The 55774-nt window shown below is 51.5% G+C and carries 57 protein-coding genes, 3 tRNA genes and 1 pseudogene (2 of these 61 only partly in view); 34 read left to right on the top strand and 27 right to left on the bottom strand.

What is annotated here, in order from left to right:
* From MVO87_RS05465 to MVO87_RS05450, 4 genes are all read left to right on the top strand, one after another.
* Nucleotides 1-918 carry the 3' portion of a radical SAM protein gene (locus MVO87_RS05465; RefSeq protein ID WP_297552489.1) on the top strand. It extends 168 nt beyond the left edge of the window, so 918 of the gene's 1086 nt are visible here — the last part of the coding sequence; its start codon lies off the left edge, out of view; its stop codon occupies nucleotides 916-918.
* A gap of 114 nt (nucleotides 919-1032) precedes the next feature.
* Complete coding sequence (locus MVO87_RS05460) at nucleotides 1033-1815, top strand: hypothetical protein (protein ID WP_297513919.1); 783 nt, start codon at nucleotides 1033-1035, stop codon at nucleotides 1813-1815.
* A 36-nt stretch (nucleotides 1816-1851) separates the two neighbouring features.
* Nucleotides 1852-2082 (top strand): antitoxin VapB family protein, encoded by a 231-nt coding sequence (locus MVO87_RS05455; protein ID WP_167729145.1) that lies wholly within the window; start codon nucleotides 1852-1854, stop codon nucleotides 2080-2082.
* On the top strand, nucleotides 2052-2429 hold the full coding sequence (locus tag MVO87_RS05450) for a type II toxin-antitoxin system VapC family toxin (protein WP_297513913.1): 378 nt from the start codon (nucleotides 2052-2054) through the stop codon (nucleotides 2427-2429). The genes MVO87_RS05455 and MVO87_RS05450 overlap by 31 nt, the downstream gene beginning before the upstream one ends.
* Nucleotides 2430-2480: 51 nt before the next feature.
* Here the strand turns inward: MVO87_RS05450 and MVO87_RS05445 are convergent, their stop codons facing one another.
* On the bottom strand, nucleotides 2481-3536 hold the full coding sequence (locus MVO87_RS05445) for an AAA family ATPase (protein ID WP_297552481.1): 1056 nt from the start codon (nucleotides 3534-3536) through the stop codon (nucleotides 2481-2483).
* Nucleotides 3537-3736: 200 nt separating this feature from the next.
* On the opposite strand from MVO87_RS05445, the gene MVO87_RS05440 reads away from it, so the two are divergent.
* Nucleotides 3737-3907 (top strand): antitoxin VapB family protein, encoded by a 171-nt coding sequence (locus MVO87_RS05440; RefSeq protein WP_015858210.1) that lies wholly within the window; start codon nucleotides 3737-3739, stop codon nucleotides 3905-3907.
* A 500-nt stretch (nucleotides 3908-4407) separates the two neighbouring features.
* Here MVO87_RS05440 and MVO87_RS05435 read toward each other — a convergent pair whose 3' ends face one another.
* On the bottom strand, nucleotides 4408-5832 hold the full coding sequence (locus tag MVO87_RS05435; protein WP_297515338.1) for a glycosyltransferase family 2 protein: 1425 nt from the start codon (nucleotides 5830-5832) through the stop codon (nucleotides 4408-4410).
* Nucleotides 5833-6007: 175 nt separating this feature from the next.
* Nucleotides 6008-9208 carry an isoleucine--tRNA ligase gene (gene ileS, locus MVO87_RS05430; RefSeq protein ID WP_297515335.1) on the bottom strand — a complete coding sequence of 1067 codons (3201 nt, stop codon included), beginning with the start codon at nucleotides 9206-9208 and terminating at the stop codon, nucleotides 6008-6010.
* Nucleotides 9209-9368: 160 nt separating this feature from the next.
* Here ileS and yjjX point away from each other — a divergent pair, with 160 nt between their 5' ends.
* Nucleotides 9369-9911, top strand: coding sequence for an inosine/xanthosine triphosphatase (gene yjjX, locus MVO87_RS05425; protein ID WP_297514308.1), 543 nt, complete (start codon nucleotides 9369-9371; stop codon nucleotides 9909-9911).
* Nucleotides 9912-9996: 85 nt separating this feature from the next.
* Here the strand turns inward: yjjX and MVO87_RS05420 are convergent, their stop codons facing one another.
* Genes MVO87_RS05420 through MVO87_RS05410 form a run of 3 tightly spaced genes read right to left on the bottom strand, consistent with a single transcriptional unit; the run spans nucleotide 9997 to nucleotide 11592 of the window.
* Nucleotides 9997-10374, bottom strand: coding sequence for a hypothetical protein (locus tag MVO87_RS05420; protein WP_297514330.1), 378 nt, complete (start codon nucleotides 10372-10374; stop codon nucleotides 9997-9999).
* 51 nt (nucleotides 10375-10425) lie between these two features.
* A complete protein-coding gene (locus tag MVO87_RS05415) occupies nucleotides 10426-11253 on the bottom strand; it encodes a DMT family transporter (RefSeq protein WP_297514310.1) in 828 nt (275 codons plus the stop codon).
* Nucleotides 11254-11283: 30 nt separating this feature from the next.
* Complete coding sequence (locus tag MVO87_RS05410) at nucleotides 11284-11592, bottom strand: hypothetical protein (RefSeq protein ID WP_297552479.1); 309 nt, start codon at nucleotides 11590-11592, stop codon at nucleotides 11284-11286.
* Between the two features lie 104 nt (nucleotides 11593-11696).
* On the opposite strand from MVO87_RS05410, the gene MVO87_RS05405 reads away from it, so the two are divergent.
* Entirely contained in the window at nucleotides 11697-13427 is a 1731-nt protein-coding gene (locus MVO87_RS05405) for a glycoside hydrolase (RefSeq protein WP_297514314.1), read from the top strand.
* A 41-nt stretch (nucleotides 13428-13468) separates the two neighbouring features.
* Entirely contained in the window at nucleotides 13469-13687 is a 219-nt protein-coding gene (locus MVO87_RS05400) for a hypothetical protein (RefSeq protein WP_297514316.1), read from the top strand.
* Here the strand turns inward: MVO87_RS05400 and cca are convergent.
* From cca to MVO87_RS05365, 7 genes are all read right to left on the bottom strand, one after another.
* Complete coding sequence (cca, locus tag MVO87_RS05395; RefSeq protein ID WP_297514318.1) at nucleotides 13610-14974, bottom strand: CCA tRNA nucleotidyltransferase; 1365 nt, start codon at nucleotides 14972-14974, stop codon at nucleotides 13610-13612. The two genes, MVO87_RS05400 and cca, sit on opposite strands and share 78 nt — an antisense overlap.
* Before the next feature lie 5 nt (nucleotides 14975-14979).
* A complete protein-coding gene (gene thpR, locus MVO87_RS05390; protein ID WP_297514321.1) occupies nucleotides 14980-15534 on the bottom strand; it encodes an RNA 2',3'-cyclic phosphodiesterase in 555 nt (184 codons plus the stop codon).
* Between the two features lie 40 nt (nucleotides 15535-15574).
* Nucleotides 15575-16039 (bottom strand): phosphoribosyltransferase, encoded by a 465-nt coding sequence (locus tag MVO87_RS05385; protein WP_297514324.1) that lies wholly within the window; start codon nucleotides 16037-16039, stop codon nucleotides 15575-15577.
* Nucleotides 16040-16200: 161 nt separating this feature from the next.
* Nucleotides 16201-19386: an adenosylcobalamin-dependent ribonucleoside-diphosphate reductase gene (locus tag MVO87_RS05380; protein ID WP_297552477.1), complete on the bottom strand. Its 3186-nt coding sequence runs from the start codon at nucleotides 19384-19386 to the stop codon at nucleotides 16201-16203.
* 175 nt (nucleotides 19387-19561) lie between these two features.
* The gene (locus MVO87_RS05375) at nucleotides 19562-19993 is read right to left on the bottom strand and encodes a ferritin family protein (RefSeq protein ID WP_297512775.1); all 432 of its coding nucleotides are present in this window, start codon (nucleotides 19991-19993) and stop codon (nucleotides 19562-19564) included.
* A complete protein-coding gene (locus MVO87_RS05370) occupies nucleotides 19990-20787 on the bottom strand; it encodes a 2-phosphoglycolate phosphatase (protein WP_297512773.1) in 798 nt (265 codons plus the stop codon). The genes MVO87_RS05375 and MVO87_RS05370 overlap by 4 nt, the downstream gene beginning before the upstream one ends.
* A 39-nt stretch (nucleotides 20788-20826) precedes the next feature.
* The gene (locus tag MVO87_RS05365) at nucleotides 20827-21393 is read right to left on the bottom strand and encodes a methyltransferase (protein WP_297512772.1); all 567 of its coding nucleotides are present in this window, start codon (nucleotides 21391-21393) and stop codon (nucleotides 20827-20829) included.
* Between the two features lie 139 nt (nucleotides 21394-21532).
* Here MVO87_RS05365 and MVO87_RS05360 point away from each other — a divergent pair, with 139 nt between their 5' ends.
* On the top strand, nucleotides 21533-22648 hold the full coding sequence (locus tag MVO87_RS05360) for a glycosyltransferase family 2 protein (protein ID WP_297552475.1): 1116 nt from the start codon (nucleotides 21533-21535) through the stop codon (nucleotides 22646-22648).
* 18 nt (nucleotides 22649-22666) lie between these two features.
* On the top strand, nucleotides 22667-23719 hold the full coding sequence (locus tag MVO87_RS05355; protein WP_297512617.1) for a glycosyltransferase family 4 protein: 1053 nt from the start codon (nucleotides 22667-22669) through the stop codon (nucleotides 23717-23719).
* Here MVO87_RS05355 and MVO87_RS05350 read toward each other — a convergent pair.
* The 13 genes and pseudogenes from MVO87_RS05350 to mntA all read right to left on the bottom strand — a co-directional run bounded on the left by MVO87_RS05350 (nucleotide 23697) and on the right by mntA (nucleotide 39851).
* Complete coding sequence (locus MVO87_RS05350) at nucleotides 23697-25061, bottom strand: ArnT family glycosyltransferase (protein ID WP_297512618.1); 1365 nt, start codon at nucleotides 25059-25061, stop codon at nucleotides 23697-23699. The genes MVO87_RS05355 and MVO87_RS05350 overlap by 23 nt on opposite strands.
* A gap of 48 nt (nucleotides 25062-25109) precedes the next feature.
* The gene (locus MVO87_RS05345; protein ID WP_297512620.1) at nucleotides 25110-26429 is read right to left on the bottom strand and encodes a hypothetical protein; all 1320 of its coding nucleotides are present in this window, start codon (nucleotides 26427-26429) and stop codon (nucleotides 25110-25112) included.
* A complete protein-coding gene (locus tag MVO87_RS05340) occupies nucleotides 26426-30139 on the bottom strand; it encodes a putative glycosyltransferase family protein (protein ID WP_297512622.1) in 3714 nt (1237 codons plus the stop codon). The genes MVO87_RS05345 and MVO87_RS05340 overlap by 4 nt, the downstream gene beginning before the upstream one ends.
* A complete protein-coding gene (locus MVO87_RS05335; RefSeq protein ID WP_297512624.1) occupies nucleotides 30136-31146 on the bottom strand; it encodes a hypothetical protein in 1011 nt (336 codons plus the stop codon). Before MVO87_RS05335 ends, MVO87_RS05340 begins: the two co-directional genes overlap by 4 nt.
* A gap of 5 nt (nucleotides 31147-31151) precedes the next feature.
* Nucleotides 31152-31982, bottom strand: a complete 831-nt coding sequence (locus tag MVO87_RS05330; RefSeq protein WP_297512627.1) for a glycosyltransferase family 2 protein — start codon at nucleotides 31980-31982, stop codon at nucleotides 31152-31154.
* The gene (locus MVO87_RS05325) at nucleotides 31975-33060 is read right to left on the bottom strand and encodes a glycosyltransferase family 4 protein (RefSeq protein ID WP_297512629.1); all 1086 of its coding nucleotides are present in this window, start codon (nucleotides 33058-33060) and stop codon (nucleotides 31975-31977) included. The genes MVO87_RS05330 and MVO87_RS05325 overlap by 8 nt, the downstream gene beginning before the upstream one ends.
* The gene (locus MVO87_RS05320; RefSeq protein ID WP_297552473.1) at nucleotides 33002-33784 is read right to left on the bottom strand and encodes a glycosyltransferase; all 783 of its coding nucleotides are present in this window, start codon (nucleotides 33782-33784) and stop codon (nucleotides 33002-33004) included. Before MVO87_RS05320 ends, MVO87_RS05325 begins: the two co-directional genes overlap by 59 nt.
* Nucleotides 33774-35030 carry an oligosaccharide flippase family protein gene (locus MVO87_RS05315; RefSeq protein WP_297512632.1) on the bottom strand — a complete coding sequence of 419 codons (1257 nt, stop codon included), beginning with the start codon at nucleotides 35028-35030 and terminating at the stop codon, nucleotides 33774-33776. Before MVO87_RS05315 ends, MVO87_RS05320 begins: the two co-directional genes overlap by 11 nt.
* The gene (locus tag MVO87_RS05310) at nucleotides 35027-37372 is read right to left on the bottom strand and encodes an STT3 domain-containing protein (RefSeq protein ID WP_297512634.1); all 2346 of its coding nucleotides are present in this window, start codon (nucleotides 37370-37372) and stop codon (nucleotides 35027-35029) included. The genes MVO87_RS05315 and MVO87_RS05310 overlap by 4 nt, the downstream gene beginning before the upstream one ends.
* 188 nt (nucleotides 37373-37560) lie before the next feature.
* A pseudogene (locus MVO87_RS05305) lies at nucleotides 37561-37752 on the bottom strand (hypothetical protein); the annotation flags it as partial.
* Nucleotides 37753-38033: 281 nt separating this feature from the next.
* The gene (locus tag MVO87_RS05300; RefSeq protein ID WP_297552471.1) at nucleotides 38034-39029 is read right to left on the bottom strand and encodes a sugar phosphate nucleotidyltransferase; all 996 of its coding nucleotides are present in this window, start codon (nucleotides 39027-39029) and stop codon (nucleotides 38034-38036) included.
* Nucleotides 39026-39457, bottom strand: a complete 432-nt coding sequence (gene hepT / locus MVO87_RS05295) for a type VII toxin-antitoxin system HepT family RNase toxin (protein ID WP_297516408.1) — start codon at nucleotides 39455-39457, stop codon at nucleotides 39026-39028. Before hepT ends, MVO87_RS05300 begins: the two co-directional genes overlap by 4 nt.
* Nucleotides 39444-39851: a type VII toxin-antitoxin system MntA family adenylyltransferase antitoxin gene (mntA, locus tag MVO87_RS05290; protein WP_297516406.1), complete on the bottom strand. Its 408-nt coding sequence runs from the start codon at nucleotides 39849-39851 to the stop codon at nucleotides 39444-39446. Before mntA ends, hepT begins: the two co-directional genes overlap by 14 nt.
* A gap of 78 nt (nucleotides 39852-39929) precedes the next feature.
* Here mntA and MVO87_RS05285 point away from each other — a divergent pair, with 78 nt between their 5' ends.
* The 19 genes from MVO87_RS05285 (at nucleotide 39930) to MVO87_RS05195 (ending at nucleotide 50420) form a co-directional block, all read left to right on the top strand.
* Nucleotides 39930-40874, top strand: a complete 945-nt coding sequence (locus MVO87_RS05285) for an NAD-dependent epimerase/dehydratase family protein (protein ID WP_297516403.1) — start codon at nucleotides 39930-39932, stop codon at nucleotides 40872-40874.
* A 43-nt stretch (nucleotides 40875-40917) separates the two neighbouring features.
* A tRNA-Glu gene (locus MVO87_RS05280) sits at nucleotides 40918-40995 on the top strand.
* A gap of 10 nt (nucleotides 40996-41005) precedes the next feature.
* Nucleotides 41006-41083: transfer RNA gene (locus MVO87_RS05275), tRNA-Ile, on the top strand.
* 412 nt (nucleotides 41084-41495) lie between these two features.
* The gene (locus MVO87_RS05270) at nucleotides 41496-41831 is read left to right on the top strand and encodes a hypothetical protein (protein WP_297516401.1); all 336 of its coding nucleotides are present in this window, start codon (nucleotides 41496-41498) and stop codon (nucleotides 41829-41831) included.
* Between the two features lie 152 nt (nucleotides 41832-41983).
* Nucleotides 41984-42059, top strand: a tRNA-Gln gene (locus MVO87_RS05265).
* A gap of 416 nt (nucleotides 42060-42475) precedes the next feature.
* Nucleotides 42476-42658 (top strand): helix-turn-helix domain-containing protein, encoded by a 183-nt coding sequence (locus MVO87_RS05260; RefSeq protein ID WP_297552469.1) that lies wholly within the window; start codon nucleotides 42476-42478, stop codon nucleotides 42656-42658.
* Nucleotides 42659-42663: 5 nt separating this feature from the next.
* Nucleotides 42664-43095 carry a DUF7344 domain-containing protein gene (locus MVO87_RS05255; RefSeq protein ID WP_297516419.1) on the top strand — a complete coding sequence of 144 codons (432 nt, stop codon included), beginning with the start codon at nucleotides 42664-42666 and terminating at the stop codon, nucleotides 43093-43095.
* A gap of 222 nt (nucleotides 43096-43317) precedes the next feature.
* A complete protein-coding gene (locus tag MVO87_RS05250; protein ID WP_297516397.1) occupies nucleotides 43318-43917 on the top strand; it encodes a DUF1102 domain-containing protein in 600 nt (199 codons plus the stop codon).
* Nucleotides 43918-43931: 14 nt separating this feature from the next.
* Nucleotides 43932-44468 carry a DUF1102 domain-containing protein gene (locus MVO87_RS05245; RefSeq protein WP_297516395.1) on the top strand — a complete coding sequence of 179 codons (537 nt, stop codon included), beginning with the start codon at nucleotides 43932-43934 and terminating at the stop codon, nucleotides 44466-44468.
* 46 nt (nucleotides 44469-44514) lie between these two features.
* Nucleotides 44515-45573 carry a signal peptidase I gene (locus MVO87_RS05240; RefSeq protein WP_297552467.1) on the top strand — a complete coding sequence of 353 codons (1059 nt, stop codon included), beginning with the start codon at nucleotides 44515-44517 and terminating at the stop codon, nucleotides 45571-45573.
* 1 nt (nucleotide 45574) lies between these two features.
* Nucleotides 45575-46444, top strand: a complete 870-nt coding sequence (locus MVO87_RS05235; protein WP_297516391.1) for a COG1470 family protein — start codon at nucleotides 45575-45577, stop codon at nucleotides 46442-46444.
* 2 nt (nucleotides 46445-46446) lie between these two features.
* Nucleotides 46447-47409: a DUF5305 family protein gene (locus MVO87_RS05230; RefSeq protein ID WP_297516389.1), complete on the top strand. Its 963-nt coding sequence runs from the start codon at nucleotides 46447-46449 to the stop codon at nucleotides 47407-47409.
* A 76-nt stretch (nucleotides 47410-47485) separates the two neighbouring features.
* Entirely contained in the window at nucleotides 47486-48019 is a 534-nt protein-coding gene (locus MVO87_RS05225; protein WP_297516387.1) for an inorganic diphosphatase, read from the top strand.
* 30 nt (nucleotides 48020-48049) lie between these two features.
* Entirely contained in the window at nucleotides 48050-48610 is a 561-nt protein-coding gene (locus MVO87_RS05220) for a DNA-directed RNA polymerase (RefSeq protein ID WP_297516385.1), read from the top strand.
* A gap of 2 nt (nucleotides 48611-48612) precedes the next feature.
* Entirely contained in the window at nucleotides 48613-48816 is a 204-nt protein-coding gene (gene spt4, locus MVO87_RS05215; protein ID WP_297063806.1) for a transcription elongation factor subunit Spt4, read from the top strand.
* Between the two features lies 1 nt (nucleotide 48817).
* Nucleotides 48818-49345, top strand: coding sequence for a GTP-dependent dephospho-CoA kinase (locus MVO87_RS05210; protein ID WP_297516383.1), 528 nt, complete (start codon nucleotides 48818-48820; stop codon nucleotides 49343-49345).
* Entirely contained in the window at nucleotides 49335-49631 is a 297-nt protein-coding gene (locus MVO87_RS05205) for a 30S ribosomal protein S24e (protein WP_297516381.1), read from the top strand. Before MVO87_RS05210 ends, MVO87_RS05205 begins: the two co-directional genes overlap by 11 nt.
* A gap of 10 nt (nucleotides 49632-49641) precedes the next feature.
* Nucleotides 49642-49815, top strand: coding sequence for a 30S ribosomal protein S27ae (locus MVO87_RS05200; protein WP_011250646.1), 174 nt, complete (start codon nucleotides 49642-49644; stop codon nucleotides 49813-49815).
* Nucleotides 49816-49844: 29 nt separating this feature from the next.
* On the top strand, nucleotides 49845-50420 hold the full coding sequence (locus MVO87_RS05195; protein WP_297516416.1) for a HemK2/MTQ2 family protein methyltransferase: 576 nt from the start codon (nucleotides 49845-49847) through the stop codon (nucleotides 50418-50420).
* Here MVO87_RS05195 and MVO87_RS05190 read toward each other — a convergent pair.
* A complete protein-coding gene (locus tag MVO87_RS05190) occupies nucleotides 50405-50539 on the bottom strand; it encodes a hypothetical protein (protein WP_297516375.1) in 135 nt (44 codons plus the stop codon). The genes MVO87_RS05195 and MVO87_RS05190 overlap by 16 nt on opposite strands.
* 123 nt (nucleotides 50540-50662) lie before the next feature.
* On the opposite strand from MVO87_RS05190, the gene twy1 reads away from it, so the two are divergent.
* The 5 genes from twy1 to MVO87_RS05165 all read left to right on the top strand — a co-directional run.
* Nucleotides 50663-51664 carry a 4-demethylwyosine synthase TYW1 gene (twy1, locus tag MVO87_RS05185; protein WP_297516413.1) on the top strand — a complete coding sequence of 334 codons (1002 nt, stop codon included), beginning with the start codon at nucleotides 50663-50665 and terminating at the stop codon, nucleotides 51662-51664.
* A 62-nt stretch (nucleotides 51665-51726) separates the two neighbouring features.
* On the top strand, nucleotides 51727-53952 hold the full coding sequence (locus MVO87_RS05180) for a prenyltransferase/squalene oxidase repeat-containing protein (protein WP_297516374.1): 2226 nt from the start codon (nucleotides 51727-51729) through the stop codon (nucleotides 53950-53952).
* A 6-nt stretch (nucleotides 53953-53958) separates the two neighbouring features.
* On the top strand, nucleotides 53959-55056 hold the full coding sequence (locus MVO87_RS05175; RefSeq protein WP_297516373.1) for an FtsZ/tubulin family protein: 1098 nt from the start codon (nucleotides 53959-53961) through the stop codon (nucleotides 55054-55056).
* Nucleotides 55053-55673 carry a hypothetical protein gene (locus MVO87_RS05170; protein ID WP_297516372.1) on the top strand — a complete coding sequence of 207 codons (621 nt, stop codon included), beginning with the start codon at nucleotides 55053-55055 and terminating at the stop codon, nucleotides 55671-55673. The genes MVO87_RS05175 and MVO87_RS05170 overlap by 4 nt, the downstream gene beginning before the upstream one ends.
* A 44-nt stretch (nucleotides 55674-55717) precedes the next feature.
* Nucleotides 55718-55774, top strand: partial view of a class III signal peptide-containing protein gene (locus MVO87_RS05165; RefSeq protein WP_297552465.1) — the 5' end (the start) only. Its footprint extends 597 nt past the window's final position; only the first 57 of its 654 coding nucleotides appear in the window; the start codon lies at nucleotides 55718-55720; the stop codon falls past the right edge of the window.

Genomic DNA, 55774 nt, shown 5'->3' with positions numbered 1-55774 from the left:
AACGAGAGGCCGGTTAGGAGCGTTGATGACATCATTGAGGAAGCGGTGATTCAAGAGGCAAAAGGCGCGGGCGTCACCGGTGGAGACCCTCTCGTGAGGCTCGACAGGACCGTTCAATACATACGCGCCCTCAAAGAGAACTTTGGCGAGGACTTTCACGTTCATCTCTACACTACCGGCGCTTTGGCCACGAAGAAGAACCTTGAGAAGCTCTACGATGCGGGATTAGATGAGATACGCTTCCATCCAGACCTCTTCAACCCCGACTCGAAGCTCTTCAGGGTGGAAATTGAGAACATAAAGAATGCCTTTGACTTCGACTGGGACGTCGGGGGGGAGATTCCCTCCGTCCCGGGCCAGTTTGAGAGGATGAAGTGGTACGCCGAATTCCTCGACAACCTCGGCGCGAAGTTCCTCAACGTGAACGAGCTGGAGTTCAGCGAGACCAACCTCAGAAACCTTTTCGACAGGGGTTACAGGCCGATAAGCGATGAGAGCTCGGCCATAAAGGGTTCGCTCGAACTCGGGCTCAAACTCCTCAAGTGGGGCGAGGAGAACACCTCGCTGAGCTACCACCTCTGCACGGCCAAGCTCAAGGACGCCGTCCAGCTCAGGAACAGGCTCAGGAGGATGGCGAGGAACGTGGCAAGGCCCTACATGGAGATAACCGAGGACGGGACGCTCCGCTTTGGGATTGCCGAATACGACGACCTCGACGAGCTTTACAAGTTCCTCGTTGAGGAAGCCGAAGTTCCAGAGGAGTGGCTCCACGTGAACAGGGAGAAGGGCAGAATAGAGATGCCAGAGGAGGTGGCTTTAGAGCTGGCCGAGGCCATCGAAGGCGACGTGAGGTTCTTCCTCGTGGAGGAGTACCCGACCTTCGACCGGATTGAGGTTGAGAGGGTTCCGTTGCCCTGAATTTCTCCTTTGTTACTCTTTTGAGTTGTTACTCATGGGGGCGTAAGTAACTTACGGGGGCATAAGTTGTTATGGCTTCGAAAAGGTTATTTACCCCCGGGAATATTAACGGCCATGAGGGTCTTTGTTAGGGACTACCTCCTCCCGTGGTTGCTGGCGGTGGGGTTTTGGCTCGTTCTCTGGCTTCTCGTTCCCCCAACGAGGGAAGGCCTAAACGCCGTGAACATCTTCGCGGTTTTCCTCCTTCTCATTCCGTTTCTCCTCGTGGCGCTTCACTTCGTTGGAAAGACCCTTGAACGCTACGGCTATTCGCGGGAGGACATAAGGCGCCTTCCTGAGATAATCGAGAAAACCCACGGCAGGCTCTACCTTCCAAAGGAAGTCTTCGAAACAGTAACCAGAGCCCTGATGTTCTGGGGATTGGTTGCCACGGCCGTTGTGATGACGGAAAATCCGCTAAAGGGGCTTCTCAATGGGGTCGCGATATTTGTACGTATCTTTGCCCTCTTCGTTCTTTTCGTCTCGATGGTTCTATGGGTCATGGATTTTCCATTCGCACTCTACAAACTCTTTAAAGGAAGGGACCTGAGTAGAGACTTTTTAGTTGAGATGATAAGGCAGAACCTCATCTACACGGCAATCCTTATCGCGGTCAGGCTCATAGCGCTCTATTCGAGTTACCCAGCTGGTAATGACCCCATAGGTGAGGTAATGACCATCGGCAGGAAAACTGGTCTGGTGAAGTTTCTCTTGGAGCTTTCGGGCCTGAACTTCCTTTACTGCCTTACTGGCCTCTATCTCCCGAAGAAATCGAGGAAACTGACCGCTCTGGCTTTAACGCTGATCGTTCTGACCCAAATCCTGCTCATCTGGAGGGTTCTCATGGGCAAGTTTTAAATATTTCGTGCATGCATGCACTTATAGGTGAGAAAAATGGGCAAGACAATTACGATAGCCGATGACGTTTACTACGAGCTCGTCAAGATGAAGGGGAACAAGAGCTTTTCTGAGCTTTTGAGAGAGCTCATAGGCAAGAAAAAGAAGGGCAATCTGGACGTTCTAATGATTGCCTTCGGGACGAGAACCCCCGAAGAGCTTGAAGAGCTCAAGAAGGAATTGAAGGAGGTTGAAGAATGGATGGACTCCTGGACACCAGCGTGGTAATCGAGCTCTTCGGCGGGAACAGAAAGGTTGTAGAAGAACTTTACCAAGAAGGAGACAGAGAGTATCATCTACCAACCATTGTTCTCTTTGAGCTTCACTGCGGTCACCTGAAAGAGCGGGAGGGGCTCATGCTTGAGATGATGCCCAAGGTTGAGTTCGACGAAAACTCCGCAAAGGTAGCGGGAGCGATTTTCAGAGACCTTATGAAGAAGGGAAAACGACCTCCCCTGAAAGACCTTCTCATAGCTTCCACTGCCATAGCCCACAACGCAACGCTCTACACCTGCGATGAGGGCTTCAAGCGCTTCGAGGAGTACGGATTGAAGGTAAAAATTTTGGAAAAGTGATGCGACTGAATGGAAAAGGAAAAGCAAAAGCCCAACCAGTACAATCAGGCTCTACGGTCCTCTCAGGATTAGCTTAACCACGGGGTCGGCCAGTCTGTACTTCTCGTTCTCCTCCTCAATCCACCCCATCTTCTTCAGGTTCTTGAGAAGTTCGTATAACCGTGGTCCAGGGGTTCTCATACCCTTCACGGCGAGGTAGTCTCTTATCAGGCTCCACCTGTTGTAGCCGAGCGCTATCGCCCGTAAAATCCCCGTGTACCTCCTGCTCCTCCTTTCAAGCTCCCCCAGCTCGCCGAACAGCAGGCCCTTTGCAACGTTGAGCGTTGCTTCCATCGCCTTTTCGAAGTCTCTCGCTTCAAGGTATTTCACGCCGAAGAGGACGAGCCAGCCAGGGATTCCATCAAGGAGTGATACGGCGCGGTCTATGGTGTCCTCGGACACATCAAGGCCGGCTTCTCTAAAGCCTGTTCTCAGGAACGCCTTTGAGGTTTTTTCGTCGAAGGGCCTAACGTAGATTTCGCCCCCAACCCTGCCGTAAAGCGGGCTCTCGTAGTCGTCTATGCCAAGAAAGTCGTGGAGCAGGCCAACTTCCGAGCCGGTTAAGATAATCCTGAGGTTCGGCAGACTGTCGTAGGCGTGGGCAAACAAAGCCAAAAGCTCCTTCCCGCCCCGTGAGCCGTAGAAGCGCAGGTATTGGGCCTCGTCAAAGGCTATTATGAACCTCGCGGTTTTTTCACCGAGCTCGTTCAGCTCTCTGAAGATCTCCCTCAGCGAGGCTTCCTCCGGTTCTATCTCAAGGAATCGAAGGCTCAGCTTTATTTTGAACTTGGTGAGGGTTCTCTGGAGTAGCCCTCGCTTCGATTGAATTTCCCTTATGAGGCCATCTTTCGTTATGTGCCCGCTCTCGGCGTAGAGCTCCCTGCAGTCTATCAGAATCCCGGGATTCTCGTTGAGGTAAGCCCTGAGTATCGAGCTCTTGCCCACGCGCCTTATTCCGAGAAGGAGAGTCAGTGGATATTTCTCAACGCTTTTCTCAAGGTCCTTGAACTCCTTTTCCCTGTCGAAAATATCCTCTCTCCTCTCCTTCGGTCTGAGGTCGAACAGCACTTACGCCACCGTAAGTAACTTACGGGGGCATAAGTTATAAGGGCTTCGAAAGGGTTAGTTAACTTCCACGCGCCAAGAAAAGTTGAAAACTGACGGTTCCCCTACTTCTAACCATAATCGTTGCCCAGCCCTGGGTGGTGTGGAGGCTGGGGTTTTTGAATGAGGAGAAACGTTAAGTAAGCGAGAGATCAATTTTTGACATGACAGAGGATGAGAAACGCACTTCTAAGCGGAAGAAGGAGAAGAAAGGTAACATTGACGTTCTGATGATTGCGTTCGGAAGTATGACCGAGGAAGAAGTTGAGAAACTCAGAAAAACGCTGAAAGAAGTTGAGGAGTGGATGAACGAGGGGGTCCCGTGCTCCGGTTGAGGTATTCATATAGAACCTTTTTATCCACCATAGCGATTTTGAGCGCTTCAAAGAATACGGACTGAAAGTGAAGGTTTTGGAGAAATAGCAAAAGTTTGACTAGTTTTCTCCAATCTCTTCCTTGATAGACGGAGAGTCCCAATTTTTCCATTGAAGTTTCATGTCCTTAATCTTTTAAAAGTTCTCTAAGATTTGTAGTGATTTAAAACCTTTAAATAAGGGCGTGTAGTTAAAAATATAATGAAGCCCGTATCACCATTGATCGCATCGATATTGCTAATCACCTTAACAGTTTCAATCGGAGCCATGATCATTGGGTGGGGAAGACAATACGTTCAACAGAAAACAAGCTGTCTCGGTGCTGCTTCTGTAAATATGTAAATAAATATGTAAATATTATTAAATTAAAGCGAACTTAGATAGTGGCAATAACTCAGATAACCCTCGGATTTATGAATAGTGGTAACGATAGGATCGATTTAACTAAGGTAACAGCTATTTTATATACATCTACAGGAGCTACATATAGATAAGCCTTCTAGTGGGGCTATTATCGGAATAGCTAATATATTTAGCACTCTTTTTAAACGTGAACTCGCATTGCTTGGTTCTAGATTTAATTTTGAGCCTTCCCAGTATAAGTAAGATAATGTTGCTATAGAATATCCAAAGGCAACAGAGGTTATCTTATGAGGGACCGGAGTAGGATATGCAATATTTATATATGTTATAATGATTGAAGGTAGCGATGATAACCATGAAATTAGGTGTATAGCCTGAATTAGCTTGTATTTTACTCCTACCGTTTTATTTTTAAGTAAAATATCGAGTTTTCCCCATAACCATCTCCGTCTTTGTTTTAAAAAGTCTTTTATCGAATAAGGACTTTGCTCATATAGTTTTCCTTTTAGCCAACCCCATGCTTTATTAAAGTATTTGTTTATGAGTAATCCAAAGTATGCATCTTCTGCCCTTACTTCGCCAAAGTCCCATCCGATTATATCTTCTAAATCAGATCTATATAGGAGATGAGAACCATGTATTCCAACGATAACTTTTCCGTACCTTGCTTGTATTTTATATCTTGTTATATCGTCTCCTGCTCTTAGGCTGTCTTCTAAGCTTGTTAGGAGGTTTTTGCCCCAGAAGTTTGAGTAGACTATTAAGCCTTGCCCTATTAGTTTGCCTTTTTTGGCTTCGTTTTCGATGAAATCTATTATCCCGAGTATAGTATCCTCTCCGACGATGCTCTCTTCGTCCATTAAATAAATCCAAGTTTTATCTGAAATATAACCTTCTTCTCTTCTAACGTCTAATGCATAGTTTAAAGCCCTCGCCTTATATTTCGTATTATTCTTCGTTTTATAATCTCTCGGAACATAAATAATCCTGACATTATCATCTATCTCCTTTAGCTTATCAAAGAAGGACTTGTCTACATCATCTTCAGTAACAACCCAAATTTCGTAATCTCTAAGATATTTAGGCGCCCAATAGGCTACAGACTTCACCCCCCTCCTCACAGCATCCTTATTAAACCCCCTCGTCGTAATCTGAAAAATGACCTTATAATCCTCAGACTGAACCTTCCTCTCTAATTGAAAATCATCCTTTGCATTATATCTAAGGAGGCCATAGCTTGATAGAGCTGCAATTGGAGAATATGCTAACCAAATATACTTGGCATTTACAAGTATTTTATCCAAAGTGCTTAATGAATCTGTGTGATTTCCTGAGAGCGAGTTCAGAATTAAAGATCCGAGAATACCTATTGTTAAAAACAATGAATATTCGAGTTTAGAATAATTTAGTTGATTATGCTTTTCTAGTGTATAATCTCTCCAAAATTCTTTCTCGTGAGATTGTAATATACAATCTAAACTATTTAAGAACTTCCCGAAATACGCTACAATTTTGTCATACATACAGTTACTTATTAGTTTGCTAATACATTAAAAGCTTTATCTTGTACTTTCTCTGTTGGAATATCCTCCAAAGCCATTATCCCTTGGAGACGTTCCATTGATGAATTAATTATATCATACTACTCTGTATGGTGTCGTTGAAGTCCGAGGTAATAAAAGGAGAAAGCAGTTGATCTCACTCCACCTTCTCAATCCCTATCTTCGCCTGAACCTCGGGCCACTCGACGACGAATCCTTTCGCCTCGCCGAAGATTATCTCGGTCGCCCTGGTCTCCTTCTTTATGTAGTCGAGGTTCTCACTGAGCAGTTCGCGGTTCTCGTCGGTGGTCTCTATGGTGACAACGATTCTGTCGTTCACGTCCAAATCAAGGCGCTTGCGCATCTCCTGTATCCTCCTGACGAACTCCCTGGCGAGGCCTTCCGCGAGGAGCTCCCTCGTGAGGGTCTTGTCCACGAAGACCCTTCCACCCTCGAAGTCCTCGGCGACAAAGAAGTCCGGCAGTTTCTCCTCGATTGTCAGATGCTCCCTCGTGAGGTGGAAGGTCTTTCCTTCGAGTTTAACGTCCATCTCGCCGGCCTCGTAGAGTTCCCTTCCGTGCTCGTTTATCCAGGCTATCACGAGTTTGGCGTCGCCCTTGAACTCGGGCCCGACCTTGGCAAAGTTGGGCTTGATGACGAGCTCGCGCTCGACCTTTTCGACGACTACTTCTTTGGCGTTGAGCTGGTCGCGCAGGATTCTGTTGAGCCTCTCAACGGCCTTCTTGACGGTCTCATCTTCGGTCTCCACTATTATCCTCCTGACCGGGTAGCGGAGCTTTATCTTGGCCCTCTGCCTCGCCGAAGAGCCGGCCTCGACTATCCTCCTGACGTACTCCATCTCGCGCTCAAGCTCCTCGTCTATGGTTTCCTCGTCAGGCTTCGGCCAGTCGAGCATGTGGACGCTTTCCACGCCGAGGAACGGCCTGAGCATGTTCTGGTATATCTCCTCGGCTATGTAGGGCGTGAACGGGGCCATCAATCTGAGGAGGACGTCGAAGACCTTCCAGACGGTGTAGTAGGCCGCTAACTTGTCTGGGTCATCTCCCTCGACCCACATGCGCTTCCTGATTAGTCTGATGTACCACCTGCTCAGGTCCTCGACGACGAAGTTGTAGATGGCTCTCGTCGCTTTCGTCAGCCTGAAGGTCTCTATACCCTCTTCGACGTCCTTTATGAGCCCGTTGACCCTGCTGAGTATCCACCTGTCCTCCTCGCGGAACGGAAGCTCCTCGGGCTTGAGCTTGGTCGGGTCGAAGTTGTCGAGGCTCATGTAGGTTGCGCTGAGCACGTAGACGTTCCAGAGTATGTTGAGCATTCTCTTAACCTGAGCCAGGCCCTTCCAGCTGAAGCGGAGGTTCTCCCAGGGGTTGGTGGCCCAGAGCATGTAGAACCTGAACGGGTCCCTTCCCTCCTTCTGGACGACCTCCTCGGGCCTTATGATGTTGCCGAGGCTCTTGCTCATCTTGTCTCCCTTCTCATCGAGGACGTAGCCGTGCATGGCAACGGCTCTGTAAGGCACGGTGTTGAAGGCTATGACGCTCGCGGCCTGCTGGGAGTAGAACCACTTGGTGACCTGGTCTTCGCCCTCGACTATGAAGTCGGCCGGCCAGAGCTTCTCAAAGAGCTCCTTGTTACGTGGGTAGTCGAGCGACGCCCAGCTTGCTATTCCGCTGTCGAACCAGACGTCGACGACGTCCTTTACCCTTCTCATCTCCTTGCCGTTAACCTTTATGATGAAGGCATCGACGTAGGGCCTGTGCAAATCTTCTGGGCCAAGCTTCTCCTCTATGACCCTTAGCTTCTCGTTGTAGTCCTCTGGGAGTTCAACGCGCTCGCCGTCCACCTCTATCGCGACGGCAAGCTCGACCAGCTCCTTGAAAGAGCCAACGACGTATATCTCGCCGTTCTCGGTCTGCCATATCGGGAGCGGTATTCCCCAGTACCTCTGCCTGCTTATGACCCAGTCACCCGAGTTCATGACGCCGTTGTCGTACCTTACTTTGACCCACTCGGGATACCACGTAACCTTCTCGTCGTTCTCCTTGATTATCTTGTCCTTGACCTTGCTGACCTTGAGGAACCACTGGTCAGTGGCGCGGAAGATAAGTGGGGTCTTACAGCGCCAGCAGTGCGGGTACTTGTGCTCTATCGTTCCCGCCTTCACGAGGTAGCCCTTCTCCTTGAGGTGCTCGATTATCTCCGGGTCTGCGTCCTTGACGTAGACGCCCTTCCACCTGCCCTCAGTGTAGCGACCCTGGTCGTCGACCGGGCTGTAAACAGGCAGACCGTACTTCTGCCCGACTTCGAAGTCCTCCTCACCGTGGCCCGGCGCGGTGTGAACCAGTCCTGTACCGTCCTCAAGCGTCACGTGCTCGCCGAGGATAACCCTGTGTGCCCACTCGTACTTCTCGCGGAACTCTCTCTGCCGTGGATACTCGTCCATTAGGACGTGGACGTAGCGGAGCCCTTCAAGTTTCTTGCCCTTGAACTCCTCGACTACCTCTCCCTTGACCCCGACCTCATTCAGAACGCGCTCGACGAGGGCCTTCGCGATTATCCAGTACTCCTCGCCGTTCTCTGTCTCGACCTTTACTTTGGCGTAGTCGTACTCGGGGTGAACGGTAACGGCTAAGTTGGCAGGAAGCGTCCAGGGGGTGGTAGTCCAGATGAGGAGGTACTCGTTCTCCCTGCCCTCCACAGGGAACTTGACGTAGATGCTCGGGTCCTTCCTGACCTTGTACTCGCCGCGGACCTCGTGCTCGGCCAAGGCAGTCTCACAGCGCGGGCACCAGTGGAGGACGCGCTTGTCCTTCTCCAAAAGCCCCTTCTCCCAGGCCCTCTTGAGCGTGAACCAGCCCGATTCGATGTACTCGTTCTTTATGGTCATGTAGGGGTTGTCCCAGTCCATCCAGATGCCGAGCATCTTGAACTGCTCGGTCATGACCTTGAGGTTGTTGAGGGCGAACTCCTTACACTTCTTGATGAAGTTGTCGACGCCTATCTCGGTCTCTATGTCCTTCTTGGTCTTAAGGCCGAGAGCCTGCTCGACCTTAACCTCTATCGGAAGGCCGTGCATGTCGAAGCCCGGCTGTCTGCGAACGTTGTAGCCCTGCATGGTCCTGAAGCGGATTATCATGTCCTTGATTATCTTGTTCCAGGCCGTTCCGAGGTGTATCGCACCGCTCACATACGGCGGTCCGTCGAGGAAGTAGTACTTTGGGCCGTTCGCCCTGCTGGCCTTGACCTTCTCGTAGGTGTCGTTCTCCTTCCAAAAGGCTTCTATCTTCTCCTCCAGCTTGCCCGGGTTGTATTCCCTAAACTCTGGCTCCTTAATCATCCCAGAACCCTCCAGAAGTGATAGTTAAGTCTAACCCAGAAGAGGGCTCAAGCCTCGAAACGGGCGGAGCGAAGGATAAAACACTCCCCCCTCATGGGTATCGGGGCAGAATTGGGAAGTTAGTTTATAAGGTTTTCTGCCGAGTTTTTTCGGTGGTGGCATGAGAATCGCGGTCGGCTCTACTAATCCGACAAAGGTTAATGCCGTTGAGAGGGTTATGAGAAGGATTTACGGCGACGTCGAGGTGGTCGGCGTTGAGGTTGACAGCGGTGTTTCAGACCAGCCGATTGGAATCGAGGAGATAGTAAGGGGTGCTATAAACAGGGCGAAGAGGGCTTTGGAGAAGACAGGAGCAGACCTCGGCGTCGGAATCGAGGCGGGAATCTATCCATTCCCGGGAACGGTGACCGGCTACCTCGACGTTCAGGTCTGTGCAGTTGTTAGTCCCGATGGGAGGATAACGATAGGTCACGGACCGGGCTTTGAGTACCCGCCTGTTGTAATCGAGAGAATCCTTAAGGAGGGTGTTGAGGCAGGTGTGGCGATGGGCGAGCTCGTCAAAGACCCTAAACTCAAGAGAAAGGTTGGTGCGATAGGCGTTCTGAGTAAAGGATTGCTCACGAGGACGGAACTCAACGAGATTGCAGTCCTGATGGCGATGATACCGAGGATGAATCAGGAGCTGTTCTTCGGGAGAAAATGAGGCTGTGCCCTCCCCGACCGTCCCCCGCTCATTCATCACGGGGGTGTGAGAGGGGAGGGCGGTTACGGTTAAGTCGGTGAGAATTTTAAGCTTTCTCCTCGACCTGCCTCTCCTCCTCGGGCTCGCCCTTTCTCCTGCTCTCGTTCTTGATGACCTGTATCACGTAGTCTATGAACTTCCTGACCTCCTCAAGCTCCTCCTCCGGGATGTCCTGAATCTTTTTGTTCTTGCTCTTGTATGTGAGCAGTTTGAGGAGCGCGAGCCTTCCAAGGGCCGTCCTCGTGCTTATCTCTCCGTTCTTCCAGTCGCGCCATATGGCGTTCGCTATGCCGTAGAACTCGGGGATGCTGTCGAGTCCCGGGTCACCGACGTCTATGACCTCCTTTCCGAGGTACTTGTAGCGCTTCTCCTTCTCATCCTTTGATAACTCCTTGGTGCGGTTCTTTATGTACTCGTGCACCATGACCATCACCTCCGCTTTAAGAATAAGGTGGAAGTTTTTATTAACCTTTCGTTAGTTTTTCTTTATCTTGTTCCAAACGCCCGCCATTATGAGGAACGCGCCCGCTAAGGCCCTCTTAGTAAACCTCTCGCCGAGAATCAAGAACGCCGACAGGGAACCAAAGATTGGTTCCATCGAATAGATGAGCGCCGCCTTGTAGGCCGTCGTGTGCTTCTGGTACTTGACCTGAAGTGTAAACGCCACAACAGTCCCGAAGACGGCCGTGTAGAGCAGTCCGAGCCAGGGGAGCAATTCCCTTGGAAGAACCTTGGGCTCGAACGCCAGCGCGAAGATTAAGGAAAAGATGAAGTTCCAGAAAATCTGCCAGAAGGCCAGGCTGAGGTAGTCCTTCTCGCCAAAGCGCTGGACGAGGACTATCTGGAAGGCGAAGCTGACGGCGCAGAGGGCCGTGAGGAGGTCGCCGTAGTTCACACCACTCATACCCCCTGAAATCAGGTAAAGTCCTGTGAGGGCGATGGCGAGCGACAAAACGTCTCTTGCTTTTACCCTCTCCCCGAGGAGGAAATAGGCTATGAAGGGCGTGAACACGACGTAGAGAGACGTTATGAAGGCCGAGTTCGATGCGGTGGTGTACTTGAGGCCGACAATCTGGAAGCTGTGGCCGAAGAATAGCGTGAGCCCGAGAAGAAAGCCCTCGCGCAGGGTCTCCTTCCTGAGGACCTTTGAGCGGAAAAGGATTAGCATTAGAAGCGACGCGATACCGAAGCGATAAGCCAGGAAGAGAATCGGCGGAAGATAGTCCAGACTGACCTTCATCGCCGGAAATGTGAAGCCCCACATGGCGGTTATCGTGAGAAGTATAAGCTCGGCCCTTTTCATCGAGCCGAGTTAAAAAGATGATTTAAAAATTTACTCTCCAGGTCCGTTGATGCAGGACATGTTCATTGAAAGGAGCATCTCCACGTAACCGCTTTCGAGGTTCTGGCGGATTTTACCGGCCAGCTTTCTGAGCTCCTCCTCTTCGAGCGGTTTCTTCGTTTTCAGCCACTTTATCAGCCCGTCCCTCTTGTCGAGGATTACGACGTCTCCTTCGGTAATGAGCGGGACGTAGTTCATCTTTATTCCGTAAAGCTCCTCCGCGAAGGCCAGCTTCGCCCTTAGCAGTTCGAGGTAGTTGGCCAGCTCCTCCCCAAGGAGTTCCCTCAAGAGCCTCTTCATTCTCCCACCGACTGTACTTTGCTGGACAGGTTTATTAACCTATGGGGCAGATATGGGTAAGAAAAGGCGATAAGGGTTGGAGACGTATCACTATCGGTGAGACCATGTTCATGAAGTACGCCCATCACTTTCACGCCTACCAGCCGGGCGACATAGTTTACGTTGAGGACGGCGACGGGTCCGGCCCGATAGAGTACGGGGAGCGGAAAAGCCCGGTCGCGATTAGAATCGGCGATGAGGAAGTTAGGGGCGAGAACTGGACGCGGGTAATGCTCTACTCCTATGAGAGAATTTCCGATGTTCTATCACGGCTCAAGGGAGTCAGCGTCGATATAGAGCCTTTCACGTTCCTCATGCTCCTCCGGTACAGAAGGAGGGCCTTTGAGAGGACTGTTGAGCTCCTTAAGACCCTCGACGCCGTTCCGACGGTTCCCTTCCACCCGATAATGCCCCATCTCGACGAGTTTGAGCAGAAAATCCTTGCAAGGGTTTCCTTTGACTTCTACGCTCCGCTGATTGGCGACAAGAGCGTTATTGGTTATTGGCTTCCTGAGGCTGTGATAACGAGAAAGACCGTTCACCTCATTGAATCCCTCACCGATAGGAAGCTCGTCTTCCTGCTCGATGAAAGGCAACTTCTCTACGACTTTCCGCAGGCGAAGTACTCATGCAACCGCTACTCGAACTCCTTCGTCTTCGGCCGTGAGTGGGGCCTGAGCGACGCCTTCACCTTCAACACCCTCGACGTTCCGGGGCTGGTGAGCGAGACCCTCTCGCGGAGGGACGACTACAAGGAGAACCTAGGCGTTCCCTACCTGGTCTTCACCGCGAGCGACCTTGAGAGTCTGCTCGGAAATCCTGCACAGCTCGAACGATTCGTTGCATGGATGGGGGGCCTTGAGAGAAACGGAGTTGAACGGATTTCTGCGCCTTCCTTCGTCTGGAGGAAGCTCTCTGGTGAGTTCAGGCGCCTCAAGGGCGAGTGCTCCTTTGAGATGCCCGTCAAGGAGTTCTCCAGCTGGAGCGACTACCTCGACCTGAGCCTCGACGGCAAGACGAGCGACTCGCGCTGGCTCGGCTACAGGAGGGCCGATGGACGGGTCTTCGCAAGGGAAATAAACGGAAGAAAAATCTCCCAGCTCTGGAAGGTCGCCTTCATGCGCCTTTTCGGCGAGCTCAACAGGACGGTAAGGCTTGGCGTTTTAACGGGCCTGAAAGAGCTTAACGCCGACCCGGAGGAGTTCTTGGTCAGATACGCCAGGGTCTTCTTCAGGGATTACTACGACTACTTCGGCCTGAGCACGTCTCTCAACTACGTCCTCGAGCCTGCCAACGGCGATAGGGACGCCCTACCGCTCGGCAGGGCCTACTATCTCATGCTCCTCGCCAACCACTCCTGTCCGCGCTTCTGGGAGAACCTTGACACCCGTGTTACCTTTTCCAACGTCTCGGTCATGGCAAAGGCTCTGATTGAGCTGATGGAGTATTTCGAGGAAAGCGAGCTTCAGTCGCTCTTTATCGGGGCGTATCTCAAGATGCTCCGCTTTGATGACCTCTACCACGTATGGAACCTCTCCGCGATGCCGTCAATCGAGGGCTGGGAGACGGGTGAAGAGGCCTGGCGCGAGGCCTTGAAGCCTGAGGTTCCAACGAGCGGCTACAACGTCGTGACGAGGTCCGCGCTCTACGTAGGAAAACATGACCTCTGGGGCGACCTGAGAAGCCTCATTGAGGGCTACAACCTTGAGTGGGCAACCGCGGACACCGGCCACATCCCCGGCGAAAGACACGGCCTCTGGGAGAACCCAGAGTACTGCGAGCACCGCGGGGGGTAAGTTTATATTTTGTTTCCCTAACTCTATAACCGGTGGTTTTAATGAAGCCCAAAAAGGGTTTCGAGCTGAGGGAATCACGGCTGGTTGAGCTCCTCGAGAGGGGCTTCGATGGTAAGAGTGCCCTTGAACTCAGGTCCGCTTTGGAGCGGGTCAAAAAGATTGTTGGAAAAAAGGGCCTTCTCCTACTCTTTGAGATTCCACTTCTCTCGGCTCAGGAAGAGATAGGCCTCGCGCTCCAGCTCCTTAGGAACGTAGTTTAACAGTATATCCGCGTCTCTCACCGCGTCTCTTATTCCCCTCCCCAAAGCCACCTGGTTCTTCTCGAGGAGTTCGAGGATAACCTCCACTACGCTCTCCTGGACGGGTTTTTCGGAGTAGAGCCTCTTCCCGATTAGCCAGACCTTCCCGTTCTTCCTGTAGAAGTTCCGCCCCCGCTCGGTAAAGAACTCCGGGCCGGGCTTAATCTTCACTCTCTCCCTTTTATCCCTGTCGAGTTCGAGCATTATGAAGGCCTTCCCTTTTCTTCCGACGTCCCAGCCGAGGACGCGGAAGCCTTCCCTCTCAAGGGTCTTCTCGAAGCCCCTCGCGCTCCTCTCCAGCTGGGGCAAAAGTATGTCGTCCACCATATCTGGGGCATCGATTAGGAGCGTTACAAGGGCGGTTCCCCTCTTCCTCAGCTCGTCGAGGTAGTTTCCCTTGGGCTTCTCGGACGGAAAGAAGAACTTGACCGAGGGATTCTCAAGGAACTCCATGCTCTTGAAGTAGAAGCGCCCGTACTTCTCCCAGCTCAGGTTGGCCGAAACGTTCCGTCTCGGGTCGACGGGGTCTATCACTATCAGCGGTCTGTCCTCCTCGGTTTCCCTCTTCACGGTCTTGAGCGCAACCTCTGGCTCTTTCCTCAGCCAGTCTGCGGGGTCTATTATCTTCTGCCTTAGGATGAAGTCAGCCTTCTTGACAACATCGAGGAAGGAGCCGTACTTGATGATGAGGATTTCGGCCAAGTAGCCGGAAAAGCCCCTAACGTAAATCTCGCTCCCGTAGGCGTTGATACCCTTCAGGAAGCGCTTGAGGAGCCTTACCTCGTCGTTCCGTCCCCTGAGGTTCTCATTCACCCACCTCGTGTGGAGTATCGAGCGGTCCACTGCGGTTCTAACGTCCCGCCAAGTTCTGACGTCGTAGCAGGGCACGAGGTCAACGCTCACACCCTTATATTTGGCCCTCACGTAGGGGTGCTCAGCGTAGGCCACTTCATAGCCGTCAAGGCTTTCAGCAATGGCCTTTCCGAGCTCAAGACCCCTCTCTCTCAGCTCTTCGAGGGGGGTATCGAGGGGAAAGGCGAGGAAAAGGTCAACGTCGTGGTCTCCGGCCAGATAAGTGTCCTTCGCGAGCGAGCCGACGAAGTAGGGCCTGACGTCGAGGCCGAGCTCCTCTATTCTCTCCTCAGCGATTGTTCTCAGTTCTTTCATGAGGGCCTTAACGAAGGTTCTCTCCTCCTTGCTCGGCCTTATCCTTTGGAGGACCTCGCTGAGGACTTCTTCCATCTCCATTGCGCTCACTCCGCGAGCTCGAACCTTGCCACCGTCTCGTAAATCGGACCCTTTGGAGTAAGAGTGCTCTTCTTCAGCTCTATCGCCTCAACCTCGAACTCGCCGAAGTCCTCGTTGGCAAGGTCTTTGAGCGCCATCGCCAGTTCAACCTTATCGCGAACGAACTTGACGCGCCCGATTGTTATGTGGGCCACGAAGTCTTTGTCCTTCTTGAAGCCGAGCCTCCTCATCTCGCGCTCGACGTCGTTCGCTATCGCCTTTATCCCCTCGTCGTTTTCGATTCCGGCCCATATCACCCTCACGTAGTTCGGGTTCGGGAAGACGCCGATTCCCTTAACGCGAACGCGGTGCTTTTTGTGCTTTCTCGCTATCTCCGCCAGGGCCTTCTTAACTTCTTCCGCTGTTACCTCGTCAATCTCCCCGAGGAACTTGAGCGTCACGTGGAAGTTCTCTCGTTCAACGAACTTTATCCTCGCTGACTTGCTCCCTATCCTCTCCTGGGCCTTCAGAAGGTTGTCGCGAACCTCGTCGCTCACATCTATCGCTATGAACGCCCTCATACCACCACCGAGAAAAGTTGGGGGGAGGGATTAAAAGGGGTTACTCCCTCACCACGACCGGAAACTCCTCCCAGGGGAAGACTATCCATTTGTCTGTTCTGAAGATGTAGAAGTCTGGCACTACCTTGGTCCAGGGCTTCATGCTGAGGCAGGCGACCTTAACCTCCTTCGCCCCTGCCTTCTTGACTTCTTCGATGACGACTTCGAGGGTCTTCCCTGTGTCGCTGACGTCGTCCACGATAACTACCTTCTTGCCCTCCAGTGAGCCGTGGAGCGGAATCGTAACGACAGGCTTCTCCATCCTCTCGTCTATGCCCTTGTAGAACTTTACGTCTATGACCTTGAGCTCCACATCGCCCAAAACGTGGCTCAGCCTCACCGCTGGAATAAGCCCGCCCCTCGCGATTCCGACTATCACGTCGGGCATGAAGTGCTTTCTCAGTTCTTCGGCGAGCGCGAAGACGGCCCTATCAATCTGCCACCAGGTCAGGTAAACCTTGTCCATGGGAACACCTCCGAATAGCATGAGTTCTCAACGCCGAACTTAAGCTTTGGGTGAGTGGTGGAAGTTAAAAGAAAGGCCTTAAAAAACCTATTTTGGCAGGAGAATGTTAAAAGATGTCAGGGGGGAGCGAGGTTAGAGTGCAAAGAAAACAAAAGAAACCCTCAGCTGATGACGCACTTGCTCCATCCACAGCGCGGGCAGGTGGCGCAACCGCTCTCCATCCTGAGCTCGACAAGCTCTCCGTCCCTCTCGTAACAGACCGGGCAGTATGCTACACCTAGGAGCTCCTTAATCTTCTCCTCAGGAATCTCCGGTTTCTCCGCGTGGTGCGGGTGCTCTGGCGTCTTTGGCGTGATGGCCTTTGCCGTGCTCAGGGAAAAGCTGAGTTCGGGTTTTTTCTCCTTCCCGTTGGTGCCGTTGAGGATGGCCTCGACGTTGATGAACTTGGCCAGCCAGGGCTCGGCCTCGACAACAGCCTTCAGCTTCTCAACCGCGTACCTGCTCGGCTTGGCCGGGACGCGCTTCCTCTTCTCGCCCTCGACGCTGTAGACCTGCACCGAGAGCGAGCCATCGCGGTAGACTGTTATTCCCTTACAGCCGAGCTTGTAGGCGAGCAGGTAAGCTGCCTTAACGTCCTCCACCGTTGCGTCGTTCGGCATGTTTATCGTCTTGCTCGCGCTGTCGGTGAGCCAGAGCTGTATGTTGGCCTGGGCCAGTATATGGTCGAGCCAGTGGACGTCCATCGAGGTGACGAAAACGCGTTGCATGTCCTCGGGAATCTCCTCAAGCCCCTGCACCGAGCCGTAGTTGTCGCTTATCTTTTTCAGTAGCTGCTCACTCCAGAGACCGCGCTTCTTGAGCTCCGCCTCAAAGACTGGGTCGACGTAGTAGAACTCGCCGACGGTGACGCTCTTCTTATAAACCAGTGCAAAGATTGGCTCGATTCCGCTGGAGGTGTCCGCTATCATTGAAACACTTCCCGTTGGCGGGCAGGTAGTTACCATGCCGTTCCTGACTCCATAGCGTTTGATTTCCTCGACGAGCTCGTCCCACGGGAGCGTCCATATCTCGCGGTGGTAGAAGCCCTCGACCGGTAGCTCGCCGTCCTTGTAGGCACTCTTCTCGTAGAGCGGGAACGTTCCGCGCTTTTTGGCGGCCTCAACGCTGTACTTGTAGGCGTAGAAGGTGAGATACTCGGTGGCCTTCCTCATGAAGGCGAAGCCTTCCTCGCTGTTGTAGGGTATGCCGAGCTTGAAGAGCGCATCTGCCAGTCCCATCATTCCGACGCCTATCCTCCTGGTCAGCTTGGTGTTGTGGTCTATCTCAGGAAGCGGGAAGCGGTTAACGTCGATGGCGTTGTCGAGGTATTTAGCTACTTTCTGAATCACGTAGGCGTACTCGTCCCAGTCGAAGTAGGGCTTTCCTTCGTCGTCATACTTTACAAATTTGGCAAGGTTGATGCTCGCGAGGTTGCATGATTCGTATTCGTAGAGGGGCTCTTCTCCGCAGTTCTTGCTTACTATTCCGTTTGCTACGTACTCATGGACTTTTTTCATTGTCAACGTGTAAACGAGCCTCCTGCCAACCGGCTCTACGCGCATGACCTTCCTGCATCCCTGAGGATATACATCGACGCATGAGCCTGGCTTGAGGTCTTTCAGACGCACGTATTGGCCCTTAACCTTAACCTCATGCTCTTCGTCACCTATGAGCTCGGTTCCATCTTCGAGAACAATCTTTATTGCAGGCTTAAATCCGACCTTCCACACGTACGCTTCAACTTTTTCACCGTTTGATGCAATGACTTTTACTGGACTCAGGTATGCCCTCTGTTCGCCCCCCTCTCCGAGTACTCCCTCATCAATAATGTTAATGGTCTCTGCGCCCTTTGACTTGGCCAGTTCAAAAAGTTCCTCGATTTTCATCTCTCCATTTTCAGTTAAAATCCTCGTCTCCCCGACCACACACGGGTTAGTGGCCCTTATTGGCCCTCCCTTCGCCTCCGCTAAAACGTTCCTCCTGTTGATGACGTCGAAGAATATAACGCCGGGGTCGGCCTTGCTCCAGGCCATGAACGCTAACTCCTCGAAGAGGCTCTTGGGGTCTATCTCCTTGACTTTCTCGCCGGTCCTCGGGTTCACGAGCGGGTAGCGCTTGCCCTCCTTCAGGGCCTCCCAGAAGTCCTCCCAGATGCCGACGCTGATGTTGAAGTTGCTGAGCACGTTGGTTCCAGTGTTTCTCTCCTTTGCGTGAATGAACTTCTCTATGTCGGGATGCCAGACCTCGAGGATTCCCATGTTTGCTCCGCGCCTTACGCCTCCCTGCTTGATGACGTCACTGACTGCATCTATAAGGTGCATAAAGCTGACCGGGCCTGAGGCAGCCCCGGCCGTAGAACCGACGAAATCCCCCTCCGGACGGAGTTTTGAGAAATTAAGCCCCGTACCTCCTCCCATCTTCTGTATCATGGCCACGTCGTGCGCCGCCTTCATTATGCTCTCCATGTCGTCCTCTATTGGGACAACGAAGCATGCCGAGAGCATTCCCAACGGCCTGCCCGAGTTGATGAGGGCCGGAGTGTTGGGCATGAAAACCTGACCTGCCATGAGCCTGAAGTACTCCTCTATTTCAGCCTCGTAGTCGTCGAAGGCCCCGTTTTCGAGCATGCCCAGGAACTCGTCTATCGAGACCTTCATCCTGCCCTTCTCCGCCAGCTCGCGATAGAGGTTCACAAGCCTCTCGAAGTGGTACTTGTTGAGCTTGAAGCGTCCAATTGAGTACCTTCCGTCGAACTCCTCGAAGTGCTCTAAGTAGTACTTGACCCGGCTTAAATCCTGCTCGTGCTTTCCGTCTTTGTCGTAAACGCGCTCGTCGTAGAGTAAATCGGGGATGACCGCGAGGGTGGCGACCCTCTCAAAGAGCTCCCTGGGGCTCTCAACAATTTCACCCTTCTCGTTTCTTATGAGGTATCTGCTCGCTAAAACGCGGAGGGCGTTGAGGGAGAAGCGCTTGTCGATTTCATCGAGCCTGTCCTTGTTGAGGATTTTTTTCTTTTCTTCCCTGATTTCGGCCTTCTTCTTGCGGTAGAGAATGTATGCCTTGGCAACGTCGAAGAGGCCTGCTCTCATGAGCTCGAGTTCAACGATGTCCTGTATGTTCTCAATGTTTGGAATCTGCCCGTCGTAGAGCTCGTTGACGCGCCTAACGACCCTTCTGACGACCCTATTGAGCAACTTTTCGTCGTGGATTCCAACTTCGAGCATTGCCCTCTGGATGGCCCACCTTATACGCTCCCTATCAAATGGTACGATTCTACCGTCTCTTTTCATCACTTTTTCAACGGCCATATAAACACCCCTGACACACAGCTGTGTATAAATCTGGTCCTTGGTAAAATTATCAGCACCGCCACTCTCGCCGGGTTCCCTAATATACCTTGCCCCGCTTTGACTTGCCATCCTGACGAATTCTGACTTATCACCTTGGATGGTAGGGAACGGATAGAAAAAGGCGATGGATGGTTTAGATGGCCTCGTATATCAGCTTCAACCGGTACGCGTGGGTCAGTTCTTCCCTCGCGAGGTGCAGGAACAGGTCGCTGAAGGGCTCACCCAGGAGCTTCGCGAGCTTGGAATACATCTCATAGGCGTGCTTTTCCCTCAGGACGGCCTCAACAACGAGCTCTTCAAGGCTCTCCGGTTTGGCTCTTTCATCGCTCAGGACAGGCTCTATTGACAGTTCGTCCATGTAGTCGAGGATTAGGCTCTCGAGGGTCCCCTCGTTCAGGAGTCCCGTCAGGGTTTCGCGGTGTCTAAGTTCCTCCTCCGCCATGAGCGCGAAGGTGTCCCTTAACTCCGGCCTCTCGAAGAGCGCGTACGTTTCCCCGAGCTTGTAGAGGTTGTAAAGTTCGTTCTCCTGCCAGATTAACTTCTCTATCAGCTCCCTCGCCTTCATTCCACAACCCTCAGGTGGTCTAGGAGTTCCTTCACGCTTGGCAGAACGAGGTCGGGCTTAACACCACTCCGCTCGACGTCCTCTAAGGTGCTCACACCTGTGAGAACCATTATCGCCTTCATGCCGAAGCGCTTCGCAAAGGCAATGTCCGTGTCAAGCCTGTCCCCCACCATCCAGATTTCATCAACTGGTCCGAGCTTTTCCCTCACGATTTCATACACGGGCTCGTTGGGCTTTCCGATTATTATAGGCTCCCTGTCGGTTGAGGCCTTCAGCGACGCTATTATTGCCCCCGCTCCGGGGTAGAGCCCCTCCTCCGCCGGGTAAGTGGTGTCGGGGTTCGTTCCTATAAATGTCGCCCCGTTCCTTATTGCGAGCGTCCCGTACTTGAGCTTCTCGTAGGTTAGCTTGGGGTCGAGACCAACCACAACGTGCCCGATTTCCTTCCATTTTCCTTCCCTGCACTCTTCGAGGCTTACAACGCCCCAGCCCAGCTTTTCCATCTCCTCGTGGAGGCCATCTCCACCGATGACGAAGATTTTCCAGGGTTCCATATGCTTGGCCATGTAGAGCCTCGTGGCGAGGCCCGAGGTAACTATTCTCTCCGCCAGGACGTCTATTCCCATCGAGAGGAGCTTCTGCCTGTACATGCTGGGCGTTCTGGTCGAGTTGTTGGTGAGGAAGACGAATGGAATACCCTCCTCCCTCAGGTATTCGATTACCTCCCGCGAACCCTCAATTGGTTGGTTTCCGCGGTAGATGACGCCGTCCATGTCGAATACGATTCCAATCATGCTCCCACCTGAGGGAGAAGGTGGGGGAAGTATAAAAGCTCACTGGCTCGCGTCGAGCCTAAGCGTCACGTCTATTCCATCGGTCTGACACTCGTTGCCCGCCTCGACCGGGAGGTCAAAGGTCATCCTTACTTCGGCCTTCTCCCCTGGCTTGAGCTTTACCGGCAGGGATATCGTCTTCCCGCTGAGCTCGTCGAGGGTTTTGTTCACGAGCACGGGCTTCCCGTTCACGCTGATTGTTTTCAGAACCAGCCACTTTCCGAGTTCTCCCTTTTCGGGTGTTGAATCAACGGCTTTCTCCGCCGGGGACATCTTCACCTCGTAGTTTCGGACGTTCAGCGTCAGTGTCAGCCGGTTCATCGTGACCGTGCCCCTGTTCTTGACGAGGAATGTCACGTTTTTCTTCTCCCCCGGGAGCAGGTTGCTCAGGTCGAAGAGCTTAAGCTCGTTGTAGAAGCGCTTTCCGTCCTTACTTATGGCGATGTCGAACTCGGCGGTTGTCACGGTGTTGCCCTTAGAGATTGCCGTGTCTGTGAAGTGGGATTTGGCCACTCCTGCCAGGGCGAGTATTGCCAGCAGGAGTATACCAACTATTGTTCGTCTCATTTTTACAGCCTCCAGTTGTAGTTACGGAGATAATACGCCTGTTTCCCTTAAAAATGTTTCTACTTGTTAGAGTATTTATGTGGGCAAATCCTAAAAACGATTCGGTGGTATACCCCATGAGTCTGGCGAGGGAAGTGCTATGTGCGTTGACGTTTCCGTAGTGCTCCCAACAATGAACGAGGAAGAGGCAATTTCAGTTGTATTGCCCAAGGTGAGAGAAGCACTTGAGAGGATGGGTCTGTCGTACGAGATAATCGTTGTCGACAAGAGCTCGGACAGAACCCCTGAAATAGCCCGCTCCCTTGGTGCTATCGTAATCAGGCAGGGGGACAAGGGTTATGGGGACGCCTATATCACCGGGTTCAAACACGCCAGGGGCAAGTACATAGTCATGGGCGACCCGGATGGTAGCTACGATTTCTCAGAGCTTCCAAAGCTCTTGGAGCCCCTCTTTAGGGACGAGGCTGACCTCGTTATGTGCACCCGCCTCAGAGGTGAAATCAAGAGGGGTGCCATGCCCTGGCTTCACAGGTATATAGGGAATCCCCTTCTGACGAAAATCCTGAACGTTCTCTTTAAGACTAACGTGTCCGACGCCCACTGCGGGTTCAGGGCCATACGCAGGGACGCCCTGGAGAAGCTTCCGCTGAAGTGCAGAGGAATGGAGTTTGCGAGCGAGATGGTCATCGAGGCGGCGAAGGCGGGGCTCAGGATTAAGGAGGTCCCGATAACATACCACCCCCGCATCGGGGAATCAAAGCTCAGCTCCTTCCGCGACGGCTGGCGCCACCTCCGCCTCATGTTGCTTTACTCGCCGTCATATCTTTTCCTGCTTCCTGGAATCGTTCTCGTCCTTTCTGGCATGGGTCTTATGGTATACGCCTACAACACCAACCCCCTTAGGGTTCACTCCCTAATCCTCGCCAGCCTTCTCGTGATTGTTGGCTTCCACATTATCAACTTTGGAATATTCAGCAAGGTTTACGCCGCGAGAGAGGGTCTCGAAAAGCCGGACAGGATTACAAAGTTCTTTATGAGGTATTCCATCCTTGAAGAAGGACTGCTCCTCTCAGCGGTGCTCATCGGCGCGGGCCTCGTCCTGGGATTAATGATTTTCCTCAAGTGGCGTTCCAGCGGTTACGGTGCGCTATTTGAGATAAAGCAGGCGGTGCTCGTCATGACACTGATAGCGCTCGGAATACAGCTCGCCTTCTTCTCGTTCTTCGTGAGCATCCTTATGCTGAAGGAGGGTTAGCCATTGAAGGTTCTCGCGGTGTCTCCCTATTTCTTTCCGGAGGGGGGCGGGCTTGAACGCTACGCCCACGCCCTCTCCAGGGAGCTTGCATCGGAGGGAGAGGTTACCGTCCTGTGCGCCACCAGGGGAAAGCCCCGGGTCGAGACCCTCGGGAATGTCCGGGTTATACGCCAGCGTCCTCACGTCATTATCTCAAACACACCCGTCCGGCTGACCCTTCCCTTTGAACTCATTTCTCTCGTGAGGGCAGAGGGCTTTGACCGGATAATCGCCCATACCCCCGTTCCCTTTTACGCCGACGTTGCTTCCCTTGTGGGAAAACTCCTTGGAGTCTCAGTGACGGTCTTCTACCACACCGGCTCCCTCAAAAAGGGCTCCCTCATCGATTTTCTCGCCGGTCTATACGAGCGGACCGTAGAGAGGCTGACTCTCAGGGGCGTTGAACTCGTTGCCGTTTCAAGGTACGTTTCTAGGGTTCTCCGCGCCAAGGGCTTCAGGTCGCGGGTCAGGTACCCCCCGGTTGAGGAGCGGTATCTCAAAGCCACTCCCCACTACGGCGGACGTTACGTTCTCTTCGTCGGTCAGCTGACGCGGGCCCACCGCTGGAAGAACCTTGAGCTTCTCCTGCGGGCCTTTAGTGGGCTTCGCAACTCATTTCCAGACGTCACCCTCGTGGTCGTGGGCTCGGGTGATATGGTGCCCCACTATCGGGCACTGGTAGAGGAGCTCGGCATTGAGGGGAAGGTTGTCTTTAAGGGCTTCGTTGAAGACGACGAGCTCGAAGAGCTCTACCGAAATGCTCTCCTTCTTGCCCTCCCTTCCTCCGAAAGCGAGGCCTTTGGTAAGGTCGTTGTTGAGGCCATGGCCTTTGGAACTCCAGTGCTCGTTAGCAAATCCGGGGAGTTTCCTATTATCGTTGAGGCTGGGAAGGGTGGGGTTCTCGTTGATGCCGACAAGGACTCCCTTGAGAGGGCCCTACGAGAACTGCTCTCCAACAGAAAACTCCTCAGAAAGATGGGTGTTCTCGCTAGGAGGCGCTTTGAGGCCCTCACGGCTTCCTCCAGAACGTGAAATTCCTCGGAATGACGCAGTTCTTCATCGGGAGGCTCGTTTTTCGGTGGACTATCAGGTACGGTCCAGTCTCCCAGACCTCAACGGCGCCATCATGTACAGCGCTCTGGTTCACCTCCGCCCAGGCCCTGAACGTTATCAGCCAGTCTGGGTTCTTCAGAAGAACGCGCGTGAGGTTTCTGTCCGCCCATGTCCAGTTTTCAAAGCCTAGGAGCCCCGGGTGTGGTGTTCCCCCGAAAGAGTCCGTCGATTTGGCGTATTCCTCTAGAATTCTGAACACCTTTCTGTCGTGCCAGTATCCGTAATCCTGGATTCCTTTCGCCCCGATGTTGCTCATTTCAACGACCGCGATGTTCATAGCGATGAGCTGGAGGCCTATGAAGAGGGCAACTACCTTCTTGAGCGCTGGCTTGATTACAGGGACGTGGTTTTTAGCCCAATCATACGCCCTGAGGAGACCCCAGCCAGAGTAAATGCTCATGAGTGCGAGCGGTCCGTAGGTGTACCTCTCAAAGGGCCCGTTTAGGAGGAAGCCGAAAACTCCTCCCAGCGTGAGAACTGAGGGAAGCGCCAGCAGGGCTATCTCCCTGCGTAGCCTTTTTTCGGCGAAGAGTAGCGCCCCGAGAAACCCAAGTGTTATCAGGAGGTATGCTATGGCGAACAGGCCCCACGCCCGTATTTCGAGTTCCACTGCCTCGAATCCCCACTGGATGAAAATTCTTGAGTTATATTCAATAGGGCTCCGTTGAATCCCTATCCCGGCCATCAGCAGGAACGTTGGGAGGACGGGCGCGCTCGCGGTTACCAGCGCCCGCCAGAAGTCCCTTTTTCTTATGATTCTCAGGTACAGCAGGAAGAAGGGAATCGTCGTGAGCCACGTTTCCCTCGACGCAAATGAAAGACCGATGCACAGGCCGGCGAGCGCGGGGCTTTTTTCTGTCAGGTATATCGCCAGGAGCACGAAGAAGACTCCCCAAGGTTCGAGGGTGTAGCGAGCTCCGTACCGTAGGACCGTGAATGAAGTTATAAATAGCAGGGCTCCTATGAACGCGGGCTTTTCTCCGAACCTCTTCTTGGCGAGCTCGTACACTAGGAGAACGTTGGCAAGGGTTACAAAGGACGTTGAGAGCCTGAGGAGAGTTACCCACACATCGACGTTTCCGATGGCTGTCAGTGGAGACGTTAGGATGAATACCAGTGATGACCTTGGTCTCATTATCAGATGCCAAGCATCTCTTGAGAGTATCATATACAACATTTCATCCTGAAAAAGCCTGAGCAGGTGAAACGGTGCTAGGATTAGGGTTGCCCACAGGAGTGCTAAGACTCTCTTCCGGCTCATCATTGCCCACCCTTTCTGATGATTATAAAGCCTTCTTCCGTTTCCCGGTTATTTCGATTGTTTCAATCCTTCGATATTTTTTATGGTGCTGGGGGTTGAGGGTTTTCTTTTATCTATTATACTACGGAGGACCATTTTGACTATGAGAGCTGTTCCCAGCAACCACAGCAAAAACGCTGGATATTTCATGAGGGTATCCCTTGACAGGTACGAGAGGCACCCAATGAGGATGAGACTGAACCCAAAGCGAAGTTCCGGGTTATCCCGCTTTGGTTCAAAGTACTCCACCCAAAGGTTTAGCACTCCCATAAGGAGGAGATAGTAAACAAAAATTGCCACGTCGTTTGCGAGGTTCTCTGCTCCCGCGGCCAGTATGAGCGCTGAGGTGCTCAGGCCTATAACCGCATAAAGTACGAACCTCTGACCTATAGAGAGCTTGGAGTACCATCTGAAGGCATTTTTAAGAACCCATTTGTGCCGGATGAGAACGTAAATAAGTCCCACGATTGCGCCCACGAAGAATAATACTAGAACGAACCATTCAATGGTGGGTTTTACCTGAATCTCCGCCGTTAACGTTAGGGGGGTTCCCCCCTCGGGAGTTATTGTGAAGATGAGTTCATACCTGCCCGGAGGAGTTAGAATCGGTAGCCGGGATTCCTTGTAGATATGGACGGTTTTTCCGGGTCTGTACTCTCTCCAAGAAGGATGGGAGTATGAAAACACCTTAATCCCGTGATAGTACACCTTAAGGCTAATATCTACCCTAGTGAACGTTTTCTCCCGGCTGGTTATATAGAAGTCTGCCCTTAACGTGCCCCCGGACTTATACGTTCCGTTAAGTATCACGGTAACGATTATGTCCGAGTTGCTTCCGGTAACGTTGCTTATTCCTCCTTTCTGTGCGGTTGGTTGGAGGGTCCCTGTCTGGGTCTGGCTGGTCTGTTGACCCTTCGCTTTGCTGGCGCTGAAGTCATTAACCTCAACGGTTCCAGTTCCGTTTATTATGAACACGAGTGCGGAGAACTGGGCTTTCTCTTCAGAGGGGATGATTACAGACACCCTGCCCCACTCTGAGGTTTTGAGGCTTACTGGAACGGGGCTCTTTGCGAACAGGAACTTCGTACCGTTGAAGTAAGCCGGTTCGACAAGAAGTGAGCTAACGGAACTCTTAACTTCAAAGGAAACGTTCCAAGTCTCATTGGCGGGAAGTTTGGGGGATATTGCAGTATGGATTCCCGTTGAGTTTGAGGTGAGCTTGGTGGTACTGTCAGTTTCGGATACTTGGACCCCGTTGCCCCACCACCCCGAGGCCGTTGCAAGGGTTAATACAAAGAAAGCCACCACAATTGCTGATAGGCGCTTCATCTCTTAATCACGCCTCCGATGACTTTTTTGAACCTCTTTTTAATGCCGGTGATTGCTCTGGTGAATATCTTTTCGAGCTTCCTCGCCCATCTGTCCCCTTTTTCTCGTCTCCAGTCGTGGATTATGTAGAACATGCTGAGGATAAACATTGTGAGTGAAATCTTGAGGCCGAGCTCAAACCAGTCCTGGGGCGTGTAGCGGAGGACTATTGTTAAATTGCCGGTCTGGTTTATCCAGAAGCCGTTTATGACTCCGTATACTGGAACGGGCTTGACTTTCTCGACGAGCTTTCCATCCTTGTAGACCCTCGCCTCCCAGAGCGGGTCATAGGACTCGGCGAAGGTCAGGAAGAACGGCTTCGTGGCGCTGACTTTGACTTTCCAGAGGGTTGGGTTGATTTTTGTGTAGCTTTGGACTGTGGCGGGAGTTTCGTTGACGTTGAAGATGTCCTCGAGGGTCTCGTTGGGATTGTTGACGGAGTAGAGCCATACTGAGTCTATAGTTGGTAATTCATCTAAGGGATATACTTCAATGTCGTCGAACCATGTTATTGCGGGCCCTTTGGAGGGGTCGAGAACCCACCCTGCGTTTAGGACTATTCTGATTTTGGTAACGTTCTCGGGAATTTTTACTATACACTTATACTCGGTCCAGTTAAACGTTCCTGTTCCTACTCTACCTGTGGGACATTGCCTCAACTGTTTCCATTTGTGAAGATTTTCGAAATAACCAACGATAGGAATATGAGTTCCGTTCGTGTTTTGTATCTTGACGTGAGTTATTATGATGTATTCTTTCCCAGGTGTTACATTTATAGGATTACTCCAAATCCAGCTCCACGTGTGAGGCTTTGTTGAGGTAGTATAAACCATTAGGCTATGATTACCTTGGATTGAGTCGTTTGAGAGTTCCTTAGTGAATTTGTTACTCCCTGAACTCCAAGAGCTAAGGTTGTTTTCAAAAGAATAATCTGGGAGCAGCGATTGTATTCCCAGGTAGGGGGTTATCTCTATACGGTCTGTGCCGGGGGATAGTCTTAGAAGAGTGCTATTTGCACTAGATGAGTTGATTGTGTTAATTATCAATGTTTGGTTTGAAATTTTAACACTAAACATCCCGTCACCTTGAATTTTAACTTTGTAAAACCCTACTTTTGGAATAGTTATATTAGCTACAAGTTCTCCCGTTGGGCTTGTAAACTTAAGTTGCCATCCGGTGATTGAACTTTTATTAGTCTCATATATTACATCCTTCTGCTCAAACACATTAGGTGTAAGCTCGTATAGTATCATTTCATGTTTTTTGCCCCTCTGATTGAGCGCATCTTGATATTCATTTTTGGGTATAAATGCTATGAAATTAATTGCATTTAGACCCTTCAAATTAATGATGTTAATTTTAATACCTTTGGAATTAAAGGATATTGTGGATAGTGGTATATACTCAAAAGAGTTTATTGTACTATTAGTATCTATGTAGAAAGTGTAATTGTCTATAGTTATCTTTAGTAGTCCTCCCATGGAGCTCTTTAATAGGCGTATAACCGGTACATATTGGCCAGGTTCAATGTGAATACTTGAAGAGATAGATGCATTTGGAGCCATTGTAAATGTTATCCCTAACCCATAATCGAAATTGAAAGTGTATTGTGGTCTGAGGTCGATTAGGTACTTGATGAAATCTCTTGCTTGAGAAGAATAAATATATGTCCAATTATCTTTTGGTTTAAAATAATCCTGTGAAAGCATTCTTGGCGAAACAATGTATTTTTGTTTTATTTGTTCAAAGATACTTGGGAAAATGTCATTGTATGTTAGTACGATATCCTGGTTTAATGGTGGGATATTGAGATACTGCTCCCTATATACTAATGGGGCTTTTTTAAAAGTCGCTACTTCGGGGGGGTATCCAGTGAGACCCGTATATGCAATAACTGGATGTCCACTTATCAAAACTGGTGGGGACACATTCGATATTTCGAACACAGTAATGTATTCGCCGGAGTATATTTCATGGATTCTTTCAAGTTTTGAGAGTTCCCTTATAGCTTGTTCTACGAGTTCACTTGAATACCTATCATTTTTGTTCCATTTTACATCATTATGAATTATTATGTACTTAATTCCAAGACTTCCATAGATTAAATCCCAGTATTCTCCAAGGTACGTCAAATTATATCGTGGATTTGGAGAGCGAATGGGGAAATAATAGTTGAAGAATGTGAATTGTTGGTAATCGTAGGAGGGAATTGATGATGACCTAACTGCAAATATGCCTGTTGGAGGTCCATTGTATGGATTTTGGGCTTTTATCCATACCGCCTTTCTTCCCCAGAATTCAGGAATCCATAGTGCGTGATACGTTGTATTATTTGAAATCAAGTTGTTAACGTTAATATAGTCCTCAGGGATTGAAGAGGGGGTCCAGTATCCGTTTAAATCTCCGGTCAATAACGGCCAACTAGATGCCAGCGATGCAACTCCGACTAAAATCATAAATATCGTTGCAATAGTTCGGTTCTTTTTTGAATTTTTTAGCACGATGTATCCTGCTGTGTATGCTAAGAGTATTATCAAATATAATGGAAGCATTTGGGAGTTGTGGTATGGCTGACGGAAAAGTCTTCCAAGTGTTGGATACTCGCCAAATGCCGTTGAAAGGATAAACCAGAACGGGCTATCCTTTAGCGCTGAAAAGATGAAGGTAATAAGGAATAATACTGTTGTTGTTAGGGGAATCCACAAATGCCTCTTTAATAAAATTAGCCCAATGAAGGATATAATTGATATCGTAATGAAAAAATAAGGGAATTTCTCTGTTAATTCAAAGGGGATATTATATGTTATTCCAATATAATGGACAAAGTACAAGGAGAATACATTAATGGGCTTTTCCCCACCTACCATATCAAGATTGAAAACAGAGACTGCTCGTATTCCTGAGTTCATTGAGTGGTACAAAATAGGAAGATATATGGGTAGTACAAAGCTTGTAAAGAGCAATGCAACTAATATCGTTCTCTTTATCGCTTTTTTAACCTCTGAGCGGTTTAGTACTATATATGAAAGCATATATACGGCTAATGGGACACCTATTTTTACAATAAACCTTGATGTCTCGACTAATGCCAGAATAGCAGAGATGGCTACAATCTGTGTCGGTTTGATTTTCTTTTCAGTAAGTATCTTCATCCACAAATAGATTATCAGGGGCGTTAGCGCATACTGCCATCTTAGTATTATGTTCCTGCTTCGACACATAATCCATGGATTGAACCCATAAGTTATGCTTACGGTGAGCAGTAGGAGATATATCCAAGAATTCCTATTTATTATCTCAGTAAACTTGCCATTGTTGTTTCCTATTTTTAATATTAAATATTCTACTAAGTAATATGCAGTGAGCACAGCTACCACATTTGGCAGAATAAGGAACAGTTTAATTGTAATGGAGAATCCAAATATATAGCTCAATCCCTTGATGATGGCATACAAGTATAGTTTGGGGAAATCCGCTATGCTAAATACTTCAGTGTTTTCATTCCATGTGGGGTACACAACTTTCCAGAAATTATCCGCGGTATATGTTTCTATTTGCTCTGCTAATATGGGGATGCCGGGCATTGATAGTACTTTTCTACCAACTAATATACTAAGTGCAACACTAGTAATAACTAGACCTACTATTTCGATTCTTTTGTTTGCTTTCATATTACATCCCTGATGCTTCTAAAGTACTCAAAGGGAGATTTTTCTCTAACCAAATAAACAGGAATGCTGGTGACGAGATTATTTATTATTTCTTCTTCTACATGTTCAATCCTTATTTCAGGGAAATAGTATTGAATAGCAGTAATTATCATGTCAGAGTGCCATTTGAATTCATCTCTGTTCAGTAGGATAATCCTCTCAAACGCTTCCTCTGAAGAGAGCTCTTGAAGAAGACTGTTCCCTTTTTCAAGGATGAATATTCCTTTGATTTTTGCCTTTGGTATTATTCTCTCTCTGTATTCCTCTCCAAATGTTTTGAAGCTTGAAGCTGTAAAGTATGAAAGAGGACCTAACAGTTTGTTAATCTTTGTTTCATGATGTTGGGTGGCAGTGCATGGTACCGCATGAACCGTTTTCGATTTTAAGTTTGCTATTGAGATATCTTCACTCAGCCCGTAGAATCCATTTTTTACAGCTTCTAAGACTGTGGTAGTTTTCCCCACATTCGGGGGAGCCATTATTATGTATCCCTCATTTTTGTCCTTCGCAAATGCTGAAGAATGTAGAGGTATGAAGTTATTATGAATAAGCGAAAGATACGTAGCGTCTTTGAGCAATATCCCTGGGGGGATGACGTTTTCTATTTTCATCTTGAATATTGTATAATATCTCCTGTTAACTACCAGAGAAATATTGGACAATTTATTTGCTGGCCCTATTTTAAGGAGGGCTTTAATTCTGCCAATTGGGGAAATGGCTTTCTCAAGCTTTACGACGATATTATCGTGAAGATTATCCAGTAAAATACTATCTGAGTATTTGTATCTTAAATTGCTCGGGACATCATTGGTACTTCCAATCTCGAATTTTACTGATACGACAGCATTTCTTTCCCCATGAGGAATCTCACAGTTTCCCCTTAGAAATTCGCCAAAAGAGTAATAGTGAATCTTTCCTATGCCTGATTTTGCCTTTAGAACTTCAGGGGATATTGTTACATAATCCATAATGCTCACCTCTTTTTATCTGTCTGGAGATAATTCATATAACCCCCTCCAGCAGCAACATATTCGAGGAGTTTCAACGTTATCACTCCAATCGCGAGATGGGGTCGGCTCCAGAATCTTTTGTTCTTGAAGAATAGGCCAAACCTGTATAAGGCGCTTATCTGCTTGCTCCCGAACTCGTGATATTTCCTTTTGTATTCTCTTGCAGTTTGACCATAGTAGTACTTCTTCCTCAGCCACTTTCTGAGACTGAACCCTTCCTCATGGTGGAGTATTGGAGCTGAGATTCGAGCCCACACGTCGTATCCGAGCTTCTCTATTTTCTGGGGCAGTGTTGATTCCTCGAAAAAAACCACGTTTTCATCGAATCCTCCGACCTTGAGCACAAGTTCCCGCCTAAAGAATCTTGCCGATTCAATGGAGGTCCCTGCGTAAAACTGCCGTTCAAAGTCCCGCACCTTGACCCAGTAGCTATCTCCAACTGAGCGTTCGGGTATTACAATACCACCAATTTTGGGGTCGGATTCCATAAGGGTGACGCATTCTTCAACGACCTTTGGTGTCAGCTCCATGTCAGAATCTACAAAGAGAACGTACTTTCCACGGGCCTCCATCGTGCCGATGTTTTTGGCTTTGGCCCGCTCGCCTTTAACTTGAATTAACCTAGCACCGTACCATTTACAAATCTCTGGAGTATTATCCCGGGAGAAGTTATCCACCACGATAGTTTCAATATTTGGGTATGTTTGATTCTTTATGGATTCCAAACACAACCCGAGGGTTTTACCCGAATTGTAGGTAGGTATTATGATAGACACTAACGGCGTCTTATCCATTTTTTTCACCAACCTCCTTCAAAATCCTCTCAAACCTCTCCGCGCTGTAGTCCCAGTTGAAGCGCCGGGCCCATTCCAACGCGTTCTCGCTGAGCTTAATCCTGAGTTCTTCGTCCTCATAAAGCAGTCTAATCTTCTCGGCCATCGCTTGGGGGTTTGGCTCGCACAGCAGGCCGTTGTAGCCGTCCTGGATTGAGTCCCTCAGCCCGGGCACGTTGTAACCTATCGCGGGAGTTCCAAGGGCATTGGCCTCAATCACGACCCGTCCCCATCCTTCTCTTATGCCTGGAACGAGCAGGACGTGTGAGCGCATCATAATCTCGTCTCTTTCCTCGGCGGGAACGAAGCCTTTGAATTCAACGTTGTAAGTACTGTATTGCTTTTTAAGGTTTTCTAGTAGTTCACCACGCCCAATCATTACTAACTGTCCGCTCTCCGCAATTATGGAGGCTTTTATGGCATCTTCGGGTCTCTTGGTGGGGGTCATCCTGCCGACGAAAACTGCGGTGAACTCGTCGTATTTTTCAGGAACTCTCTCGAGAACGTTTCCGTTGAGACCGTTGTAAACGATTTCAACGTTTTTAAAACCCAGCTGAAGCAGGTCTTCCCTAGTGGAATTTGAGACAGTTATAGTTGGCACTTCCCGATAAAACTTCAACCAGTACGGTTCAAGTATCCTTTTGCCCACGACGTTGATTGGAAACGGCGTCTTGTAATCCCAGAACTCAACGGCGAGCTGGTGAATGAGCGCAACCACGGGCTTCCTCACGTACTTGGGGGTTAAGAACGGTCGCGTGTTTATCTCGTCGATAACGATGTCGAAGTCTCCCTCATGCTTGCGGTAAAACCTCTTTGCATGGGAGTACACGGTGTTGAACAGCCCGATGATTTTTCCTCTCCGGATTATTTGGACTCCATTAATCTCAGTTCTCGTACTTGCACCTTCGAAACTGGACGTAAACAGCGTTACCTCGTGCCCATTCCTAACTAACCTCTCCGCTATCTCATGGGTGTATACCTCAGCGCCCCCCGCCTCGGGGTGCTCGATATCCTTCCAGTTGAGCCAGAGAATCCTCATGAATACCACCGTTGTAATAGTGGAGAACGTTTTTCCTGTAATACACAGCCATGGTGTCGAGGAACATCCTCGCTATTGCCCTCCAATTAATGGAGGAGTTATATACCTTGTGCTCAATCTTCACGGGAATCTCTACAATGCTGTATCCATACATGCTTATTACCGTGAGTAACTCGACATCGAATGCGTATCTCTTGACCGTTATCCTCGGAAACACGTTTTCCAGAACGTGCCTCTTGAACGCCTTTAACCCGACCTGAGTGTCTGAAACGTCCAGTGAGAGAAGCACTTTTACGAGATTGCGATAGGCGGTACTGAACAGCCATCTCTTGAACGTGTAGTTGACCCTTGCACCGGGGATGTATTTTGAGCCTATTGCCACGTCATATCCGTTATTAAGGGCACTGATGAAACGATGAACCTGGGAAGGGGGTATGTCGAGGTCGGAATCTAAAAACACGATGAACTCGCCGGTGCTGTGCTGGAATCCTTTTCGCAGGGCATACCCTTTACCCCGGTTCTTGGTGTACGACACTACTTTTACGTTTCTATATTTCCTGCTGAGCTCAATTGCTATGCTCTCTGTGTCGTCCGAGGAGCCATCGTTTATTATGATAATCTCGTGAGGGATACGGGAAAGTTCCTTCTTTGTTTTAACGACCGATTCGCGGAGATATTTGCCTTCGTTGTACGCTGGCATCAGCACGGAGACTTTAGTCATCATCCCTTCCTCGGGAGATTAGTGATAATAATGAAGTTATAAACGTTACTACACCAACAACTATAAGTGCTGTTATAATGTTACTAATTGTTGAATGAAATTTGCTTATTAACACTACTATCTCCACAAGCAGGGACGCTATGAGAGCAACGCCTATCCTGAAGTTCCTTATGGAGAGGGAGTAATTGAGAATTACTGACACCATTGCAAGGAACATCATCGCGAGGGCGTACCTCCAGAGGTATGGACTGGCATCGAAGTATTTGCCCCCGTAGACTATGCTGAGTATCGTTCCGGGAAATAGGGCATACACAACCACCACACCGCCGGCGATGACACCTGCGAGGAGCAATCCCTTAATCAGAATCTTTATCGGGTTTTCTCCCCTTTCATGAATCTTGGACGCCTCTGGGAATATGACCATCCCAATTGCTCCCGGCGCGAAAAGCGCTATCTTCCCGAGGACGGAGATTGAGGAATAAAGACCGGCCTCGGAGGGGGATAAGTAGTGCTTTACGATAATCATATCCATGTTCCACAGGGTTGTGTACGCGAACAGTGCTATAAACGCTCCCCCGCTGTAGTGTAGGATTTCACGGAGGGGAACCTTGGCGCGTTCGTCTAGTTTAAGGATATCGGCTATCAGCCAGAGGGTCAGAGCGAACGCCATGACGTGGGCCAGGAAAACCCCCCCAACGCCACCGATGACACCGTGGCCGGCAATAACCAGGAGAACCGAGAACACGAGCTTGAACAGCGACCACGAGGATGTGCTCAGGCCAAGAGCCCCAAACCTCTGGAGCCCCCTTAGCGCTCCCTGGTAGACTGGTAGGACAAGACCGAAGGGAACCGACGCAAAGAGGACGATTAGGTACCAAGGGTTGTCTATGTTAAGGAATTTAGATACCTCCGGGGAAATCATTGCCACCAAGAGCACCACAAGGGCCCCGGTCAGGAACAGTCTTTTCGTTGACTCGACTATCAGGCTCCTGACGACTCCGAATTCCCCCCGGATTCCGTAGACGTTGACGAACTTCGTGACTGATGTGTTGATTGTCGTGAATGCCACGGAGAACATGTAGAAGAGCGACAGCAACGCCAGGAGCTCCCCGTACTGGACTGGCGTTAACAGGCGTCCCATTATGAGCTGGTAGAGGTAGTTAAAGCCGTTTGAGAGCACGCTGGCCGTGAGCATTATAATCGTGTTCCTGTACAGGGAGTCATCGAGGATTCTCCTTACCGCGTTCACTTTTTCTCTCCTCCAACAACGTCCTCAATCCTGAAAACTCCCCTGTCAAGCACGGTTTTGCCCTTTGAGTAGGTGTACCTCACGACAACGCTCCCGTTAAGGTTTTCCGGCAGGATGAACTCATCTTTGCCCTTAATGCTGAACCACTTCTTGTAAACCCTTGTCCCGTTGTCGAGGAAGCCGTAGATTCCAAGACTAGTTCCAGTCGCGTTCTCAAACTTCAACACGACCGAGCCGTTCTCGGCCGTAACAATAACATTCGGGTGCACGAACCTAAATATCTTAACGATTCCTCCGTCCGAGTAAACGAGCTTGTAGTCCTTTGGATACTCGTCGGTGAGCATCAGCCTCGCGAGGCTCGTGTTGAAGGCCTTGGCGTTCATGAGCACCGCGTAGCCGTAGTTGAGGTTTATGTAAACGTAGGCCTCCATTGTGGGCTTCTCTTTCAGCGGCACCTTTTCAACCTTCGTCCCTTTCTCTATGAAGAGCTCGACGGGAACCCCCCATACATTCCCAATCCTGACCTTTGCGTCCCAGCTCTCCCCCGGTGTTGCCATTATGGCGTACCCAGGAGCCATGAACGTTAGCACACCGGGGGTTGGGACCGGCTTCAGAAGAATCATGGCGTACCCGCTTTCCTTGGCCGTTTCAAGTATTGCTCCAAACTTCTCAACGGCATCGAGGGAAACGATGACGTAGTCAATTCCGGAGCTCATCAAGCTTTTCTCTGTCACTTTTCCTAGATAATACCTGGCCACGAATGCATTTGCGCTTCCCTGAGCAACGGGCGCTCTCTCCGCAAAGTACGTCACCCAGTGCCCCTCGTCCCACCAAGTAAGAACGACATCGTTGATGTTTGAGTGGTTGCCGAGGTACTCCAGAGCCCTTTCCCAGTTGTCGTTCACGATGGGTTTTATGGAAAGCGTGTTTTGAACCTCCGCGACGGCCGTCGTCAGGGGCACGGCTATAACGAGTCCACTCAGTGCGAGGGACAGGTATCTCTTAACGGAATCCGGAGAGAGTTCTATGAGGTCTAAGACCGAAGCCAACCCAACACCTGCCATAATCGCGACGGCGACGGAACCAATGAAGAGGAAGCGCGTCCATATAAGGAGCATGGGGATTGCCACGAGTCCGAGGCCGAGAGCAACGTAGTCCCCCAGGTTCCTCCTTCTAAAGGACAATGCAAAAAGGGGTACTGCAACGAAAGCCGGCCCGTAGGCCTCCCACAGGTCTCTCATGGCGGTTCTCTGGGTCTCTACTATCGGGGCCTTGGTAAAAATCTTTTCCAGAAGGTTTTGGGCGATTCCATGGTAATGACCTGCTAGGGCAATGCCCGCTATGGTAATAATTCCCACGATTGAGGCCCTGATTTTCCAGCTTTTTACTAACCTCGCTGAGATAAGGAGGATGGCAATGGCAATAACTGAAACGGGAACGGCGTACTTAAGGTACAACAGCAGAAAGGCATCCTTTATAAGGCCGAACTGGAGTCCAAGCTCCTCGGCGAACTTCTTGCCGAGCCATCTGTTGTAGCTAGCCATACCGTAGCCAAAGGTTTCACCGAGGGCGTTGGCTATCAGGGCCCCAAAGGCCGTTGAAAGCGCGATGGCCAGTCCGTCCAGAATTCTTTCGTCTTCCCTGAGAAGAAAAGCCCCTATTGATAGAAGAACCGCGTTTGCCAGAACGAAGGCGAAGATTGGGTAGTACGCCTGCCAGAATATTGCAGATAAGCCCGTCGCTATCCCGGGGATTAGGTAGAACGCGAACCTCTCGTACTTCCACCTCCTGGGCTTCCATGCCAACCCAAGGGCGATTCCAAAAAGAGCCACGCTGTACCAGAAGAGCATGTAGTTGTCGCCCCTGTAATAGCCCGCCATCGAGCGGAAGACGTGGCCAAAGCTCACCGCGAGAAGGAATGCCGAGAGGAAGGCTTCTCTCTCCCCGTACAGTTTGAGAACGGAGATGTAGACAAGGACAACAGTTAGAACGCCGAAGATTACCGGGGTTATCCTGAATGCATTGTAGAGGGAAACGCCAAATGGATGAAGGAGTTTGTAAATGAAAGCTGGCGTCATCCAGAGGCCAAGGGGATGGAAATTATGAACTTGATAACCCCAGGGACCGAGGGCGTAGGGGAAGAAATTCACCCAGCCGTGCGTTAGGGCGTACCTGATGTAAGCAAGATGGAAGAACGGGTCGTAACCTAGGAGGTACTTAAAGCGCATGGGGAGGAGCCTGAGGATGAGTGCCACAACGGCTATTATCGGGACGGCGAACTTCGGTTCGATGAGTTTCCGGTAAAGGTGGGACGCCGTTTCAGACTTCAATCGCCATCTCATTAAAGCTCCCCTCTCGCGTAATTGTAATCTATCCTTCAGTCTACTACCCTCGTAAAGTAATAAAAGCGTTGCGTAATGGAACTTCACTCTGGTCTCGTCCGCGGGTGCTCCCCACTTCTTCTCATATCGTAGATTCAAAACTTATTGGGGGCTAACGGAAAAAAGTCAGGTTTGGAAGATTCTCTTAATTACCGGGTCGGGAATGCTGTGCCCCTCCCCACATGCTCCAGAAAGCCGTAGTTAACGAGCTTTTTTGGGAGTAGGTTAAGATTTTTGTCATCAATCTCCTTGCCTTCCCTGAGTTCTTGGGCGTTCTTTATTTCCGTCCAGGAAGCGGAGTTCTTCCTGGAAGTGATGCCTGCCACGATTTCCATAATAGCCCTGTACCTCGGGAAGCCCTGTCCAGTTCCTCAAACTCCGAACGAATGTATCCCTCAGCCTCGATAAGAACGTCCTGAATGGCATCCCAGTGGGTCTTCCCATCAACTCTGCTTGCCCCGTAATGTGTCAGCCAGCTGGGTACACCGTCGAGAGCCTTGATAGCAGAGAGTATCTCCTTTGGATTTGCAGACAACCCATACTCTTCAAAACCCTCTCAAGGAACTCAAAACTCTGAGAGGGGTGTCAAAAAGCATTGGACTCCACCCGAAACAGGTACCCTCTACTCACCCCTCTGTATCTTTGCGTGACCGCCAACGAGACTCTTTCTGAGCTCGAGATTCCTTATCTCGCACTTCTCGTCTATGATGGAGCGCCATATGGTGGAGTTCCTGATTATGGTTTTTCTGAAGATTATCGAGTCGCTGACGTCGGAGTTCTCTATAACGCACTCCTCGCCGATGTAGGCGAAGGGCCCTATAATAGAGCGGCCGAGTATCTTCGCACCACGCTTTATCACAACAGGTGGAATTATTTTGGAGTAGGGGCTTATCTGGATTTCCTCAATGTGGCTCTCTTTCAGAAGCGTTCTTAAAGCTTCCAGGTAGCTGTCCGCGCTCCCTATGTCGTACCAGTACTCGGAGAAGCGGTAGGCCTTTATCGGCTCCCCCCTCGCGAGAAGCCACTGGACGAAGTAGCCCGGTGAATCCCGGTTTCCGTTGCTCAGGTAGTCGTCGAGGAGTCCCATAACCCTCTTCGGAAAAACGTAGACACCGGTGCTGATTAGCGTCGAACGCGGCTGTGCCGGCTTCTCCTCGAAGGCTACCACCCTGTCGCCCTCTAGGACAACAACGCCGTAGCGCTTGGCCAGCTCAAGGTCTCCAACGTCGTAAACCGCTATAAGCGTATCTCCAGAGTGCCTCGCCAGAAAATCCTCCAGCGAGAACGAAAACAGGTTGTCTCCCGCTATGAGGAGGTAATCATCTAAACCGAGCTCTTCAACGGCCTTCTTCATCGCCCCTATCGTTCCGAGCTTCTCTTCCTCGTGGAGAGTGTCCTCAACGATTAGCTCGACGCCGTACTCTTCCGCGATTGGCCTGAAGTGGGACTCGAAGAAGCGGTTGGTGGAGATGTAAACCGGCAGGTCGAGCCTTAGGACTTTCTCAAGGATGTGGTCTATTATCCTCTTCTCCCCGACCGGGAGCAGTGCCTTTGGGTTGTCCTTCGTTATTGGCCACAGCCTTGTGGCATAGCCACCTGCCATTATGAGGACTTTCATGGGTTTTCCCTCCGAAGTTCCTTTGAAATCGAGTTCATAAATTCCTCAATATCTGACAGGTTATCCTGGAGTATCTTATAAATAAACTCATCATCAACCTCCCAGTAAATGTGGACAAGTCTGTTCCGGAATCTCGTCATGAGAACAAGTCTCTTGGTTAAATCATTGTTAATGATTCCCCTTTCATTTAAAACCCTGAACGAATCTGCGTAGTCCTTTGGAAGCCTCATTTTGTTCCTTGATATCAGGTGATAAGCAATGTCAATGCACGCTTCGATTGCAACGAGAAGGTTGTACTTTGCGCTTGAAACATAGTGTCTATTCTGAAGAAATTCCTCCTTGGGGAGTTCCGAGAGCTCATAAAGTGCTTCTAGAGCAGCCCTAGCCTCCGACATCAGGCGAGTTACCTTCTCCTCATCGTATTCCAAGGGCCTCCCTCCTGTACATGTTCAAGTAGTATGAGTAATCGTGATACTCTCGCATCGTCCCCTCCTCGAAGTCGCACCGAGCTTTCTCGTCCCTGCTGAAGAGCAACAGGCCTCCAATGGCGCGGAACCTGAACGTTACAGGAGCGTCGTTGAGAACTCTAACGTCAACTGGAAGCCCGATTATTCTTGAGAGCTCCTCTTCCAGCTCCTCCTCGTAGAACGGGTGGGCCTCAAAACTTACGTAGACTGCCACATCTACGTCCCTGAAGGGTCCATCCTCAAGGAAGGAGCCGTGCAGGTAGGCAAAGGCGATCTCGTCCCGGCTTGAGAGGAAATCCCTGAGTGACTTGATAATCCTTTCTTTTTCTTCCTTCCCCAGCGTGTAAACCTGCATGGTAGTGGGTATGGTGTTGGATACAAAAAACTTTCCCAAAGCTTAATAACAGTTGCTCAAACTCCGTATGGTGATACCATGAAAGTTCTTGTCACAGGTGGGGCTGGCTTCATAGGCTCGCACCTCGTTGATAAGCTCATGGAGCTCGGACATGAGGTCAGGGTTCTCGACGACCTCAGCGCAGGCAGTCTAAACAACATAAAACGCTGGCTCGATAACGAGCGCTTTGAGTTCATCAAAGGCGACATGAGAAACCCGGAAATTGTGAGGGAGGCCGTTAAAGACGTTGAGGTCATCTTCCACCTCGCGGCCAACCCGGAGGTTAGAATCGGCTCTCAGAGCCCCGAACTTCTCTACGAGACCAACGTGCTGATAACCTACAACCTCCTCAACGCGATGAGGAATTCGAGCGCCAAGTACATCGTCTTCACGAGCTCTTCAACGGTTTACGGTGACGCCGAGGTCATACCTACTCCCGAGGACTACGCCCCGCTCGAACCGATAAGCGTCTACGGCGGGGCGAAGCTCGCGGCAGAGGCTTTGATAAGCGGCTACGCCCACACCTTCGGGTTCAGGGCTTTAATCTTCCGCCTTGCTAACATCATAGGCGAGCGCTCCAACCACGGGGTGATTTACGACTTCATCAACAAGCTCAGGAGAAATCTGGAAGAGCTTGAGATACTCGGCGACGGAACGCAGAGGAAGAGCTACCTCCACGTGAGCGACACCGTTGAGGGAATGCTCAAAATATTCGAGCACTTCAAAGGCACCGGGAAAACCGTTGACTTCTACAACCTCGGCAACGACGACTGGATAACCGTTCGGGAGATAGCGGAGATAGTGAGCGAGGAGATGGGCCTTAAGCCGAGGTTCGTCTTCACTGGTGGAGTTGACGGGGGCAGGGGCTGGAAGGGCGACGTCAAGTTCATGCGTCTGAGCATAGAGAAGGCAAAAGCCACCGGCTGGAGGCCGAGGTTGAACAGTTATGAGGCCGTGAGGAGAACAGTTAGAGAGCTTCTCTGACCGAAAACTTTTTAAACCCTCCCTCGCCCTTAATCTCGGACACGCCCCGGTGGTGTAGCCCGGTCAATCATGCGGGACTCTCGATCCCGCGACCCGGGTTCAAATCCCGGCCGGGGCACCAGAATTCTTATGGGCCCGTGGCTCAGCCTGGTCAGAGCGCCCGCCTGATAAGCGGGAGGTCCGGGGTTCGAAGCCCCGCGGGCCCACCATTGCAGCCCTTGCTTCGCAAGCGCTGGCGGAAGTTTATGTGCCTTTCTGAAAAGTGCAGTTTCAGAAGGGTTCTGTTAAATTTGCTTCACTTTAGAGTGTTTCACTCTAAGAAGGCGCCCGGAGGGCGCCGATGGCAATTTGAAACTATCTGAGGGGTTTTGTTGTAGTGTTAAACCCCTTTGGATTTGCTCTTTGGTTAGTGCACGACTGACTTTTTGCTCATTAGTGATAAGGGCAATCCTTTGGTCAAGCTTTCCTAAAGCTTGCTCGCCTTCGCGAAGTTTGACCAAGGCTCGTGATTCTTCGTTAAGAATGCAATTCTAAGGAGTTTGCGTTTTCAAACGGCCATTTTTCTTGGGAGAATTCTCTTTAAAAGAGCTATTGAGGGGGGTTTCTCTAAGAAGCGCTCCTTTGGAGCGCGATAAAAAGCAAACCCAAACTAAAAGGCCTCTAGAAGTGAGAATTCCAAAACATCTCCTAGATGTTGAAAGTGCAAACGCTCTTGAAGAAGCCCTTGTTAAAGGAATCACAAACTTTGATGAAACCAAAGTTTCAGCGCTAGTGGGGAAATTTTCTGGTGAGAAGTTGCTCGATAGGGGGTGTGTATCAAAGTGGACATGCTCATTGGAATGGCTGGTTTCCACAAGGGGTTTCCTTTTAAGCTTGCTATTCTGGAGCGTGTTTCTTCCATTAGCGCCCGAAGGGCGCTGTTTTAAGTTGGACACCTCCTCTCAAAGCTATCCTTGAGGTAAACCCCCAAAACTATTGGGTGCTTGATGAGGCATGCAACTTTCTCCTGCCTTTTTGGATAGCTAGACCATTTTGGTCAAGCTTTGCGCAAGCAAAGCTTGCGGGGAGTAAAATTTATAAATCCTCTCCTTTAGCTATTCAACGGGCACAGCCCCGTGGTGTAGCGGCCAAGCATGCGGGACTCTGGATCCCGCGACCGGGGTTCGAATCCCCGCGGGGCTACCATCGTTTAAGGGCTCCAGAACCCCGAACCCCCTCTCTTAAATTCCCTTCTCGAACCTCGTGTTATACTTCAAAACGTATTTTTGCCGTTGATGTTTATCCTAACACGTCGCGATTTTTCCTGGTCTTTCCCGTGAATTCGCCTTCAAAGATGAGCTGGATGCACAGTTCTGCCCGTTTATTTTGGAAAATCCGTGGAATTCCGTTTGCTGTTCCGACTATTTCTGCCTTTGTTTTTGAATATGTCCTTTTGTTGAGCGTTTTTACCCGAATTCTGCTTGATTCACTTTCCCTTCTTCTCTAACTTCCTTTCTCGAACTTTTGAGGCAGGTTTAAATACTACCTTCCCCTATTTTTCCAAGGCCGGGTCTTACTCCGGTCGGGAGGTCGTAGTCATGAGGGGGGATTTTGAGAGTGAAATGGTTGAGATGCTCCGCGAGAGGGAGCTGACCGTTGCGTTCATCACCCGTTTTCTTATGGAAAGGGGCTTTGACGTCACGAGGCAGGGGGTCGAGCGGGCCCTCAGACGGTTGGCCAAGGCCGGTCTCGTCGAGACGAGGGTGGGCAACAACGGTAGAAAACACTACAGGTTGGCACGGTGATTGCCATGGGGACCTCCTCGGTCATACTCGGAAACAGCAGGAGGATGCTCATGATTGAGTACCTCCAGAAGTCCGACGGGAGGGCCGAGCTGAGGGATATGGTTGAGTACATAGCCAAGAACGAGGGAAACACTGACCGGAAGCACAGAAAGAGCGTCTACGTGAGCTTGGTCCAGACGCATATTCCGAAGCTCGAGCGTGAGGGGGTTATAACCTTTAAGCACGGCATTGTAACCCTCGTGAAGGTGCCTGACGATGTTACCGTTTACATGGAGACCGTCAAGAAGAACGACATAAGCTGGAGCACCTTTTACATAGGGCTCTCCCTGCTGTTCTTCCTAACTGCCCTCTACCTGAACAACCTTCACCTTGCCATCGCATCACTGGTTTACGCCGGTGTTGGGGTTATTCACCACAGGAAAATGAAGCGCATTTAGGCCTTCTTTTCTTGGGTAATCTCCCATTACCGGCCGTTAATCCGACATTTCATATATACCCCAACAGGCCAAGGAATTAGTGAGCAACCCGAGGGGGTTGCTGAGGCACTGCGTTGATTTCACCGTTGCAGTGGTTGTGAGTGTGTCTTGGTTTAGGGATGAACCTTCACTCTCACCGCTGACTTCTCTGCCACAGTGCCTCCAATCTGGAGGCGAAAAAAAATGAGAAAGAATCTTGCCTTAGGAATTTTTGGCCTGTTGGTGGCCTTTGGTCTCGTGTTAGGGGCTGGAGCCAACTTCAGGGACTACAACGCTGACAGGAGTGTCCACTGGGACATCGTCAGCGATGATACTGAACTCATTGACCTGACGCCCATTCAGCCCTACGCGTACATAAACGACGGTGGCGTTCTTGTCGTTGATATAAGCCCGGACAACCCGAACTACCCCGGTTATGGCAAGGGCCTCAGCCCGAACTCGGAGTACAACTTCGACGAGGTCTTTGAGGTAAGCAACGACCTTTGGGAGGACAACATGAGCATAGTCGTCAGGATTACCAACGCCAACACCGCGATACAGTTCTATGGAGCAGACCACGACGTTCACTATGTTGATACCGGACAGATAGTCTACGCCAGCGACATGGCCAAGAACGACGTCTGCTTTGTCCTTGGTCCGGGAGAGGCCGTTAAGGTTGGTATGGACTTCACCGTTGGGAACTCGCTCCCCGGAGACAGCGAGAGCAGCACCATACACATCCAGGCATACAGGCTTGGCACCGAGCCCAGCGAGCTAGTCGGCAAATGCGGTCAGGGGTCATGAAGGGGGTATGAAAGATGAATAAACTGTTTGGATTGGCTTTACTGATGGTTGGAATGCTCCTGGCGGTTGGAGCCGGGGCAAACTTCAGATATTACTCTGCCGATAGGCAGGCGAGCTTCGATGTCGTCTCGGACGACAACGAGCTGATTGATTTGACCGCCCTTCAGCCCTATGTGACCTACGACGCTGGAAAGATGTACGTTGATATCAGCCAGTACAACCCGAACCACCCGACGGGCGGTGGAAACGGTATGAGCCCGAACACGACCTACGTCTTTGAGGAGATGTTTGAGGTCAGCAACGAGCTCTGGGAGAACAACGAGACCAGCTACCCGATATGCGTCACCATCAAGACCGAGCACGATGACGTCTTAATCTTCGCGGGAACCTACGACAGCCCCATAGCCGGACCATCAAGCAACATTCAGTTCACCGTCGAGCATGGAAACCCAATTCCGGTTGGAATGATATTCGACAACACGAACTCAACAATTGGTGAGTATCAATTCCAGATGAGCATTGAAGCGGTTGCTGGAGCTTGCGAGCAGTGATTTCTTTTCGGGGCCTTTGCCCCAACCCCTTTGAGGGGGAGTTGCTATGAAAAAAATACTTGAGTTCACCTTTGCTTTCATTGTGATTGCCTTTCTCCTTGGCTCGTTAGCGGGCTTTTTCTTGGACCGCCCCGTGTTTCTCTCGTACGTTTACTCCGATAGCATGACGCCCACCATAAACAGGGGCGACCTCTTCTTGATGAATCCCCTTGCGAAGAACTTCGAGGTTGGCGATATCATAGTTTTCCACAGGCGCGACGGCTGGACGGTTCACAGAGTCTTCGCGGTTACCGATGAGGGATTCATAACTAAGGGAGACAACAACGTTGCCACCGACCAGCAGGACGGCCTTTATCCGCCCGTAAACAACTCTGACGTGGCAGGAAAGGTGGTCGTTCTCTTAGGCAAACCCCTTGTCCTGAGGGGAGGGGGGAACTTAATCCAGTCCCTGAGGGCAAGGCTCAGCAACGTCTACGCGATAGTGGTCCTCCTTATCGTCGGGGCGTTCCTTACGTTTTCGGGGGACTCCAAAAGGAAGAAGCGAGTTAAGTACTACCGCGTGAGCATTAGAACCCTATATGCGGTTGCATCGGTCATGATAGTGGCAGGCTTTCTCTTCGTGACGGTTGCCTCGTGGGGAACTCTAGCCTTCAGCTACTCCTCAACGCTCGCCGGCGGCCAGAGGGATGGCTGGTACCTGCCAGGTTCAACCTTCGATAAGAACCTGAGCGTCGAGAACAAGGCCCTGTACCCGTTTTACTACTTCATCAGCGGCGACGGAGAACGGGCTCAGCTGTTGGGGCCGACGTTTTTCCGCATTGGTGGGGGTTCAAGCGTTGAAGTTCCCGTCCACGTCACCGTTCCAGAGGACACAAAGATTTACAGGGAGGAGTTCCAGGTCAGGTCTTATCCGGCAATCCTTCCCGCTTCACTCGTGATTTTCCTGTACTCCTTCAGCCCGTATCTCCCGTTCGTAGCCTACGCCCTGCTAATCTCGGCAGTGCTCTTGGCCTTCTACCATCTCGCGGGGATTTCGGAGGGGGACGTTCTTAGAATCAGGAAACGGAGGGGAAGTATCCTCTCCAAGGTACTCGGAGATGGTTAGCATGAGAAAATTCATACTTATCACGACTTTCCTCCTCGGGCTGCTCCTGATAGTGGGTTCGAGCGGGAATTTTCGGGCTTACACGGCAAGTAGGAGTGCCGAGTTTGAGGTTGTGGGTGGAAGCGATTCCTACATAGCGTACCGCTGTCTGTCGGAGCCGGTTCCGGTTAACGCAAGCTCGGGCGTGGAGTTCACGGCCATAACAGTTGAAAACCTGATGGACCGACCGATAACGTTCCACGTGGAGGGGAACTACTCCTCCCTTCCGGATGGCCTCAGCGGGAGCGTTAACGGTTCAACTTACACCCTTGAGCCGGGCGAGTCGGTTACAATCGGTGGGAGCTTCTCAGCGGATGACGACGTTGATGACGGCACCTACGAGGTTCCCCTGACCGTTTATGCGGAGTGGGACGGCGGAAGCGCCGAGCTCAAGGACTGCTCGATGTATGCTAAGGTTGAGAAGCCAACCTACGTGCTCAGGAAGGCCATAGTTGGGGACGTTTACAACTACACTGTTTGGAATTGGTATTCAATAACCCTGCAACTCAACTTTACCAACAACGGTCCGGAGGGCGACTTCGTCATAAAGGACTTCATCCCATATCCGAGGAGTGCGTTTTACATAGTGCACCACCCAGAGGCGAGCTCCGGCGATGCAGACATGCATTTCCGGGTTGGTCACTGTGGATGCTGGGGCTGGCTCATAGTGTGGCACGTCCACGTAGCTCACGGAGAAACGGTAACCCTGAACATCCCAATGAGCGTTATCTTTTACTGTCCGCGCGATTACGTCCTCAACTGCGGGGCTCATCTGTGCGGCACCGACGTCGTCTCGAATAAAATCACGGTTCACGTAACTGGAGGTCGTTGATTATGAAGATTGATAAAAAGCGGGCGCTCCTCGGAGGTCTTGCCCTCTCGGTTTCCCTCGCCTTCATCTTTGCCCTCTACTCGGGCGTTGCCTACTCGAGGGAACCCGTAACAACGAAGGCAACCTACTCAAAAGCCTACGCGCAGGAGGGACACTTTACGGCCTATGGGCTGTTCTCGAACGAAACCGTTTACGGTAACGGGACTTCCCTTGAATACTATCCCTCAAAGATAACCGACATGATAGTTGGGACATACGAGTTCTCATCGGACGGTGCTAGGGGAAGCTACGAAGCCGTTCTTCACGTCAACTACTACGTCACCTCGGGCAAGAAGAGGGTCTACATCGTCAACGACACGGAGCTCCTCGCCAGGGGTACCTTCGTGAATTCCTTCGAGGTTCCAGTTGAGCTGAACTTTACTGAGCTGAACGAGAGACTCCAGATGGTTCGCGAAGGAACGGGCCTCTACCGTGCCGAGAGGGAAGTTTACGTCACCGTGAAAGTTCTGGCCAACGGGAGGGAGTCCTTCACCCAGGAAATCCGGCTGAAGCGCGACGCATCGGGGATGCTGTACTTCAGCGGGACGGACAAGGAGTACCAGAAGGTCGTGAGAACGGTCAGCACAACCACGAACTCGCTTTCCTTTGCCGGCTCAGACGTCGGAGTCTCAACGGCCAGAACCGTTTTCCCGGCCATGGCACTGCTTTTCGCGATTCCCCCGGTGGGGTTCATCTACGCCAAGCGCGAAAAGAAGGAACGCGAGCCCAAGGAGTTGAAGAGTCTGAAGAAGTACACGGTTGAGGGAACGTCCCCCGATGGGAGGCGCGTTGAGCTTTCCTCCCCGAAGGACCTTGAGAGGGTCTTCGAGCTCGTTGACAGGCCTATAGTACACTACCGCGACGGCGATACTGACGTCTACGCGATAACCGACGGTGAAACCGTTTACGAGTACCGGGCGAATTAGCCCGGACACCAACAACTTTAAAAGCCCAAGCGGAAAGCCACCTTAGGAATTCTAAAAGGGTTAGAGGTGGTTAGAGATGAACCCGTTCCACGAGCTTGAGCCCGGACCGAACGTTCCGGACGTTGTGTACGCTCTCATAGAGATTCCGAAGGGAAGCAGGAACAAGTACGAGCTCGACAAGAAGACCGGACTCCTCAAGCTTGACCGCGTCCTTTACAGCCCGTTCTTCTACCCAGTGGACTACGGAATAATCCCGCAGACCTGGTACGACGACGGCGACCCCTTTGACATAATGGTCATCATGCGCGAGCCGGTTTACCCGCTCACCATCATCGAGGCCAGGCCGATAGGCATTATGAAGATGGAGGACAGCGGAGACAAGGACTGGAAGGTTCTCGCCGTTCCTGTAGAGGACCCGTACTTCAAGGACTGGAAGGACATAGACGACGTTCCAAAGGCCTTCCTCGACGAGATTGCCCACTTCTTCCAGAGGTACAAGGAGCTCCAGGGCAAGGTCACCACCGTTGAGGGCTGGGGCAACGCCGAGGAGGCCAAGAAGGAAATCCTTAGGGCCATAGAGCTCTACAAGGAGAAGTTTGGAAAGGAGTGATTCCCTTCAACTCTTTTTGGAGGTTAGGCCATGTACAAGCTTTTGACGGTTAAGGACGTCGTCAGGATTCCGCCCAGGATGTTCACTATGGACCCGAAGGATGCGGCCAAGAAGGTCCTCCGCGAGACCTACGAGGGCATCTACGATAGGGACGAGGGAGTAATCCTGGCAATCCTCGACGTTCACGACGTGGGGCAGGGAATAATCGTCCCAGGCGACGGGGCCACTTACCACGAGGTCACCTTTGACGTCCTCGTCTGGAAGCCCGAGAACGGGGAGGTCGTCGAGGGCGAAGTCGTGGAGATGATGCCCTACGGAGCCTTCATCAGAATCGGTCCGATGGACGGTCTCGTCCACATAAGCCAGCTCATGGACGACTACGTCGTCTTCGACGAGAAGAACAGGCAGTTCATAGGCAAGGAAACCAACCGCGTCCTCAAGCTCGGCGACTTCGTGAGGGCGAGGATAATCGGCATAAGCGTCAAGAGCAGAATCATCAGGGAGAACAAGATTAACATGACCATGCGCCAGCCCGGTCTCGGAAAGTTCGAATGGATTGAGAAGGAGAAGAGAAAGGCCAAGGAGGAGTGAGCATGGCGAAGGAGAGGGCCTGCAGGCACTGCCACTACATAACGACCGAGGACCGCTGTCCCGTCTGCGGGAGCAGGGATTTGAGCGACGACTGGTTCGACCTCGTCATAATCCTCGACACCGAGAGCAGGATAGCGAAGAAGCTCCGCGAGAGCATACCAGAGGCGGCGAAGGTTCCTGGCAAATACGCCATAAGGGTCAGGTGAAATGTTGTTCCGCCTAACCAAGGAGCTCAGGAGAGAGCTCAAGAAACCGCTGGGGGAGCTGATAAAGGGCCCGATTCCGGAGCCCTACCTTCGGATTAAGGACGAGCTTAGGGGTAAAACTGTAATTACCGTTGGGGATGTCGTCACCGAGAACGTCCTCAAGCTTGGCATTTCTCCTTCCCTTGCCCTCTACGACCTCAGGACGAAGAGGACCGACTATTCTCCCGACATAAACGCGAAGGCCGTCTTCATGACCGTTTCAAATCCCCCTGGGACCATAACGAAAGCTTTATTAGACGCCGTCAGAAAGGCCTTCCGCCTCGTCGAGCGGGGCAGGCCGGTTCACATACTCGTCAGCGGTGAGGAGGATTTGGGGGCTGTTCCAGCGGTGCTCTACGCCCCTCTCAACTCCGTCGTCCTCTACGGCCAGCCCGACGAGGGGGTAGTGCTTATAAAGGTAACACCCGAATGCAAGCGCAGGTGTGCGCAAATACTTGCCAAGATGGAGGTGGTTCGTGATGGAGATTAAGGTGACCGAGATAAGGGAGAACAGGCTCCTCGGAAGAAAGGAGATATACTTTGACATCATCCACGAGGGCGAGCCTACCCCGAGCAGGGAAGCGGTGAAGGGTAAGCTCGTTGCCATGCTCGACCTCGACCCGAACACCACCGTTCTCCAGTACATCAGGAGCTACTTCGGAAGCCACGTCAGCAAGGGCTACGCCAAGGCCTACGAGACGAGGGAGAGGATGCTCTACATAGAGCCCGAGTACATCCTCGTTAGGGACGGCCTCATTCAGAAGGAGGAAGAGTGAGGTGGTGTAAATGGCCAAGGGCAAGAAGAAGACCAGCCAGAAGTGGAAGCTCTACGAGGTTAAGGGTGGAAAGGTCGTCAGGAAGAACAAGTTCTGCCCGCGCTGCGGGCCGGGCGTCTTCATGGCCAACCACAAGGACCGCTGGTCCTGCGGAAGGTGCGGCTACACCGAGTGGAAGAAGTGATTTCCCTTTCTTTTCTCTTGGCGATGGCGATGCCGGTCTATTACGGAATAAGGATTGAACTCCACCCGGACGTCTATGAGCCGGCGGAGGATACGTTTCTCCTCGCCGAGACCCTTGAGGTCAAGCCCGGTGAGATTGCACTCGACGTTGGAACCGGGACGGGGATTATAGCCCTCCTCATGGCGAGAAAAGCCAAACGCGTTCTCGGCGTTGACGTGAACCCAAAGGCCGTAGAACTCGCCAGAAAGAACGCCCTGCTGAACGGAATCGGGAACGTCGAGTTTCGCCTGAGCGACCTCTTTGAGAACGTTTCTGGAAAGTTCGACGTGATAACCTTCAACGCCCCATACCTACCGGGCGAGCCGGAGGAACCGATAGATTTGGCCCTCGTCGGGGGGGAAACCGGGAGGGAGGTGATAGACCGGTTCATCCGGGAGGTGCCTGATTACCTGACCGAGAACGGCAGGGTTTACCTCGTCCAGAGTTCGATAACCGGGATTGAAGAAACGCTGAATCTTTTCCGGAAAGTCGGCCTTAGGGCTGAGGTCGTCGCCAAAAGGCACCTCTTCTTTGAGGACATCGTGGTTGTTCAGGCCAAGCGGTAGCGCCTTATCTCGTGGAGGAGCTTTACCTTAGGCCTCTCGTTATCTTCCTCGGGCTCCTCTCCAGGGAAGAGAACTATCTCCCTCGGCTTGAGCATGGGTTCGGGTTTTATGCGCATCATGGTTGTGGGCTCGGCCTCCACCTTTTAAACCTTTCGCAGATTGACGAAGGAATTTTCGACGATGCACAGTCGCGACCAATCAGGTTTTTAAAACCTCCTCCGAGTTTGGGTTAGGTGAGACTAATGGCGATAGTGGTTAAGGCCAACCCTAACATGCCGGAGGAAATCGCGCTCTTGTTTCGAAAACAGCACTACGAGCTCGTTGGGAGGCACAGTGGCGTTAAGCTCTGCCACTGGCTCAAGGAGAGCCTCACAAAGGGCAGATTCTGCTACAAGCAGAAGTTCTACGGCATAGCAAGCCACCGCTGCCTGCAGATGACACCAGTTTTAGCTTGGTGCACCCACAACTGCATCTTCTGCTGGCGCCCGATGGAGAGCTTTCTGGGAACAGAGCTTCCCCGGCCCTGGGACGACCCTGCTTTCATCGTCGAGGAGAGCATAAAGGCCCAGAGGAAGCTTTTGGTGGGCTACAAGGGCAACCCCAAGGTTCCGAGGGAGAAGTTCGAAGAGGCCTGGAACCCGAAGCACGCGGCGATTAGTCTCTCGGGCGAGCCGATGCTCTATCCCTACATGGGCGACCTGGTTGAGGAGTTCCACAAGCGCGGTTTCACTACCTTCATAGTCACCAACGGAACCGTTCCGGAGAGGCTGGAGGAGATGATAAGGGAGGACAAGCTCCCGACCCAGCTCTACGTCTCGCTCACGGCTCCGGACATCGAGACCTACAACCGCGTCAACGTCCCGATGATTCCCGACGGCTGGGAAAGGATTATGGAGACGCTCAGGCTCATGCGCGACGCGGAAACGAGGACGGTGATAAGGCTAACCCTCGTTAAAGGCGAGAACATGCACAGTCCCGAAAAGTACGCCGAGCTGATTAAGATAGCGAACCCGATGTTCGTCGAGGCCAAAGCCTACATGTTCGTCGGCTTCTCGCGGAACAGGCTCACCATCAACAACATGCCGAGGCACGAGGAAATCAGGGCCTTCACCGAGGAGCTCGTGAGGCACCTCCCCGGCTACCACATCGAGGACGAGTACGAGCCGAGCAGGGTCGTTCTCATCATGCGCGACGACGTGGACGGCAGAGGAAGGGGATTGACGGGAAGGTTCATCTCTGATTGATTCCACGCCACGTGGAAAACTTTATTTAGATTCCTCTCCATTTTTGGTTGGGGTGTGAGTATATGAACAGGATAATGGCGGTTTTAATGGTCATCCTCCTGGTAATTCCCGGCGCTTACGCTGGCCAAATCAGCTGGAGCGTTAACTTTCTCGAAGATACCTCTTCCAACGTTCAGAGCGTTCGAGAAATGAGCCTCGTTCTCATGGCCCTTTCCGGTGCCCAGAAGGCCGTTGGCAACACGTCTGCCGATAAAATCGACTCCCTCACCATGAGACTGCTCTCCCTTCAGAACTCTGACGGCGGGTGGGGTTACCTTCCGAACGAGACAAGCAACGTGGTTGACACTTCTTATGCCCTTATTGCCCTTCTTAAGGCAGAACCGTACGTTTCTCCGGTTCATCGCTCCGCTCTCATCGAGGGTGTTTCGGGTGCGGTATCTTATCTTCTGACGTCCTCGTCCGACGGAGGTTGGGGCTACGTCCTGGACAGTGCTCCCGCCTTCTACCCGACCGTCATGGCGGTCTGGGCTCTCGGTGAGTACGGCTACTACTATACGGAGAACCCAATAAAGAACGCAGTCGGCTTCCTCCTCTCCGCCCCCTCGACCCTCCCCGCTCCCCAGGCTCTTGCGCTCAAGGTTATAGCCCTCCACGCCGTTAACTACCCTGTGTCTGAGGACCTTGTCTCCAACGTTGAGGAACTCCTCAGGAGCGACTCTATAACGACCCTCGACAGGACCATGCTCACTTATGCCCTTGAGCTCGTCAGGCCCCTTGACTTCACCACGTCCTTCTTCGTGAGCAAACTGCTCGAACTCGCCAACGTTTCCGGCGACTACGCCTACTGGCTCTCGTCGCCAACGTATCCCCTCACGACTCCTGAGGTAGTCAAGACGTCTGCATTCGCACTCATGGCTGTTGCATATCTCGAGCAGTACACCCCTCAGCTTCCTGCTGAGCAGAACCCCTACGTTGCCCCGTGCTCCGCCCTTGAGTCGCTCCAGAACGACGACGGGGGCTGGCCCCTTGTCAAACCCGGCCCGTCAAACGAGAAGGCAACTTACTACGCCCTCCTCGCTCTCAAATACTGCGTTCCGACCAACGAGTCCGTCGAGAAGGCACTCTCGTGGGCCAGGGAAGCTCTCACTGTCGATGGGGCGAGGATGGTGAGCACCCACAGGTTCTCCCCCGCTTACTTCTACGCCCTCGAGACACTGCTCCACTTCAACGCCCTCTCGGCGGAGGAAAAGGAGAAGGCCATCAACGACATAATTTCCTCTCAGCTTCCCTATGGAATTGGCCTCTGGGGCAACAACCTCGGCCCCCAGCCCTACCAGACGGCACTCGCCGTCAGGGCCCTCTTTGACCTCGGCGTTCCTGCCAACGACTCCCTGATTCAGCGCGCAGTTAAGTGGGTTCTGGGCACCTCCAACGGGGGATGGGGAATCTACGTTTCGACTCCATACTTCTCCTACATGCTGAGGCCCGACGTCATGACGACCGTTTCAATAATTGAGGCCCTTCGGGGAATCGTGCCCAAGGACGAGCTCAAGCCCCACGCGGAGTGGCTCGTTTCCCAGCGCGTTGACGGTGGATGGGCCTACTGGAAGCCCTACTACGACCCGATGAGCGGCCGCGTTATCCGGGAGAAACCCACCGTTGAGCTGACCGTTCGCGTTACCGACGTTCTGGCTGAGTTCGGCTACAACTTCAGCAGGGACACCCTCAACTTTGTCATCGAGGCCAAGCAGAGCGGTGAAATCAACGGAAAGCCCGTCGAGACGGCCTTTGCAGTGATGTACCTCTCCCGCTACAAGTTCGTTCCGAAGGTCACCCTTGATGACGTCAGGCTGGCCCTCGGTTCGGAGCTTTTTACAATCGTGACATCCGGACTCTCCAAGAACGAGACCTACGAGATAGTGAACTCCCTCGTCAGGCTCTATGGAAACTCCTTTGTGGTGTCCAATACGACTGAAATAGGCGAGGGTTACTACCTAGTCGTGGCGCCCTACGGAAGCTACAACGTCTCCGCCTACAATCCCTACCTCAACTTCCGCGTTGAGAACGGAAGTGTAGTGGTGGCCAACTACACCGCGCCGGTGGATTCCTCGATAGTGCTGGTTCCGGGCTACACCCCGGACGGAAACGTGCTCTTTGTGTTCTACTCCCCATCGAGCAGGTGGATGGCCGTCGAGCTCTTCACAACGGGCTTCATACGCTACATTCGCGGTGATGCAATGGTGCTGACGTACAAAAACGACAGGTTCATCCAGAAGGTCGTGGGGTGAAGGCCCTTGAGGGCCCTGATAATAGGAATCGGCCAGTGCGGGACGAAGATAGCCGACCTGTTCGCGCTAGTTGACTTTGAAACCCTCGCGGTGAACACCTCCCGCGGCGACCTGGAGTACCTCAAGCACGTCCCACAGGACAGGAGGATACTCATAGGTGAGAGTCTCACAGGCGGTAAGGGTGTCAATGCGAACCCAATACTGGGCAGAGAAGCCATGAAGCGCGACCTACCGCTCGTGATGCGCAAGATAAACTCCCTAGTCGGCTACGAGGACGTTGACATCTTCTTCCTTACCTTTGGCTTTGGCGGTGGAACCGGTGCCGGCGGAACGCCCGTCCTCGCGGAAGCCCTGAAGGAGGAGTACCCAGACTCGCTTGTCGTTGCCATCGGCGCGCTCCCGCTCAGGGAAGAGGGTATAAGGCCCACAATCAACGCCGCCATAACGATAGACAAGCTCTCCAAGATTGCCGACTCAATAATAGCAATAGACAACAACAAGCTGAAGGAGGGCAACGACGACATAAGCAGGGCCTACGAGAGGATTAACTACACCATAGTCGAGAGGATAGCCTCTCTTCTGGCCCTTGTGGATGTCCCTGGCGAGCAAACCCTCGACGCGAGCGACCTCAAGTTCGTCCTCAAGGCCTTTGGAAGCTTCGCCACCGTTGGCTACGCAAAAGCTGAAGCGAGCAAGGTGAAGAGCCTGTCGAGGCTGATAATCAAGTCCTTTGAGAGTGAGGGTCTCTACCTCGACGCCAACATCGAGTCCGCCCTCTACGGTCTCGTCGCAATACACGGCCCGCCGGAGGTTCTCAAGGCCGGAGACATCTTCGAGGCCCTCGATTACCTCACGAGCAAAATCCGTGGCAAGCAGATTTTCAGGGGCTTTTATCCGGACCCGCGTGAGAGGGAAGTTGAGGTCGTCACGCTCCTCAGCGGAATCTACGAGAGCAGGAGCATCGAGGAAATCGTCAAAACCGCCAAGCAGTACGCGAGGTCCTTTATGGAGGCCAAGAAGGAGGCTGAAACCAAGAAGAGCGAGCTCCTCAGCGGTTTGCCTGACTTCGACGACATCTACCCAGTTCCCGAGGGTGAGGGGTGATGGAGAACATCAAAGACTCGGTGGAGGTCGCGCTTGAACTCGACGAGAAGTCCGTCTACTCCCACATCGCCCACGAAAGTGCGGAGGACATAATCAGGATTATCTCCTCCCTCGACGCCGAGAGGGCGAAGCTTCGCGGGGAGGTCATCTACTACACCGACGACTGGGACGCTCTGATAAGGGAGAGGATGGCCAAGGGAAAGCGCCACACGGCCTTCGACTTTTACAATCCAGCCCTACTCGACATCTGGGAGGAGAAGGTTAAGCTCGGGAAGAAGCTCAAGAGGCTTGAAAGGCTCTCCTACGCGGTTCTTGGGGGCATTGTTGGACTGACCGGCCTTGCGACGGTTCTGACGGGCACACCGTTAATCCTGCTTGGCTTTGCAATTCTCCCCCTGGTGGTCGCCGTAAGGGACAGAGTGAAGAGCTCGCTCGACCTGCTCTACTACGAACTCACCCAGTTCTTCATAGACGAACTCCGGACAATCGTCACCAAACACGGGCTCACTCCCGAGAAGTACAAGTTTAAGCTGTTCACGGGGGGTTATTTTGGCGTAGAAACAAAGAGAACGCCTTCTGGCATATTTGCGGTCGTTGAAGACAAATCTGGGGAGTAACCGTTAAATATGGTTCAATCCTATGACCTTATGGAGGGAGTGAGATGGGGTTAGTCCTTAGAAGGCGCGGTCAAATTTCGCTTGAGTTTATGTTGGTGTTT

The organism is Thermococcus sp., from assembly GCF_027063845.1.
In the GTDB taxonomy this organism is placed as follows: Archaea; Methanobacteriota_B; Thermococci; order Thermococcales; family Thermococcaceae; genus Thermococcus.
Note: the sequence above shows the minus strand (reverse complement) of the source record. Positions and strands in the feature narration are given on the sequence as shown.

Bases quoted from the DNA above. Each gene is read 5' to 3' on its own strand.
- MVO87_RS05375 (WP_297512775.1), bottom strand. From the start codon at position 19,993: ATGAAGGCGAGGGAGCTGATAGAGAAGTTAATCTGGCAGGAGAACGAA.
- MVO87_RS05415 (WP_297514310.1), bottom strand. From the start codon at position 11,253: ATGAAAAGGGCCGAGCTTATACTTCTCACGATAACCGCCATGTGGGGC.
- MVO87_RS05385 (WP_297514324.1), bottom strand. From the start codon at position 16,039: ATGGACAAGGTTTACCTGACCTGGTGGCAGATTGATAGGGCCGTCTTC.
- MVO87_RS05400 (WP_297514316.1), top strand. From the start codon at position 13,469: ATGAAGCCCAAAAAGGGTTTCGAGCTGAGGGAATCACGGCTGGTTGAG.
- MVO87_RS05360 (WP_297552475.1), top strand. From the start codon at position 21,533: ATGTGCGTTGACGTTTCCGTAGTGCTCCCAACAATGAACGAGGAAGAG.
- MVO87_RS05225 (WP_297516387.1), top strand. From the start codon at position 47,486: ATGAACCCGTTCCACGAGCTTGAGCCCGGACCGAACGTTCCGGACGTT.
- MVO87_RS05325 (WP_297512629.1), bottom strand. From the start codon at position 33,060: ATGAGGATTCTCTGGCTCAACTGGAAGGATATCGAGCACCCCGAGGCG.
- MVO87_RS05250 (WP_297516397.1), top strand. From the start codon at position 43,318: ATGAGAAAGAATCTTGCCTTAGGAATTTTTGGCCTGTTGGTGGCCTTT.
- MVO87_RS05230 (WP_297516389.1), top strand. From the start codon at position 46,447: ATGAAGATTGATAAAAAGCGGGCGCTCCTCGGAGGTCTTGCCCTCTCG.
- MVO87_RS05335 (WP_297512624.1), bottom strand. From the start codon at position 31,146: ATGGATTATGTAACAATATCCCCTGAAGTTCTAAAGGCAAAATCAGGC.
- MVO87_RS05420 (WP_297514330.1), bottom strand. From the start codon at position 10,374: ATGGTGCACGAGTACATAAAGAACCGCACCAAGGAGTTATCAAAGGAT.
- MVO87_RS05330 (WP_297512627.1), bottom strand. From the start codon at position 31,982: ATGGATAAGACGCCGTTAGTGTCTATCATAATACCTACCTACAATTCG.
- MVO87_RS05260 (WP_297552469.1), top strand. From the start codon at position 42,476: ATGGTTGAGATGCTCCGCGAGAGGGAGCTGACCGTTGCGTTCATCACC.
- MVO87_RS05235 (WP_297516391.1), top strand. From the start codon at position 45,575: ATGAGAAAATTCATACTTATCACGACTTTCCTCCTCGGGCTGCTCCTG.
- MVO87_RS05345 (WP_297512620.1), bottom strand. From the start codon at position 26,429: ATGAAGCGCCTATCAGCAATTGTGGTGGCTTTCTTTGTATTAACCCTT.
- MVO87_RS05300 (WP_297552471.1), bottom strand. From the start codon at position 39,029: ATGAAAGTCCTCATAATGGCAGGTGGCTATGCCACAAGGCTGTGGCCA.
- cca (WP_297514318.1), bottom strand. From the start codon at position 14,974: ATGGAGATGGAAGAAGTCCTCAGCGAGGTCCTCCAAAGGATAAGGCCG.
- MVO87_RS05370 (WP_297512773.1), bottom strand. From the start codon at position 20,787: ATGATTGGAATCGTATTCGACATGGACGGCGTCATCTACCGCGGAAAC.
- MVO87_RS05410 (WP_297552479.1), bottom strand. From the start codon at position 11,592: ATGAAGAGGCTCTTGAGGGAACTCCTTGGGGAGGAGCTGGCCAACTAC.
- MVO87_RS05380 (WP_297552477.1), bottom strand. From the start codon at position 19,386: ATGGCCGTTGAAAAAGTGATGAAAAGAGACGGTAGAATCGTACCATTT.
- MVO87_RS05455 (WP_167729145.1), top strand. From the start codon at position 1,852: ATGGGCAAGACAATTACGATAGCCGATGACGTTTACTACGAGCTCGTC.
- spt4 (WP_297063806.1), top strand. From the start codon at position 48,613: ATGGCGAAGGAGAGGGCCTGCAGGCACTGCCACTACATAACGACCGAG.
- ileS (WP_297515335.1), bottom strand. From the start codon at position 9,208: ATGATTAAGGAGCCAGAGTTTAGGGAATACAACCCGGGCAAGCTGGAG.
- MVO87_RS05365 (WP_297512772.1), bottom strand. From the start codon at position 21,393: ATGAGACGAACAATAGTTGGTATACTCCTGCTGGCAATACTCGCCCTG.
- MVO87_RS05195 (WP_297516416.1), top strand. From the start codon at position 49,845: ATGCCGGTCTATTACGGAATAAGGATTGAACTCCACCCGGACGTCTAT.
- MVO87_RS05450 (WP_297513913.1), top strand. From the start codon at position 2,052: ATGGATGGACTCCTGGACACCAGCGTGGTAATCGAGCTCTTCGGCGGG.
- MVO87_RS05180 (WP_297516374.1), top strand. From the start codon at position 51,727: ATGAACAGGATAATGGCGGTTTTAATGGTCATCCTCCTGGTAATTCCC.
- MVO87_RS05435 (WP_297515338.1), bottom strand. From the start codon at position 5,832: ATGTATGACAAAATTGTAGCGTATTTCGGGAAGTTCTTAAATAGTTTA.
- MVO87_RS05285 (WP_297516403.1), top strand. From the start codon at position 39,930: ATGAAAGTTCTTGTCACAGGTGGGGCTGGCTTCATAGGCTCGCACCTC.
- MVO87_RS05310 (WP_297512634.1), bottom strand. From the start codon at position 37,372: ATGAGATGGCGATTGAAGTCTGAAACGGCGTCCCACCTTTACCGGAAA.
- MVO87_RS05460 (WP_297513919.1), top strand. From the start codon at position 1,033: ATGAGGGTCTTTGTTAGGGACTACCTCCTCCCGTGGTTGCTGGCGGTG.
- MVO87_RS05405 (WP_297514314.1), top strand. From the start codon at position 11,697: ATGTTCATGAAGTACGCCCATCACTTTCACGCCTACCAGCCGGGCGAC.
- MVO87_RS05205 (WP_297516381.1), top strand. From the start codon at position 49,335: ATGGAGATTAAGGTGACCGAGATAAGGGAGAACAGGCTCCTCGGAAGA.
- MVO87_RS05210 (WP_297516383.1), top strand. From the start codon at position 48,818: ATGTTGTTCCGCCTAACCAAGGAGCTCAGGAGAGAGCTCAAGAAACCG.
- MVO87_RS05190 (WP_297516375.1), bottom strand. From the start codon at position 50,539: ATGATGCGCATAAAACCCGAACCCATGCTCAAGCCGAGGGAGATAGTT.
- MVO87_RS05350 (WP_297512618.1), bottom strand. From the start codon at position 25,061: ATGAGCCGGAAGAGAGTCTTAGCACTCCTGTGGGCAACCCTAATCCTA.
- MVO87_RS05340 (WP_297512622.1), bottom strand. From the start codon at position 30,139: ATGAAAGCAAACAAAAGAATCGAAATAGTAGGTCTAGTTATTACTAGT.
- MVO87_RS05200 (WP_011250646.1), top strand. From the start codon at position 49,642: ATGGCCAAGGGCAAGAAGAAGACCAGCCAGAAGTGGAAGCTCTACGAG.
- thpR (WP_297514321.1), bottom strand. From the start codon at position 15,534: ATGAGGGCGTTCATAGCGATAGATGTGAGCGACGAGGTTCGCGACAAC.
- twy1 (WP_297516413.1), top strand. From the start codon at position 50,663: ATGGCGATAGTGGTTAAGGCCAACCCTAACATGCCGGAGGAAATCGCG.
- MVO87_RS05255 (WP_297516419.1), top strand. From the start codon at position 42,664: ATGGGGACCTCCTCGGTCATACTCGGAAACAGCAGGAGGATGCTCATG.
- MVO87_RS05220 (WP_297516385.1), top strand. From the start codon at position 48,050: ATGTACAAGCTTTTGACGGTTAAGGACGTCGTCAGGATTCCGCCCAGG.
- MVO87_RS05320 (WP_297552473.1), bottom strand. From the start codon at position 33,784: ATGATGACTAAAGTCTCCGTGCTGATGCCAGCGTACAACGAAGGCAAA.
- MVO87_RS05240 (WP_297552467.1), top strand. From the start codon at position 44,515: ATGAAAAAAATACTTGAGTTCACCTTTGCTTTCATTGTGATTGCCTTT.
- MVO87_RS05440 (WP_015858210.1), top strand. From the start codon at position 3,737: ATGACAGAGGATGAGAAACGCACTTCTAAGCGGAAGAAGGAGAAGAAA.
- yjjX (WP_297514308.1), top strand. From the start codon at position 9,369: ATGAGAATCGCGGTCGGCTCTACTAATCCGACAAAGGTTAATGCCGTT.
- MVO87_RS05245 (WP_297516395.1), top strand. From the start codon at position 43,932: ATGAATAAACTGTTTGGATTGGCTTTACTGATGGTTGGAATGCTCCTG.
- mntA (WP_297516406.1), bottom strand. From the start codon at position 39,851: ATGCAGGTTTACACGCTGGGGAAGGAAGAAAAAGAAAGGATTATCAAG.